The following is a 56325-nucleotide window of genomic DNA, read 5'->3' as shown; positions in this document are numbered from 1 at the left end:
ATTAAAAGCAGCAGCATCTAAGCGAGAAGAGCTTGTTGGGGTTTATGATCCAGTTATTGAAAATGCTGAACAAGTAGGGAAAGAAGCAGGTGGTGCGCCTTATCTGCCGTTGGATGAGTTATTAGATCAATGTGAAGCGTTGATTATTGCTGCCCCTGCCGAGGAGCATTATAAGCTGGCGGTAAAGGCCATTCAGGCAGGCAAGCATGTTCTTATTGAAAAACCAATAGCTTCGACTTTAGAGCAAGCTGATCATTTAATTCAACTTGCTAAAGAAAAGAATATTGTATTGCAAGTTGGGCATTTGTTACGTTATTCGGCTGAGCAAAAGGCGATTAGCGAGCGTATTCAGCGTCCTCTTTATATTGAAACCACACGTATTGCGCCATTTAAACCGCGTGGTGTTGATGTTTCTGTTGTTTTGGATTTAATGATTCATGATTTAGATTTGGTAATGGCAATCGTAAATTCTCCAATTGATAAAGTCGATGCTTTGGGGGCTGCGGTGACTTCGGAATTTGAAGATATTGCCAATGCACGGGTGACTTTTCAAAATGGGTGTGTTGCAACGATCGCCGCCAGTCGGATTTCTTTAAAAACAGAACGTAAAATGCGAATTTTCTCTGAAGAGGGGTATTTATCTGCTGACTTTATGGAAAAACAATTGGTAATGATTGGCCGAGAAAAAGGCTTGCCTTTGCCTGGTACCAATGGGTTCAGACGTGAAGCCGTTAAATGGAAAGACCATGATAATCTAGAACAAGAACACGCAGCCTTTGCAGCTTCTTGCCTTGATGGTGCGCCTGTGATTGTTGATGCCGTGGCAGGACGGAATGCATTGGAAGCAGCTTTGGCGGTGATTAATAGTGTGAAAGAGTCAAGAGAACGAATGCAAGCATCTGGGTTATTAAGCCCGAAGAAGATGAGTTTTTAGGGTTATATATATTGTAAGGAAAATTATCAAAATATTTTATATGATGAGCCTTACAATATATTAGTTATTTAAGTGAAAAGCCTGCACTGACGAGCTCTTTTCTTAGTTCAATTTTCCATTCTGAATCGTCAATAGAAAATGGAATAAAAACAACTCCATTAATATCACCAGGTTGCTCTACACCATTTTGTAGTAAAGCTGCGACTTTTTTTCTGCCAAGTTTTCCAATAAAATAACCATGCTCAAAGACAACGTTTTGTCTTGCTCTTGGATTTAGTTGTGATTTACTCTCTTTCATACTTCCAATATCACAAGGTGTATAAAGAATAATAGCATAACCAACATCTGAGTTGTTTTCTATTTTTTCAATAATAGTGTTGCCATTATTGCTTTGTTGATGGAGTATAATGGGGGATAGGCCTAGTTCATGTATATAATTAGAAACGGTTAGTTTGGCGAAGTCGTCTCTTCCATGAACAACAAATATTTTTTTATTTGAAGGAGAAGCTTTCTGTATATCTGAGTTGTCTGCTTCGATAACTTCCTCCACTTCTTTACTAAATATATATTTTTTTGAAATATCAATCATGTTCTTTTCCTTTACCATGCTGTGTGGTAAAGGAATATATAAATAGTCAATATTTGTTGCACGTTTAACGAGTTCTCCTGTTGTTAATTCTGATTCAAACAACTTAATTTGATCTATTTGATTATATGCAATTTTTCTACCATCAATAGTAATTGTTGTATGTTTTAGATATGGGTTTATAATATATTGATTAATATCATTAAGGTCTTTTTGATCTAATTCATAGAATGTTTTGCCTTGTTTTAATATTATAAAACGTCATTTTAGATTAGCCTCATTAAAAATCGTTAATACTTATTATTTTAATCATAATAATACGTTATTAGCAATAAAATACTATTCTCGTTTCAATTCTTCCTGCAACATTTCCAATTCTAACCAACGTTCTTCCATCTGATGATGTTCTTGATGGGCTTTGGTCAGTTGTTCTGTGAATTTATGGAAAGATTTTGGATCTTTTTCATAAAGGATAGGGTCAGCTAATTTTTCATTTAATAGTGCAATTTGAGCATCGAGCTTTTCTATTTTCTCAGGTAAGTTATCCAACTCATATTGATCTTTATAAGACAGTTTTTGCGTCTTGCTTTTAGCAGGTTTGGCAGAGTTATCACTTTTAGAAGCAGCTTTTTTAACAATTTCAGCCTCTTTTTGGCTTTGTTTGCGCAGTGCCACCATATCTGAATAGCCACCCGCATATTCAATCCATTCCCCATTGCCATTAGCAATCAAGGTAGAAGTCGCCACACGATCCAAGAAATCTCGATCATGGCTGACGACTAAGACCGTGCCAGGATAGGAGGCGAGGAGCTCTTGTAATAAATCCAATGTTTCCAAGTCTAAATCATTGGTTGGTTCATCAAGGATCAGAACATTTGAAGGTTTTGCCAAGGCACAAGCCAAGAGTAACCGAGCTTTTTCCCCACCAGATAGCGCATGAACAGGAGTTTTGGCTTGTTCTGGATTGAACATAAATTCTTTCATATAGCCAACAACGTGGCGTTTTTCTTCGCCAATTTGCACATAATCGCCACTACCGCTGGTCATTGTATCAGCAAGTGTTTTATCGGGATCTAATAATCGACGTTGCTGATCTAACGTATTAACTTCCAAATTAGCGCCAATTTTAATTTCGCCACTATCAGGCGTTTCTAGTCCTGTTAACAGGCGTAAAAGGGTCGTTTTTCCTGCACCATTAGGGCCAACAATACCTAAACGATCTCCACGTAAAACGCGCAAATCAAGATTTTTGACAATGACTTGATCGCCATAAGCTTTGTTAATTTCCTCTGCGACAACCACTAACTTTCCAGAAATATCTGCTTGGCTGGCTTGTAGTGAGGTCATAGATGGATTTTTAATAATTTCTTGACGTTTTTTACGTAAATCTGCCAGCTCTGACATACGACGCACGTTGCGTTTACGCCGAGCAGTAACGCCATAACGAACCCAGTGCTCTTCTCTGACGATTTGACGATTTAATTTATGTTGCTCAACGGCTTCTTGTTCAAAAAATTCTTCTTTCCATTGTTCGAATTGAGAGAATTTTTGTTCTAATTGTCGAGTTTGTCCACGATCTAACCAAATAATTCCATTGGCAATATTCTCCAAGAAACGACGATCATGGCTGATGATAATCATAGCAGAAGATAGGGATTTTAACTCAGCTTCTAACCACTCAATCGCGGGAAGGTCTAAATGGTTTGTTGGTTCATCTAATAATAATAAATCAGGTTTTGGTGCTAATGCTTTGGCTAGAGCACAACGACGAGCTTCCCCACCAGATAGATGTTTAGGATCTTCGGTGCCATCTAGTCCAAGTGCATCTAATAAAATACGAGCACGGTAATGATCTTCATGATCGGGTAAAACAGAACACACATAATCTAGCGTGTTGGTATATCCAGTAAGGTCAGGTTCTTGCGATAAATATTGCACCGAAGTTCCCGGCTGTAAAAAGATACTACCATCATCAGCATGCTGTTGGCCTGTAGTAATTTTTAATAACGTTGATTTCCCAGATCCATTACGTCCAACCAAACAAACACGTTCCCCAGCGGCAAGGCTGAAACTTGCATTGTCAATTAATGGTTTACCACCAAGGGTAAAAGAGACATCTTGTAGCAAAAGAATAGGTGTGGACATAAAGGAACCTCAGTATAATAGGAGCGTAGATACTACGTTAATTATTGTTAGGTGGCAATGTCATTTTCCAGCCATCTCCCCCCCATAATTGAAAGACATAATCGGGTTTCCCTTGCCACAAGTGTACTTGAGTTCTCCAAGGTGTAAGATGTTCGTTTGTGTATGTCATGCTAAAAAAGTTGAAAAAACCAACAAAGATTAACCAAATGATTAAAACGTTACAGACTACTTTTCCTTTATTGGATAAAGTATAAGAAAAATAAAGTAACATTAAACATAGTAAAGACTGACTAATAAAAATATAACGTTGATTTACATGGCCGATGTAAAACCATGTTAAATCTCCTAGTGCGCCAAATATAGATGTTGCTAATAGTATTAAAGCAGATAATAAGAAAAAAATACTTAATCTGCTTGGAGGATATTTATAAAAACAAAACAGAATATATCCCAAAGTTATTATACAAAGGATACAAGATAACATTAAAAAATGATGAGCATTTTGATTTTGTAACTGGTGGAGGTAAAGATCAGTTAAATGATTATAACCAAAAAAAGGAATTATAATATCTCTAGAAAACAAGATACCTAAAAAATCTTGAATATGGAAATGATAAGAACGAGTTGATATTTTTTCATAAAAAAAGCTATATTGAATAATACATCCAATAAATAAAGTAAAAAATTGTTCTGTTCGAAGCCACTTTCTATCAATAAGCATTTTTAAGCCGTAAAGTGGAAGGAGTAAGAAAGCCATTAATCCAGATATAGCAGAAACGATTAAAATGATCAGCTTTATCCATCGTAAATAAGTTTTATCCGTATTTAATATCATAATGATACAAACACTTAGTGATAAATAAAATTGGATATGTAAGCTTTGTAATGATGTTTCTAATGAATCTGGTACAAGAAGGAGAAGTAATGTAGCAAAAACACGAGCCCTAGTTGAATTTAACCATTCATCTTTAGTGGTAAGTAATAAAAACAAAGGAAGCAGTTGGAATAGTAACCCAATAATTGTAGTGACATATGGAACATACAGTAAAGGAACACTCCATCGAGCAACCAAGGTAGCGCCATTTGTCGCAAAATTCAAATAACCTGCATATGAATAAAAAAGTGCCTTTAACGGTGGCATTACCCATGCGTTATGAAGAAAAACCACACCTTCTTCTGTCCATAATCTGCTATAAATAAACACATCAGGTTCACGGATACAAATAAAAAAAGCAGAAAAAAACAGAAGAAATAATGTTTGATAATTATGATTTTTAATTATGTTTGATAATTTGGATATCATTTCTTTTCCATAGAAGGTGTATGATTAACAGGAAGGGTTACTTTCCAACCATTAGGCCATATTTGGAAAATATAATTAGGATTTTGTTTCCACAAATAAACTTGGTTGTTCCATGACATATAATTTATGGGGGCTATATTCATAAATGTTGTATGTGCAAAATTAAAAGAACCAACAAAGATTAACCAATATATGAAAATAGCGCTGATTCTTCTAATTGTGTTTATACTCTTAAAATGAATATAGAGTAAGGTTAGACAAAGCAATGCTTGTTCAATAAATAAGTAGCGTTGGTTATTAAAAGGAATTAAGAATTCCTCCCTTGGTCCAATAGAACCTATGATTGAAAGAAAAAACAGACCTAAAGAACAGATAAAGAAAAAAGCAGCTTTTTTTGTTTTTGGTTGACGATAAAAAAATAATTATTATTGTCAAAAGAAAAATTATAACAAACAGAGATGGGATATAGGCTGCTGAGATTTGATGGATATGATCATGTAAAAAATTTGCATATTTTATTGTCTCAGTATTGGTTCCTAAAAATGGAAACAGTAGATTTCTAACAAAAAATATTTCAAAAAAATCAGAAATAAAAAAATTATGAAAACGATTGGAAACAGTTTCATAAAAAATAAAATATTGAATGGAACAACTGATTAAAACAATACATAGTTGTGCTAGTCTATATTGTTTTTTTTCTAAAAAATACTGAATAAAAAATAAAGGAATTAAGCAGATATTCATTACCCCTGATAGGCCAGCCAAAGCTAAGATAAATAATCTAAAATAGCGTTGATAAGAAGATACAGGTTGTAAGACAAGAAGAATAACGCTTGCTAATGTTAATTGAAATTGTATGTGTAAGCTTTGTAAAGATGTTTCGATAGATTCTGGAACTAAAAGTAATAATACTGTTGTAAGAATGCGTGCTTTTGTTGAATTTAACCATTCATCTTTTGCGGTTAATAGCAAAAATAATGGCAGTAATTGGAAAAGTAATCCCGTTATAGATGTAAAGTAAGGTGAATATTGTAAAGGAATATAACGTGCAGCAATAAGTGTTGTTGCATTTGTTGCTAGATTTAAATATCCCCCAAAGGAATACAAAAGCATTTGTAATTGAGGTGTTATCCAAGCATGATAAAAGAAATTATCACCTTCTTCAGCCCAAAAGCGTCCATATAAAATAACATCAGATGAACGCCAACAAATGATGCATGCAAAAAAAACAAGTAAGCAACAGATTTGAACAGAGCGTCTTTGTAAAACAAAGCTCATTTTTAATACTTTCGAATGCATTTATTGAATGTGTTGATGATTATAAGGTAATTGAATTGACCATCCATATGGCCAAGTTTTGATGATTATATCAGGATGATGTTTCCATAATTTAATTTGTTGCCTCCAAGGGGGAACACCATAAGAAATAGATGTAAAATGGTAGTAATTATACGTGCTAGCAATTAATAGCCAAATACTTAAAAATATACATATATATTGGCCTGTTTTAGGTAGGTTATAAATAAAATATACTAATAATATGCATAGTAATGATTGGCTGATAAAGGCATAGCGTTGACAAAAATAAGGTTCAAAAAACCAATAAGTCGGTCCAATAATTCCAAAAGTGGAAAGCGCTAAATTTAACAAAGCATATGCTAAAAGATAGCTAGCTAGTCTTGTCTTAGGATATTTATAGAAACAAAATATAATAATAAATAAGAAAAAAATACTAATACAGCATGCTAAAATTGGAATTTGTTGGTTTTTAACTAATGATTGTAAATAGAATAAATATGGATTGGATAAAGAGTTGTTACCGAAAAATGGAATGTATAATTCTTTTGCAAAAAATATACTTAAGAAATCTGTAAGAGAAGTATGGTATTGGCGTAAATTAAATGATTGATAAAAAAAAGCAAATTGGATGATATTGCCAATAAACAAAGTAAAAAACTGTTCTATTCTAAGGCGATCTTTATCGATATAGCAGCGCAGTGCGTATAAAGGAAGTAAAAGAATACTCATCACACCAGATAAAGGGGTAAGTAGTAAAATAATTAATTTAAACCATCTTTGATGAGTGGAGGTATTGTCCAATATTAAAATAATGGCAGCTGCGAGGGTAAGTTGAAATTGAATGTGTAAGCTTTGTAAAGCGATTTCTAATGATTCAGGTACAAAAAGTAATAGTAATGTGATGAGTGCGCGATTATAAAAAGAAACAAGCCATTTATCTTTTGCTGTTAGTATTAAAAACGTTGGTAATAGTTGAAATAATACACCTATTATGATGGTAACATATGGGGCATATTTTAAGGGGGCACACCATTTTGCGATTAAGGTTGCTGCATTAACTGGTAAGTTTAAGTAACCTCCATAAGAGTAAAATAATGCTTGTAAAGGTGGCATAACCCAAGCATGATAAAAGAAACCACCTTCTTCAGCCCAAAAACGACTATCTATTATGACTTCAGGAGAGCGTGTTAAATGGATAATTGCCACGAGTAAAAGGAGAGCAATTGTTTGATAGCGCCGGCTATGTAAATGTTGTTTGATTAATGCGATTATTGACACGATTTATTATTTTTCTGAGGTATGCGTTGAGTCATAAAGTTTTTTGGGAATAATAATGTACCAATTATTGCACCATATTTTTGGATGATATGAGTGATTTTCTCGCCATTTTTGCACCTCTTGTCTCCATACATGTCCGCCGCCATCTTTTGCTTCTGGAAATAAGTGGAAAAAATTATATGATCCGATAAAAAGTAACCATAAGATAATAATATTACTGATTATTTTTCCTGCTTTTGGTAAGGTTACAGAAAAATATAGTAGCATTATAGCTAATAGTGCCTGGCTTAAAAAAGTATATCTTTCTGTAAAATCAGGCGCAATCAGTTGAATTGTTCCTCCAATAACGCCATAAATCGCAATGCATAATGTCAGTAAAGCAGAGAGGAATAAAAGAAAAGCTTTACGAGTTTTAGGGTATATAACAAAAAGGCTGCTAATAAAGAATAAGAATAAAGTGGAAATAGTGCTGGCTGTGATAGAGACCTGATGAGCTTCTAATTTATGAAATACATTGCTCATAATTAAGGTGGATTGAAAGCTGTGATGTCCTAAAAAAGGAAAAGTTAAATCTCTGATAAAAATGACACTACAAAGGTCTGTAAATGAAAAATGACCTTGGCGAGGGATACTATTTACATCAATATTGTATTTAATATTATACAAATAAAAAGAAATTTGTACAAAACTTCCCAGTAAAAGACAAAGAAACTGTTCTAATCTAGATTTGTTTTTATCTTGTGTTAATCGAATAAAGAAAATAGGGAGTAAAACAATAGGTAATAATCCACATAAAGGAGCAAAAATGAGTAATGCTAATTTCAGTTTTTTTTGATGATGAATATCTGTTTTTAAAAAAGCGATGAAAGCGCAGGCTAAGGTCAAATGGAATTGAATATGTAAGCTTTGCAATGAAATTTCAGAAGATTCAGGGATAAATAATAGTAAAAGCGTTGCAAGTAATCGAACACGAAAAGGGGCTAACCATTGATCTTTGGCGGTAAGTAGTAAATAAATGGGTAGAAGTTGAAAAAATAAGCCAATAAATGTTGTAACATAGGGCGCATATTCCAGAGGAACATGTAAGTATCGTGCAATAAGGGTGGCGCCACTAGCACCTAAATTAATATATCCGCCATAAACAACAAATAAAGCATGTAAAAAAGATAAATTATATGCCTTGGCATAGAATATATGCCCTTCTTCAGCCCAAAAACGACCTTGTATTAAGATATCAGGTGCGCGTAGGAATAAAAAAAGAATATATAAAAACAGCAAAATACCTGTTTGATAACTGCGTTTTTCCAATATATTACCAGATATCATAGGAAGTAACTTTCACTATGTATAAAAGAGAAAGAATTTAGTTTTGGTTTTGTTTAGGTGAATCAGGAAGTTTTATGATTTTATTGACAATTTTCCCTAAATGCCAAACCAAGATTCCTGTACCAACAAAAGCAACAGCTAATAAAAGATGTTTAATAGAGGCAATATGTTGTGTTTGTAAAGAGCTAACCTCTGTGCTGGCGATATGTCCCATCACAACATATCCTAATAAAGCAGGTAAAGAAGCAAGAGTGCCAAGCAAATAGGAGCGGACTGAAATTGATGTCAGTCCTAATGCATAGCTTGTTAAAGCAAAAGGCATAATCGGTGAAATACGCAATAAACAGACTAGTTTCCATCCATCTAGATGCAGTAAATGATCTAATTTTTGCATTCTTGCAGAACGTTTTAAAATTTTCTCAATATGAGATCTAAAGATGGAGCGGCTGAGATAAAAAGAGATAAAAGCGCCAATTAATGTTGCAATAGCGGATAGGAAAAATCCTTTCCAAACCCCATAAAGCATTCCCGAACCAAATGCAGCACTAGAGGCGGGTAATACACCGCAGAGTGCGATAATTACTTGTATAATCTCACTAATAATCAGTCCCTTTAGAGAAGAGGTTTGTTTTGTTTGTTGATAAAATTCAAATAAACGATTGAGTGTATCTGTATGATGACTAAGTAATACGCCCCCTCCAATCATTGTGATAATGATTAAAAAGAAAATGAGTAAGCCAACCGTTTTTTTTGAACTTCTCTGGGACATTCGTATTTATTTTTTAAATAGCTTATTTGAAATTAACCCTAGTTTATCCAAACGATATTCGACAGAAGTTTTTAAAACCCCCAAACCGTAAATAGTACTACGTCTCAAGTTAATAGAGGAGGCTTCTTCGAAGTATTTTGTCGGGCAAGAAATCTCACCAATACGGAAGTTTTGATAAATGGCTTGTGCCATCATTTGGTTATCAAAGATAAAATCATCAGAACAAGTTTCAAGAGGTAAAGCCTCTAGAACTTCTTTTGTCCATCCTCTATACCCTGTATGATATTCTGATAACTTACAGTTCAGTAGAATATTTTGAATAAAAGTTAACCCTCTATTCGCAATATATTTATAAAGAGGCATCCCTCCAGCCAAAGCGCCTTTTCCTAGAATACGAGAGGCAATAACGCCATCATAATGACCAGAGGTTAGCATACTGACCATCGCACGTAATAATTTAGGGCTATATTGATAGTCTGGATGTAACATAATCACAATATCAGCACCTCTATCTAGGGCAGCTTTGTAACATGTTTTTTGATTGGCACCGTAACCTTTATTGTTAGTATGAATAATAGTGTGAATATTTAATTTTTTAGCAATTTGGACGGTTTCATCTTTACTGGCATCATCCGTTAAAATAATGTCATCGACGATATCATGAGGAATTTCGTTAAAAGTTTGTTGTAATGTGAGAGCAGCATTATATGCAGGTAACACAACAGTGATTTTTTTGTCGTTCATCATGATGATTTGATTTCTTATAGGTTATTATTAGTCATCCTTTACCATAAGAGCCTTACTCTTTAAAAGGGTCAAAGTGTAAGAATAAATAAATCTGTTTTATTTGAGTAACAGGTAAAAAATAAATTTTACATATGATCGTATTCGATTATAGATAGATAAATATTTTGAATAACAAGGACTTGGTCTTTTTATTAGACAAAGCGGATTTAAATGCAGAATAACAAAGCACAGATTAAACTTTGGACAAAACAACAAACAAAAATTGGGAAAAGAGCAGTTTTTCCTTTGATTACCTTAGGGATTTTATCAAGTTTCGTTGCGGTGGGATTGGCGTGTTGTATGGCGCAAATTCTTGGGATGCTATTGGTTCCTTCTTTATCTGCGTCGATTAGTTTTAGTCCATTAATGCTATTGGTAAGTTTTGTTATTCTATTTCTTTTAAAAGGGCTGATTATCTATAGTGAAGATTTGATTGCTGCAAAAGTAGGTCTTCAAGCACGTCATCGTCTGCGTAAAGAACTTGTAGGACATATTATGCAGATTGGGCCTTCGATTTTATATCGCCAATCTGGGGGAGGATTAGCAAGCTTAATTGTAGATCAGGTTGAATCTTTAGATGGTTATTTCTCTCGATGGTTACCGGCTTCTGTTTTATGGTTTCTAGCACCCTGTATTATTTTGGTTTGTATTTTTTTCGTGCAGCCTTGGGCGGCTTTGGTGATTGGTGTTTGTGGATTGATGGTACCAATTGCTCAGGCAATTTTCGGGATTGGGGCTGCGGTTGCTGCTAGACAGCAATTCTTGGCTATGACACGTTTGCAAGCTCGTTTTTTGGATCGCATTCAAGGAATAGCAACGATTGTTTTAGCTGGCAGAGCAGAAGATGAGGCCAAAAAGATTTCTCAGTCAGCAAATGAGTTGAGACTGAGAACAATGAAAGTGCTACGAGTAGCTTTTTTATCTTCAGCCTCAATTGATTGCGCAATGATTATTTCTATTCTATTGGTAGCATTAATGGATGTGCAACATTTTACATCTGCGGGCGAGCATGGAGTAACGATCCCTGTGGTTCATGCATTGTTTGCTTTGTTAATTATTCCAGATTTTTTTGCGCCGTTACGTAGTCTTGCTTTGGCCTATCAAGATAAAGCAAAGTTAACAGGTGCAGCAGCTTCAGTCGTTGAGTTGCCAGAAGCTCCTCAATTACTAGAAAATGAGGTTCTATTAACTAGTAGTGATCCTGTGCATATTGCTTTTGATGAAGTTTCTTACGTTTGGGATGAACAAAGAGGGAATGCTGTTGATCAGATTAGTTTTGAGGTACAGCCTAATAGCACTACTTTATTAATTGGTGCGTCTGGCGCTGGAAAGTCAACGATTATTAGTCTATTACTTGGATTTATTAAACCAACCTCAGGCAAGATTTTATTTAATGGTATCGATATTTCAACCATTAAACATCATTCTTTATCTGCCTTGACGGCATGGATTGGGCAAAAACCAGTAATTTTTTCAGGCACAATTAAAGAAAATATTTTATTTGCGAAGCCTGATGCAACCGAAGCAGAGTTACAACAAGCTGTTCAAGCAGCCGCAATTGATCAATATATTTCTGCTTTACCAAACGGGTTGGATACTCTGATTGGAGAAGGAGGATACGGTCTTTCAGGCGGACAAGCACAAAGAGTAGCAATTGCTAGAGCTTACCTTAAAAATGCACCGTTGTTATTTCTTGATGAACCTACAGCACATTTAGATCCTGCAACTGAACAAGATATTTTTACCAGCTTGATTGAATTATCAAAAAATAGAACGGTGATCCTGGCAACTCATTCTGCTTTGGGACAACAATTAAAAGGCAATCATATTCAGCTGGATCATGGTCGTATTATTGCTCAAACAGAGGTGAAATAAGATGTCAGATTATAAAGATCCTTTGTTACAACAAGAAACACCAAAAGCTGCATTCCAACAAATCTTTAAGATTTGGAAACCTCATGTTGCGTCTTTAATTATAGGTGTTCTTTTCTCACTCATTGCGTTGGCTTTTGGGTTAACATTGATGAGCTCTGCTGGTGGTAAAATTGCTTTTGCTGCAATGGGAATGATGGTTATCAGCTCTGTATTTCTAAAAATACTGGGGGCTGGGCGTCTTTTAATGCGGTATGTAGAACGTTTATATACGCATAACGTGATGTTTAAGGCGATTGCGGATCTTAGAGTATGGTTTTTTGCACGTTTATCTAAAGGTGCTGCTGCTGGCTTAGGGTTCCGTCATAGTGGAGATGTTTTATCTCGTTTAGTCTCAGATATTGAAACGTTAGATGGATTATACCTACGGTTGCTATTGCCTTTTGCTGGGTCTATATTAACTTTCTTTGTGCTTATTTGTGTGATTGGCTCTATTCATTTGCCTTTAGCCATCTGCATAGCGGTTCTCTATATAATTGCAGGGTTTATTTGTCCGCTTATTTCTGCGTTTATTACAAAAAGACATGGACAAACTTTATTAAACTCAGTTGCACAATTACGAATTACAGTTCTCGATTTCATCCATGGTTTAAGAGAAATTCGTGCTTTTGGTGCAGAAATTCGAGTAGAGAAATTATTAAACGATAGAGAAAAAAACCTTTTTCAAAAGCAATATCAACAAGCGAAGAAAATTGCTTTGATGAGTTTCTTGTCTTTTGTATTTAGTCAAATTGCCGTTCTATTAATTTTAGCAGCAGCTTTAAATATAGGGTTTCATGGCATTGGTGCCGCACATATTGTTGTTTGTTTATTTTTAACGATTACCGCTTTTGAAGTGGTCATCCCGTTAACCAGAGCAGGTGGTTTGGCTGGGCAGATTATTAATGCCGCCACTCGTGTTGTTGGTGTGAATAAAGGGCATGGATATGATGTTCCCAAAGGAAGCGAGGAAGCCTCAGAACAAACTGATATTCAGTTAAACAGTTTGGGTTTTCAATGGAATAAAGATCGACCTTGGGTATATCGCAATTTAAATCTAAATATTGCTCAAGGCGAAAGAGTTGCCATTATTGGCCCATCAGGTGTTGGTAAATCCACATTAGCAGCATTGTTACTTAAAGTGATTACTCCGAAAGAAGGAAGTATTACGTTAGGTGGTAAAGACTTAGCGGTGTTAACCGAAGAATCTGTCCGTAAAAAAATTGCCTGGTTATCACAAAATACTCATTTATTTGATGACACGATTCGACAGAACCTCTTGTTAAGTTATCCTCAAGCAACCGAAGAAGAATTATGGCAAGCCTTATCCGAGGCTGCTGTTGCTGATGTTGTGAAGGCAATGCCAGATGGATTAGATACTTGGTTGGGTGAGGGCGGAATAAAAGTCTCTGGTGGGCAAGGACGTCGTATTGCTTTGGCCAGAACGTTGTTGTCTAAAGCACCGATTCTGCTTTTGGATGAACCAACGACAGGATTAGACGCAGATACTGAAATGGAATTCTTCAAGATTTTAAATCAAATATCCTCTGATCGAACCATTATTTTAATTGCGCATCGTTTAACTGGCGCTGAAAAACTCGATAAAGTATGGCGTTTATCTAACAGTTGCTTGATTTCTGAAAAATAAACTAAAATTTATGTTTTTTTATGTTAAAATAAAGGTATGTTACGAGGTAAGTTATTATAACCTTGTACTATGAAGTTAAGGAAAATTAGATGCGTCGTTTTTTACCAATTATATTTGGTTCTTTGTTATTGGCTGCTTGTTCACAAACAACAAGTTTAACACCTAATAATAATAGAACTTACGTAATTTTCTTCCCATTTGCATCCAGCGAATTGGATGATGCTGCCATGACTACAATTAATCAAGCTGTTAAATATGCAAAAAGTTTCCCAGAAAAACAAGTTTATGTAGAAGGGTATGCAGCTGTATATGGCGATATGTCTTTGGATGAGATGATGGCATCTCAACGTACACAAGCGGTTGCACAGCAGATTGTTACAGATGGCGTTGATAAAGTTCGTGTGCATGATTCTGCACAGCCACCTGCAAATCAAGCAGATCAAGTTGCTGCACGTCGTGTTGAAATTGAAGTCAAATAATAATAGTTTTTGATGAATGAAATATCCATCTTTATTGATTGATGCTGACCAAGAGAAGATGGATATGACACCAAAAGCAGTGTTAAAACATGTTTTTGGTTATGAAGATTTCAGAGGCTTACAACAGCAAGCAATTGATTTTGTGATGCAAGGCCAAGATGTTTTGCTGTTAATGCCGACTGGTGGTGGCAAGAGTATTTGTTATCAAATTCCATCCTTATGCAGACCTGGCATGGGATTGGTTATTTCCCCTTTGATTGCTTTAATGGATGATCAAGTTGCTGCGTTAAGGCAAGTAGGGATCAATGCGGGTGCATTACATTCAGAGTTAGAACCTCAAGAAGCGGCTTCTATTCGTCAAGATATGATGAATGGATCATTGGATTTACTTTATATATCACCAGAAAGGTTACTTTCTGATGATATGTTGCGTTTTTTAAAGAGAATACCGTTATCATTAATTGCGATTGATGAGGCACATTGTGTGTCTGTCTGGGGGCATGAGTTCCGTCCAGAATATCGATTAATGACCAACTTGTCTTCGATGTTTCCAAATGTTCCTAGGATTGCATTAACGGCAACAGCAGACCCAACCACAAGACAAGATATTGTTGCATCTTTGGGTATGCCTAATGCTCATGTTTTACAGGCGAGTTTTCATAGAACTAATTTATTTATTAGAGCTTTACCCAAAGATGGTGAAACCAAACAGCTCTTAATGATTTTGCAAAAACATAAAGATGCTGCGTGTATTATTTATTGTGGTAGCAGAAATAAAGCAGAACGTGTAGCCGCGATGTTAACAGGGCGTGGCTTTACGGGGTTGGCTTATCATGCCGGATTATCGGCATTAGAAAAAAGAGCAGTTTTATTACGTTTTCGTTCTGGTGAGCCTTTAATTATTGTGGCGACAGTGGCGTTTGGAATGGGGATTGACCGTCCTGATGTCCGGTTAGTGGTGCATTTGGACATGCCCAAAGGTCCAGAGCATTACTATCAACAAATTGGTAGAGCAGGACGAGACGGAGATCCTGCAGAAACAGTTTTGCTTTATGGCGGAGAAGACATTGTCAAAGCCCGTTATTGGTTAGAACAATCCAATAGCGATGAAGAGCAAAAGAAAATTGCGCGTTCTCGATTAAACACGATGATTGCGTTTGCAGAAACAGCTGATTGCCGCACACAAATTCTATTACGTTGTTTTGGCGAAGAACTTCACGAGCCCTGTGGGCATTGTGATAATTGTAAGCAACCTGTTTCTTTAATGAATGGCACTGTAGCTGCTCAAAAAGTATTATCCGCGGTTTATAGAACAGGTCAGCGTTTTGGGGCATTGCATATTATTAATGTCTTAAAAGGTAAGAAGAGCGATAATATAGAGAATTATCAGCATGATCAGTTACCGTTATTTGGTATCGGTAAAGATAAGCCTAATCAATTTTGGCGTGCGGTTATTCGACAATTAATGGCAAAAGATGCGTTGAGACAAGGGGTGGAGCATTCCAACTTATTCTTAAACCAAGAAAAAGCACTGCCTTTGTTAAAAGGAAACGAACAACTTTATTTAAGAGAAGATATCGCGCAATCCATAACAGACAAATCCCCATCTTATTCTCAACGAATAGAACTTTCTGAAGCACAACAGAATATTTTTGATCAGCTTAAACTATGGCGATTGTCAGAGGCAAGGGAGCAAGAGGTTCCTCCTTATATTATTTTTCACGATGCTGTTTTACGAGAGATCGCGATTACTTGTCCTCAGAGCCTAGAAGAATTGAGAATGATCAAAGGGATTGGAGATAGTAAAATCGAACGTTACGGAAAAATTTTACTCGAATACACGGCTTAATTATTCAAGTTCATTTATGTAGCATTGTATTTAAGAGCTGTTGTAATTGCTGTTGCTCATCTTCTGATAAACGAGAGAGAAAAGAGTGATCAACATTCTCCGCAATGGGTTGAGCTTCTTTAAGAATATTTTGTCCTTTTTCGGTTAGGGATATAAATAGCCGACGCTTATCCTCATGACTTTGTGTGCGAATTAATAACTGTTTATTTTCCATTCTTTTTAAAAGTTCGGCAAGGGTAGCTTTAGTGCTAGCCGTTGCCTCGATAAGGTCTTTTTGCTCAATTCCTGGTTGAGATGCAACGACCATTAGAACGCTATATTGCTGTTTTGTCAGATATGGCAAGCGATTTCGCCATAAAGCGGTATGCTTTTGGATGAGTTCTCTCATTAAATGGAATTGTTTTTCGTTAAGATTATCGGCCATTCACGTCTCTGTAATAAGGATGTGTTTTTCTTGATTATTATCGAAATAAATAATAACATTCAATTAAGTTCGTATACGAACAATATAATAATGAATGAGGGTTGTTACAAGGAGTGGTTTTAAAGAACCTTATGGATTGTAGCAATATTACTCATTAACTCTGAAGTCGCAGTCTTAGAAAGAGCTGTATAGTTTATATACATTCAGAGTTTTTATTTAGGAGAATAAAGCATGGCTTATGATGATTTGCGTAGTTTTCTGAAAGCATTAGAAGATTATGGACAGTTGCTTCATATTGAAGAAGAAGTCAATGCTGAACCTGATATTGCTGCTGCGGCGAATGCAACCGGACGGATCGGAGATGGCGCGCCAGCAATTTCTTTTACCAATATTAAAGGGTTTAAAGAGGCACATGTCGTCATGAATACGATTGGTTCGTGGAAAAATCATGCGATTTCTTTAAGTCTGCCTCCTAATACAACAATAAGACAACAAATTGATGAATTTATTCGTCGTTGGGATCAATACCCAGTCAAACCAGAACGACGGGATAACCCAGCATGGGCAGAGAATGTTGTAGATGGTGAGGCAATTAATTTATTTGATATTTTACCGTTGTTTCGTTTGAATGATGGGGATGGTGGTTTTTATTTAGACAAAGCATGTGTGGTTTCGCGTGATCCAGAAGATCCAGAACATTTTGGCAAACAAAATGTTGGGATTTATCGAATGGAAGTGAAAGGAAAGCGTAAATTAGGCTTACAACCGATCCCGATGCATGATATCGCCATTCACCTTCACAAAGCCGAGGAACGAGGCGATGATTTACCGATTGCGATTACCTTAGGCAATGATCCAGTCATTACGTTAATGGGGGCAACGCCGCTGCGATATGATCAATCAGAATATGAGATGGCGGGCGCATTACGCGAAAGTCCTTATCCAATTGCAACGGCTCCCTTAACGGGGTTTGATGTGCCGTGGGGATCAGAGGTTATTTTAGAAGGGGTTATTGAAGGGCGTAAACGTGAAATAGAAGGGCCTTTTGGTGAATTTACAGGGCATTATTCTGGTGGACGGAATATGACTGTTGTTAGGATTGATAAAGTTTCTTATCGAAATAACCCGATCTTTGAATCTTTGTATTTAGGCATGCCTTGGACTGAGATTGACTATTTAATGGGGCCAGCAACCTGTGTTCCGTTGTATCAACAATTAAAAGCTGAGTTTCCAGAAGTTCAAGCTGTGAATGCGATGTATACGCATGGATTACTTGCGATTATTTCTACGAAAAAACGCTATGGTGGCTTTGCCCGTGCGGTAGGATTGCGTGCGATGACGACACCTCATGGGTTGGGGTATGTTAAGATGGTGATTATGGTGGATGAAGATGTTGATCCATTTGATTTACTTCAAGTCATGTGGGCGTTGTCTTCCAAAGTCAATCCTGCGGGGGATTTGGTTCAATTACCGAATATGTCTGTTCTAGAGCTTGATCCTGGTTCTAGCCCTGCAGGGATTACGGATAAGCTGGTGATTGATGCAACGACGCCTGTGGCACCAGATACCAGAGGACATTACAGCCAACCTGTGAAAGACCTGCCAGAAACGGCGGAATGGGTTAAGAAATTGAATAATTTACTTGCTAATCGTAAGAAATAAGGAAGGAACAATCATGATTTGTCCTCGTTGCGCACATGAGCATATAGAAGTAATGGCACATTCCCCAGTCAAAGGCGTTTGGACGGTTTATCAATGTCAACGCTGTCTTTATACATGGAGAGATACAGAACCAGCCCGTCGGACGCAGAGGGAGTATTATCCAGAAGCGTTTAAGATGACACAGCAAGATATTGATAATGCCCCTGAATTACCGACTATTCCGCCTTTATTAGCAAAAAAGTAAGTGGTAAAAAAAATAGCTTGTCCATGGAAAAGAAATCTTAACATTTTCCTGATATCTTATAAGATATTTTGATATGGTAACAGGCATGTTTACCCTGGAAAAGGAATGGATCAATGTCAGAGACTAAAGTCGAAAATGTAAAAGATTTTTTAGATAAACTGACAGAGATCCAAAGGAATAAACATGTTAATACAGAGCTGTTTTTTCGTGGACATGCCGATAAAGTTTATGTGGCTGAACCGACCATTTTTAGAAAAAATGGAAATGGAGAGCGAAACCTTCTCAAAAACGAAAAGAATCTTTTTAACGATATCATCACTCAATGCCCAGAAGATTTCAAAGATTGCCAATATACGTTCGAATATCTCGTTAAAATGCAGCATTATGGCTTACCTACACGGTTATTAGATATTACCAGTAATGCGTTGGTTGCGTTGTATTTTGCTTGTTGTTCTTTGAATAGCGAAAATAATTATAAAGATGGTCAAGTTTTAGTTTATGCAGTACTGAAAGATGCTATCAAAAGTTATAATAGTGATACGGTTTCGGTTTTATCTAATCTTGCAAAGTTAAATTATGATTTTGAGATGCTTGATATTGAAAAAATAGAAAATTTGAAAGAGTTAATGCGTTTACAGAATAAATTAATAGGACGAATAATTAATATTTTTAAAGAAGATTCATTAAGTAAATTATCTGAGTTTGTGTGTATATCTCAAAGTTTACAATTGGCTTGTATTAAAAAGAAATATCAAACATCTAAACAGTATAAAGAATTAGAAATAATAAAAATAATCGAGCGAATGATTTTATTATTAAAGTTTGTTTCAAAAGAGAAAGAAGATATATATTCTCGAATTTTGGAAGACTTTCAAAGTACAGTATTAAGTGAATATAACCAATTGTTGAACTTTAATACTCAAAAAGAGCGTTTCCTTCATTTTATTAAGCAAGAAAAAAGCTATTTTATTGACAGGCTTAATAGTGAATTTGATCTAGAAAAAATTGTTTGTGTGCGAGCTAAATTAAACAATCAACGCATCATTCGACAGAGTGGTTTATTTTTTTGTTTGGAATGGGTGAAACAAAAAATAATCCTATAACTCTATCTGAGTATGTAAATGATATTTGGGAGAAATGGTATCCTTCAATTATAGAAATCACAAACCCCACCATCATTATTTCAGCAGAGAAGAAAGACGATATATTAAAAGAGTTGCGAACTCTTGGGATTTCCAAAGAAACGTTAATGCCAGAAATTGATACGGTGGCTGGTACGCTCAAAGCTCGTTATAATTAAAATAGAAACATCATATAAAAATGACCTCATATCCATATGTTTTTTATAATATGGAGACAAGGTCAAACGATCTTCTTATTTACTCAATCAACTAATTAGATTGATTATTTCAAACTGCTTTTAATCTCAAAAGCTAAATTAGGGTTCCACATCGCACCTGTTGCGCTCATTACAGCATCTGCACCCGCATGGATATATTCTTGATAATGTTCCACTGAACAAACGCCACCCACACCAATAATCGCAAAATGATGCGTAAGCTGTTCACGTAATCTGACTAACCGTTTGACCATATCCAACCCAGCCCAACGAATAGCATCCCCACAAACACCGCCTGTCGGTCTGTCTTCACCCAAAGCAGGCTTTCCATGTTGATCCACAGGTTTGGCAGATAAAGTATTAATCGTGCTGAACCCATCAACAACACCATTTAATGCTTTGATTAACGGCATTACTTCTTCATCAGTCGCAAAATAAGCAAGCTTTAAAAATAATGGTCTATCAGGAACTGCGTTTTTAATTTCTTTTGCCACACGTTCCACACGATCAAAATCAAAACAAAGCAGTTTATGAGCCCCTTCATTCGGGCAACTCAAATTCGCTTCTAAAATAGGAGCCTTCGTTTCTGCAACTAAACGCGCAGCTTTTGCATAATCTTGCTCAATCGTTGCAGAATTCCCTGGCGTTCCTTGGAAGCTTCCAATCACATATTGTCCTTTTTTCGCAGCACTTACCGCATCAGCTAAATCCTCTTGCCAGATTTCAGGATCAAAAGAGGGAACACCGAAAGAGTTCGTAATGGAAATTGGAGACTCATAATTTAAATCTGCCAATACCGTATCTAATTGATGTGAGAGTTTTCCTTCGGGATGGATTGATAAAACATTTGGTAAAGGATGGCTTTTGTGTGCTTTGGTACGGACTGTTTTATAAACACATAAATCAAACCCATAAGCCAAGGCTGCTTTGACATAGTTTGCATTTAACAAAGGCCCAGCTGGAATACCAAAAGGTAAATTAACAGGCAAGTTTAAAAAATTTGTTGGTTTATCGGTCTCGATAAGCGTTTTCGGTGCATGAGCAAAATCACCAAAAGGCCCTTGTTGATAATTATCCTCATAGCTTAATGATGGATCATAAAAAGGCGTTACTGTATTTTTCATTTATTTACCTGTCATTAAGGGGCGGTCTCTTATTGGCAAAGAGAACATATCTTTTTTAATATGATTAATCAAAGGGGTAATGTTAGTAATTTGATATTTTTTTATCATAAAATCAATGTGTTATGTGATTTTTTTGGCGGAGAGAATGTCAATCATATAAACAATTTAATTGATTGATATTAAATGGAAATGCATTTATGTATACATGTATGTGCCCTGTTTTATGCCCGTTTTTTGCAATATTTTTGTAGTTAAAAATATATGTTACTATACTTATGTTTTTGTATCTTAGGTTCTTATTATAATCTGTTATTTAGGAGTTATCAATATGTCAAATAATTCGCAGGATGTATCATCTCCTAAAGTCATTAAACGGGATCGTTTAAATGATAGTAAAATTCGCGCAGCCAAGAAAAAGGATAAACGCTACCGTTTAACGGATGAAAAAGGATTATTTCTTAGTGTTGAACCATCAGGTTCTAAAATTTGGCGAGTTCGCTATCAAGTTAAAGGGCAACCAGAAACTCAAATAACAATAGGTTATTATCCAGATATGTCTTTGGCGGATGCGCGCGTGGCTTTATTGGATATAAAAAAAGTTGTCCGTGAAGGTCGACATCCTCAGGTTGATAAATTATTAAAGGCGGAGCTTACGGCTTCACAATATCAAAGCACATTCGAAATTATAGCACGTCAGTGGCATGAGATTAAAAAGAAGTTTTGGACTGAGCGTCATGCCTATGATGTTATTCATAGTTTGGAAAGGGATGTGTTTCCATTATTGGGTAATATTCCAATCAGTGACTTGGAAGGTAAGCCTGATGTCATTTTGAACATCTTACATAAAATTGAAAATAGAGGCGCTGTAGAGACTGCTCATCGTATTCGTCAAAGAATAGGTGAAGTATTTGTATATGCGATAGGTAAGGGGATATGTAAAAGTAATCCAGCCCAGATAATTGCATCTAATTTATCACCTGTGCAGCGGGGCAGGCAGCCGGCAATTATTGATTTGGATGAAGCTATTGAGATGCTGCAACAAATTGATAATACCCCATCATTCCCTGTAACAAAGCTTGCGTTACGATTTTTGCTGTTAACGGTTGTTCGTCCTGGTGAGTTGCGTTTTGCGCGTTGGGTGGAGTTTGAAGATTTGGATGGGGAAGATCCTATATGGAGGATACCTGCAGGCCGAATGAAGATGAAAAGAGAGCATGTCGTACCATTATGCTCAATGGCGGTGGCTATATTACAGCTTGTTGCTCAATGGAGTGCAGGGTTAGAGTTTGTTTTCCCCAATGGTCGCCACTTTAGAAAGGCGATGAGCGAGAATGCACTTGGATATTTAATTAATCGTGCAGGTTATTATCAGCGTCATGTACCTCATGGGTTTCGATCGATGTTTTCAACAATTATGAATGAACATTTTCCGCAAGATCGCTTTGTAATTGATTTGGTTTTGGCTCATGCTCCCAAAGATCAAGTGGAGGGAGCATATAATCGAACAACACATTTTAATAGGCGTAAAGAGTTAATGGCTGAATGGGAAAAAATCATAACTAAAGATTTGAAGCCTATTGGTGAGCTTGCAAAGGTTGCGAAGCGTTTGTCATAGGAATGCTTTTGGTATTGGAGTTGGGGGGAGTTTTTTTATTAAAAAGCTCTATCCATTCTTCAACTTCACTAAGCTTACATCCTTTATTATGATAGGATAGTTCATAAAGTGTTGGGAAGGTAGGATCGTCTTTTGCTAATCTAGATATTTGTCTTTCGCTGTAATTAGACATAAAAGCAATAAGATCAAAACCAATGATAGGGTTTGGTATAATCTTATATTTTTTTATTAGATTTTCAAATTCCTCTTTAAATTCGATAATTCTACTTTTGCTTTGATCGTTATTTCTTTTCTTTGCCATTGTTCAGCTCTTTAATATTTTAAATTTATTCATTATGCGTATTGCTGCTCAAATAAACCGTGAAGCCACCGTTTGACTTGGCTTATGGGTTTTTGTTGTGGTTTTGTCGTTAATCTTGGTGGAGGGTTGTTCTTGATCCATTCTTGCATGGATTTGGCTTCTATATTGGATTGTGTCCAATAATACTCTGAAGTTTCTGGATAGTTCGTATGACTTTGAGCCTGAAGGCGCATATTGATAATGCGTTTTCTTTGTTCCAATAGGGCTTTGCGTTGTTCTGATGGGTATTGATCAAAGGCGGTGGTTTGATATATGTTGTTCTTGTAATTTTTAGGCATGTTGGTGTCCTTTGAATTATAGTGAAAGGAAACAGGATGGCGGTCTTGTTTCCTTTTTTTTGCTATAAAAGAGCGGTGGTACAAATATAAACCACCTTTTTGATGATGTTGTTTCAGGAGTGCGCGGCAAACGCTAGATTGAATAGTCAACATCAAAAGCCCCATGACCATTGTAGTCATGAGGATAGGTATATTAGGGATTTTACCCTATGTCAATAAATAAATAGGGTATTTACCCTAATTTTTATGATAAAGTAGATAAGATTTTAAATGTATCATCGATTAATTACGGAGTTGGCAAGGTGTAAGAGAAACCTTGCCGTATGAATGTTTGGGTTTATTGTTGATAGTTTTGTTGTATTTGAATTGCCCAGTGACCCGTACTTTGAATACTCATCATATATTGGCCAGATTGATTGGCGGGAATATAATATTCACCGCTATTAGTTTTCGGCATTGTTGCAATCGATATCGGAAAGCCACCTGTAACAGGTTTTAATTCAAAATCAAATACGCTAAAATCACTATCTTTGATAGTTTTCCATTGAACCATACAGGGACATTTTAATTGAACGGGTGGGGTTTGTGTTTGTCCATCGCCTTCTTTGGTAATTGTGGTTGTATTGTTTTGTTGTTTTGGCTGTTGTGTGGTGGATTGTGTATTTTGTTGGTTCTGCATATTTTCTACTAAGCATTTTCCCATAATATCCATTAGTGGAGTTACTCCAGGCCTTAAGTAAGTATAGAGTTTATCCATGTTGCCAAATTTAGGTAGAAAATACTTGTCTGCACGTGCATTTATTGCAGTTTCGGTTAAAAAATCATCCGTTGGTGGTTCCTGTCCTGTTTGATTTTTAATGACTTTGTGAAATTCACTATCAAATGAATATAAAGACATATCTTCTAAAATACATTTGTCGGACGCTCCGTCTTTTTGGTAGCAGTTTTGAATGTGCTTGGCAAAGCCAGAACTACCACTAGCACAAAAATATTGTTTTGCATCTTTGACGGCTTGATTGATGGTTGTTTGGCTTACGGTTTGTTGAGCTTTGGCTGAGATAGGTAGGGACAAGGCTAGTGCGCTAATTAAAATTATCTTTTTCATTGTTTTACTCTCCATTTTTGAACATCGTATAATGCAAAAATCGATGTAGCAACAATCACTATAAAATAAAATTATAAAGTTACTTTTGATGCCACATTAAAAGACCAGATGACAAGGCTTTGAATTAAGATGTCAGGAGCGGATGAACTGTCACCGTCCATACCATTTCCTTGGTATCGTGTTGTTATTTTAGGAAGTTGTATGGGTTTTGTGAAGTCTGGATTGTCACTGCGAGGCCATAATAAGACAGAGCCATCATCTCGTATTTGAACGACCTTTAAGGTGGCTTCATAACAATCGGTTAAGGGATCTCGACGAATTGTAACCACACACTCACCATTTTCTGGATTGCGACCCAAATCACAAAAATTAATCGCAATAACAATGGAACCTTCTGGATAGAGCAGGTTCATAGAATCACCTTTGACTTTTAAGGCAAAGGTAGGAAAGTCTTTATATTGTGTATCCATGGGAAATGGAAAAGGAATCCAATCCTCTTTTGGCCATTCGGTGGCTTGTGTCCATTGTCCAGCTTGAATTTGCCCAATAATATAAATAGTAGAAAAAAAAGAATTTGATGTGGGTGTATCTCTCATGACGATATTTTCATCTAATATTTTCAAAAAGATATTTATATCAATGTCTAAATAATTTGCTAATTTTTGTAAGTTTTCTAATTTTGGACGAGATTGTCTTCTTTTTAGATCGCGAATAAAATCAATACCCAGACCAGCCTGAACGCTAGCACGAGAGGCGCTAATTCCTTTGTTTTTTAATATTGTATTAATTTGATTGAATAGATCAATATTTGGCATACTGCGTACAATACTTTTATATTTTTTTTTGTCATTCGGGTTTAAAGCGTATTTTTATCTTGATTTGTAGGGTATTTTCCCTATAAGATCGAGTTTATGAAAATGATCGATAAGTTATTGACCCTTTGTTCTGGATATTGTGAGTGTAAGAAAATTACAATCCCCACTTTATCTATTTATATTTTTAATTGTGGTAGAACAATTTCCAGTTTGAAGCATGGAAAAACTATCACCGTTCGTAATTATGAACGTGCGGTGGGATGGCTTTCCGATCATTGGCCAGAGGATAAACCATGGCCAGATTTTATCGAACGACCAACGAAAGGAGTATAACCATGTCATTGCATCAAGTATTTGGGAATATCCGAAATGATTTCCCCTGTTTCAGCATCATAAGCAGAAATGATATTGTGAATGACAAATGTTCTGGGTGCTTTCTTTACAAAGCAATATGAATAAAGAGAGTAAGGAACCATTTTTCTTTTGTATTTATCGTATTTTATTTCTTTAACACGAATTTTTCGAGTGGTTACTTCACCTATAGAATCGCTATATTCAATAACAATTTCTTTATTAATTGGTGTAGGTTTTGTTGAAGTTGTCTTTGAAGTTTTTTTGGTTTTTGTTGATTGAATTGAAAGGTTGGGTTGATGCAAAGAGCGATTATATTTGATCTCTTTACTTATAAAATAAAAGAAAAGGATCAAAAGAGAAGGAAAGGCGATGATTGCAAAAGTATTTGCATTGTTTGTTGTTGCACTAGTGATTATTCCGCTGACTATAATGATGATGACAGATATTACAATTAACAAAGCAATTTGTTTGATGGCTCTTTTTAACATTCTTCCCTCAAATTTTATTATTGATTCGCAATGTTTAATTTGAAGGATAACAGACGATGAGTCAAATTCCTTTCCCACCATACTCTGCCCTTTCTTTTCCAAGTTGGAGAGGAAAGGGGAAAGCGTGGATTAAATAAGCTTAGGGATGAGATTGTTTTTTTTAAATATACGCTTTCCGTTCCTCCATATTAGTAACCGTACCATGGTTTTAATATGGAGGAATTAAATGAAAAGTTTTAGATCAAAAAGTTATCGAAATATTACTATGTTTAATAATGAAATGTGCGTTGAAATGACGCAAAGACATATTACAAAAACGATACGGAGACTTTAGAAACGCAGCAAAAGTTGTTTCCAGAAAGTATGGTTGGGCAATTATTACATTTAGAAATTGGCTATATGGGAAAAATGCGCCTCGTATGCATGATTTGATGACTTTAATGGCTGATTGTCCAGAATTACAAAAAGAATTTAACGAAAGAATTGATGAGGCTAGAAAATGTTTACAGCAATTATGACCGCAGCTTGGCGTGGTTTTGGATTTGATAAAGGTGATGGATATAGCGAGTTAAGGTTGGGTTTCGTTAGTTTTGCAGTAGTTAAAGGAACACTTTGGCAGCAGCATAAGGATCTTAAGAAGCAAGTTGAAAGACTGAGACGTACAAATGATCAGTTGCAGGAGAAGTTGGCTGAGCATGGTGTTTATTTAAAAGGATGATGAATTGTGTTTACAGCTCAAGAGATGAATAATAAAGCCAAGTTCTATTTGGACAATATATATAGTCAATTACATCCAGTGCGTTTTGAAAGTTCTCATAGATGTCATCTATGGATTGCTTCTCGGGTAAAGACAACGGCTTCTACGCTGGAAAATATTAAAAGCGAGGAGATTAAATTTATTCCCGCACATGTTTATGAAAATCTTAAAGAACTTTATGTAGAATTTAAAAACAAAAGCCAGGGGGCATCATGAGTGAAGCAGAAGTCGGTGGGATCGCAGCAGATCGTCTACGAAGCATTATTGATCGGATTGAACGATTGGAAGAAGAGCGCAAAAGGATTGGCCAATGATATTAAAAGACATCTATGCAGAAGCTAAAATCAAGCAGGGTTTGATGTGCCTGTTGTTCGACGCATTATCAGTGCACGCAAAAAAGAACCTTCTGAAATAGAAGAGCAAGAAACGCTTTTTGATATTTATCGCCGTGCGTTGGGAATGTAATGAGAATGTTTCCATGATTACATCATTAGATATTAAGAAAAACACTCAAGGAATGCTGAATGAATTGCTGCAATTTTATAAACAGCAAGGATATATCCAAAGAGAAGCTCAATGTCTTATTTCAAAAGCCGTTGGAATTAGCAAACATGCATTATCTTCACTTTGCGTTGGCAAAAGTAAAAAGATTGATGCTCATGTTTATTTAAATATTCATCAATATCATCAAGAAGTCATGGGTAATACATGATGAACAAGAAAAAACATTTTAATCATTGTGAGGAAGTAAAGTTTGGCGACCTAGCTCCTCACAATGGCTCGCATACCAAAAGGAATGAGCAATGGAAAATATAGCGTCTAAATATGAAGCTGTAAATCTTTCAGAGCAGGAAGTGCAGGATTATTTTACTCAGAATGGGTGTTCTGTGGAATTACAGTATTTTTTCATGACATTATTACGAATGATGTTCAATAGTACGGGACGATATGGCTCTTTTGGTGAGATTTTATGTATTACGACAGCACAAAGAAATCAGGAAATCCGTTTATTAACTGGGCAACGAAAACAAGACATACAATCTAAGATTGATGAGATGCTAGAAAAAGGCATGTTGATTGCAGGCTCTGATGGCGCAATAAGGGCTCCTCATTTTTTTAAAGATATTTCTGTACAACCAGATTGTTTTTTTCATATTCAGAACGGTGGAGGTGCGTGTCATGTCCAATAAATATCCATGGGGTAAGTTCTGGTGGGATGCTTGGCTTAATGATTTAGGCCTGCAAAGTTGCGATATGGCTGCTCAAGGGCTTTGGATGAACATTGTTTGTTTAATGCATAAAAGTGAGCGTGTTGGTTTCTTGGTAGTTCAAGGCAAAGCAATGACGGCTGCGGATATTGCGAAACGGGTTGGGATCAGAAAAGACCGTGCTGAACGTTTATTAAAGGTCTTGAAAGATAATGGCGTTTATTCTGTTGATGAAAATGGAGTGATTTATAGTCGTCGTATTGCTCGTGAACAACGGGCAAGAATGAACGATAATGTGGATAACCATCAAGGTGATTTGCGCTTGGACGATGATCGCACGATAATCGATGGAAAAACGCACGATTATCGTAAACAAAATCTAGGAAAACCAACGCTTGTAGCGGATTGCTCTCTTAAACAGAAGAAAGAAATAAAATTTAAAAAAGAAAAAATTAATAAAAAGAAAAATTCAACGACTGATGATTTGAATTATCTATCCCCTCAGTGGATGCAAACAGCAATGGATCGATTAAAGGTTGCTACGGGTATCCATGGCCAAAAAAGCAAAGAGTTGCTGGAGACTTGGTTCATTGAAGCCAAGCAAGATGGTGAGATTGTCATGAAGGCGATCGAGTTAAGCCATGGCAAAGAATATCCTGTGGCCTACATTTCCAAGGTTGTGCGTGATTTGGCACAGCGTTCCCTCAAAAAGCAAAGCTGGAGTGCTGATGCTGGAAAACATGCACAGGATCATGCTTTTCTGGCGCTTTCCAATGTGGATCAATTAACTGTTTTGAAGCTTGAAAAAGAGAAAAATCCTGATGTTTGGTGGATTAATTATACTAAAAATCATTTTCCATCAGCGTTTAACTATCTTGAGAACAAAGGGTTAATCTCTGTAAGGCAGGCTGCGTGATGATGATAGGCAGTATGAACAAAGTGACCTTGGCTGGCTATGTTGGTAAAGATCCAGTGATCAGAACGACACAATTAGGCAAAGAAACGGTCAGTTTTTCCTTGGCGACCAAAGAGCGCATCAATGGACAAGATCGCACTGAATGGCACAGAGTTGTTGTGATTAATGAGGGATTGGTAAAGTTAATTAAGGATCACGTTACTCAAGGCAGTTCGTTGATCGTTGAGGGACAGAACAAAACTAGAGAATATACAGATAAACAAGGCGTAAAACGTTCTGTAACTGAAGTTGTTGTTGTTCCCTATACAGGCATTGTAACCTTGTTTGGTGGTAAAAAATGAGTAAAGAAAATTATAATATTAAGAATATTGTTACGGTAATTGTTACTTTTTTCAGCGTTATATTGTTGATTTTAATGTTGTTTTTAGGCGGAAGATATATTTTTGCTCATTATGAAGTGACGATTGCCAATTTAAATGGTGAAGCTGAATTAGCAAAAGCAACGCAAACTAAATTAATTATTATTCAACAAGCAAAAGCTGAAAAAGAAGCAGAGGTATTAAAAGCTGAGGGAACAGCCCAAGCTAATAAAATTATTGGTGAATCATTAAAAAATAATGAGGCATATCTTCAATGGATGTGGATTAATCGATTGGATAATCAAACTAATAAAACTTTTGTGTATGTTCCAACATCAGGTCTTATTCCCAATTTGGAAAGTGGTCGAATTGGTTTGGCTGATAAAGTTGCAAATCAATGAAACAGTTTTTTGGGGTTATAGTATGAACTTTTGGTTATTGCTTTTATTAATTATAATTTTGTTTACTTTAACAATATATATTGAGGAATCTACTTGTCGTTTATGGGATGATATATTTAATATTATATCGAAGGATAAGTTCAATGAATAAAGTAAGGAGACAAAGCGAAGATTGGTATGTTGAACCACCTGAATGTGTTGAAAAGCTGATCGAGGTCGAGCAATATTTTGGGAATTCTATTCTTGACCCATGCTGTGGGAAAGGAAATATACCTACTGTTTTTCACAAAGCAGGATATCAAAATATTGAATGTCATGATTTGGTTGATCGTGGCATCGAGATCCCATCTTTACAGGCAACATTTAAACAACAAGATTTTATCACAAGCCCCAAAGATAAAAAATGGGATGTGATTGTAACTAACCCACCGTTTAAAGATGCTGTTCCTATTATTCAAGAGGCCCTGAAAGTCACAACTTGTAAAGTCTGTGCTTTATTAAGATTGGCGTTTTTAGAATCAGAGCGCAGAGCAGAGTTTTTTAAACAATCTCCATTGGCCAGAATGTGGGTCATTAAAAAGAGATTGACGATGTATCCAGGTGATTATCAAGGGAAGAAAAATACAGGAACCCTTGCTTATGCTTGGTTTGTTTTTGAGCATGGATGTAACCACCGACCACAATTAGGATGGATTTAAGATGGCGAATAGACGTAAAAAGAAAATCAGTGCTTTGCCTGCAGTGGTAACAAAACATCATTTGGAGTTGCCATATAAACGTGGGGAATTTGCTCTAGAGACTGCGGTTGATCCTGATGATCAGAAACAGAAGGTCACGCGCCTGCGTCGTAAATGTGTTTATGATGAAATGCTTAATCGGGGCAGCATTAATCAAGACCAGCGAGATGCTGCAGAACGTTATGCCATTCTTTGTGAAAAGTCTTTTGGGGGTAGTGGGGATTTATATGCAAAGATTAATTTACTAAAAGAAGGCATTCATGGGCATTATGATGGTCCAACGTTAAAACAGAGTGAGGCGTATGATAAACTCTTTAAAATCTGGACGGAGATGGGAAGATACCACCGTGGTTTATTAAATATGATTGTGTTGGGAAATATGGGTAGTAAGCAAATCTCTGAAAAATTGCACCTGAACCTGCATTACACAATGGGTCAGGTGCTTTCGACGTTCATTTTGCTCGAAGAAGCCATGAAAGATTTATAAAATAGGGGCTTGTACTTTTGTTAAAACTATTTTAATATATGACAAAATGGGCGTTTTATTTAGTTAACGCATTATACATCTTACAGCCGTCTTCGTCTTTATTCGCACATGCTTGTTGAAGATATTTTTTAGCTTTTGTTGGGTCTTTAGGCACCCCTTCGCCTTTCAGATATATTATTCCTAGGTTATATTGGGCTTGGGCATGCCCTTGACTGGCTGCTTTATTGTATAATTCGATAGACTTTAATTTGTTTTGAGTTACACCAATCCCTTCATTATACATTACTCCAAGATTATATTGGGCTTGTGCATCGTTCTGGTTAGCTGCTTTTGTAAACCATTCAGCAGCTTTTTTAGGCGCTTGCGGAATATTCTTACCTTGTAAATACATCATGCCTAGTATGTTTTGTGCGGGGATACTCTCTTGGTTCGCAGCTTTGGTATAGAACTCTATAGCTTTGGGATAGTTTTGTATAATACCTCTACCACGGGAGTATATATTTCCAAGCATACTTTGAGCTATCATATCATCTTGCTTAGCAGCTTTTTCGAACCATATTGCTGCTTTTGCATCGTTTTGGGGAACCTCATTGCCTTGATAATATATGAACCCTAGCATCTTTTGAGCAGTGAGGTCTCCTTGCTCTCCTGCTTTTGAAAGCCAGTTAATTGCTTTTACAACATTTTTAGGTGTGTTTTTGCCATAGTAATAAATATTCGCAAGGATCATTTGGGCTTTGATATTTCCTTTATTTCCTGCGTCTATGTATAATTCCAAAGCTTTTGTTATGTTTTGAGGAACATCTTTACCATTGTAATATTTATTTGCTAATATGAGTTGTGTATCGGTATCAGCTTGAATTTTACTTTGTTTTTCTTTTTCTTGTATTTCTGCAAAGGATTTACAAGCTTTTTCAAGATGATTGTCACAAGCACGTTTAATATAAGAGAGGCCTTCTTTGCTCTTTCCTTCTACACCGTCTTCAACTACATAAATAACTCCTAATCGGAACTGTGCTTTTGCAAGATTTTGGTCGGCAGCTTTCTTAAAGTAAGTTAGAGATTTATTAATATTTTTAGGAACGCCTTGTCCACGAAAATAAAAATTTCCAAGATCCCATTGGGCTTCTGCATTGCCTTGATCGGCTTTTTGTATAAGCTGTGTAATTTCATTAGTTGTATTGGCATAGCCTATATTTACAATAATAATTGTGCTGATAGTAAAAGCCAACGTATATTTTATAATTTTCATAACTGTTATTTTACTCGCTTTTTTTATTTAGTACAATAGAACTATTATGGCACTGTTATAAAAAATAATAGATATTTTTTGGGTCCTTCCTAGCCTCTTTTACATCGCAGGTAATTCGCAATCCCGAATAATCTCTAGCTAATGAGTTTTTTAGGGGTTCCAGTTACACCCCTAGAAAATCGCTACATCCTTAGAGTTTCCTACTCAAAACAGGGTGGAACCTAGGTTCCACTTTGGTTGCAGAGGTTCCACCCTAAAAACAATCAATTAACAGTAGTTTATCAATGGGTATAGCATAATATATGGGGTGGAACCTAACTGGAACCCTGAAAACTTAAGATTCAACTGGTTCCACTTTGGTTCCACCTTCTTTTTAGTCAAGAGGTGTAATGGATATTTCAGAGCAATATATAACAATAAGTGAAGCTGCTCGTCGTGCAGAGATTAGTCGCGCAGCAATGCGTAAGCATTTAAAAGTTGGGAGAGTGCTTTCTAAAGATGGAAAGATAGAAGTTGTTTCATTTAACTCTTGGTTGGCTAGTAAACAAGATCGATATCAAAATATAGAGTTATTGCAATCAGGGATAATACCTTGTGGGGAATCTTCTCCTATTTTTGCAACTCGTCAAGAGGCAGAGCTATACAAGGCAAGTTATGAGGCTCGTTTGAGACAAATTGAGTATGATAAAGAATTGGAGACAGTTGTTAAGGTTGAAGATGTTGTTTCAGCATTATCATTGCAGCTCAGTGCGATTAGAACACGCTTACTCGCTATCCCAGCGGAAATGGCACCTCAGATATTTAACTGCAAAACCGTAGCAGAAACTCAAGGGAAAATGCATCAATTAATGGTCAGAGCACTAGAAGAATTATCCGAGGATGAACGATGGATCCAACAATTACAAGAAAGGGAGAACAACCTTTTGGAAAGCACTACAGAAAGGGCAGAAACTTAATCTTGCCCCACCACCTGCATTAAGTCTCAGCCAATGGGCAGAGCAGTATGCGTATCTTTCCAAAGAAACCAGCGCACAAACAGGTCGGTTTGAGGCTTATGCCTATCAAGTGGGGATGATGGATGCCATTACAGATCCAAGGGTTGAAAAAGTCTCTGTGATGAAATCCGCCCGTGTGGGTTATACCAAGATTATCGATCATGTGGTGGGCTATTACTTACACCAAGATCCAAGTCCTATTCTGGTTGTGCAACCCCGTGTAGAGGATGCCGAGGATTACTCAAAGTCTGAAATTGCACCGATGCTGCGTGATACGACGGTATTGGCAGACATTGCCCCAGATCCAAAAACCAGATCAGGGGAGAATACGTTACTTAAAAAGACGATGAAGAACGGCGCATCTATTGCATTGGTAGGTGCTAATTCACCTGGAGGCTTTCGTCGTATTACGGTGAAAATCGTATTATTTGATGAGGTTGATGGTTATCCTGTTGGAGGGGCAGGATCAGAAGGGGATCAGATTGCCCTTGGTACTAAACGGTCAGAAACTTTCTGGAACCGAAAGATTGTGGCTGGATCAACGCCAACGATCAAAGGCTTATCTCGTATTGAAAAACTCTATCAAGAAGGGGATCAGCGTCGCTTTTATGTGCCATGCCCTCAATGTGGAGAGTTCCAGATCTTAGAATGGGGCGGTAAAGATGTAGCACATGGGGTTAAATGGGATAAAGACGAACAAGGAAAGGACTTGCCCGAAACAGCACATTATGTGTGCAAACATAATGGTTGCATTATTGCGGAACAAGACAAGCCTGATTTAATTCATGGCGGTGAATGGCGTGCAGCAGCACCATTTAAAGGACATGCATCATTTCATATTAACTCGCTTTATTCTTTGATGCCCAATGCTAGATGGTCATTGTTGGTTGCAGAGTTCCTAAGGGTTAAATCAGATCCGATCGAATTACAGACTTTCGTCAATACAACCCTTGGGGAAACCTTTGAAGATCGAGGTGAAGGCGCATTATCTGAATTAACATTGGCAAGACGTGCCGAAGTTTGGGCAGGTGAGGTTCCTGAGGGTGTGGTGTTATTAACAGCAGCAGGCGATACACAGGATGATCGTGTTGAGCTGGAAATCGTAGGTTGGGGGCGGAATGAAGAACGCTGGTCAATTGCGCATGTGGTGATTGATGGTGATCCAGATTGTCCAGCCTTGTGGCAAGAGGTTGATCATGTTCTAAAGCGTCAATGGGTTAAAGCGAATGGCCAAGCCTTTAGTATTATGGCAGCTTGTATTGATTCTGGCGGTCATCATACACAACGGGTTTATGAGTTTTGTAAGGCACGTCTTGGTCGTAGGATTTGGGCGATTAAGGGTGAATCAGCACAAGGTGGACAACGTTCCCCTGTCTGGCCATCAAAACGTCCAACCAGAAGAACCAAGGGGTTCAGGCCATATATTATTGGCGTAAATGCTGCGAAAGATATTATTCGGTCAAGGCTAAAGCTGGAGCAACCACCACCCGAAACAGCTTGTCCAGGATATATGCATTATCCTCAAGATCGAGATGTAAATTTCTTTGCTCAGCTTGTTTCTGAACGTTCAGTAAGGAAACGCATCGGTGGTAAAGACGTTCGTGTCTGGGAACAAACCCCAGGACGGGCAAATGAGGCTTTGGATTTGGCGGTGTATTCTTATGCTGCTTTATGTGGGTTAATGCAGCAAGGGGTTAAATTGAACTCTTTGGCTGACCGTATGGAACAAAATCATGAACCACTGAAGATGGTTGAACAAACCGTAGAAGTCTCAGGATTGCCCAAAGAGCAACAGGATCAATCTGAAAAGAAAGATCCTGTGAAGGCAAGGAAAGAGTTCGTTAAGGGGTTTTTATAAGTTGAAATAGATTATTGATACATTTTAGATGAAGAGTTAATTAATTTCAACCCATTTGGAATAGTAATCTGGATTTAATGCGTCTTTACTCATATCCTTAATTAATCTGCACTCTTGCTTAATGCCTTTATCTTCATAGATAAAACCAATTGTATATTTATCTTGTCCTTTCCAACAAAAATAGTCTTTTTGATGGCTGTCTGACTGTGTTTGTTCTGTTTTTTCATAAGTAGGTTGCTGAGAATTTTGTTGAGCATATGAAATAGTTGGTAAGATTGTTCCAATAAGAACAATAAGAATTTTTTTAATCATTATAAAGTCCTTTCTTAAAAGTAATAAAATATATGTTTATTATATTTATGCAATAAATTTTTCATGAAAACCACTCTTCGTATCAATACAAAACACGCATCGTTGGAACTTCAACGTATTGCGTCCAAAGATATACCTTATGCAATTGAACGTGGGTTGAATATGACAGCAAGAGCGGCAATGGATAGAGTCAAACAGGATATTCCTAATAGCTTTAATAATACCAATGCTTTCACACGGAATGCTGTCTCTTATCATCGTGCAACAAAAAATACCTTAAAAATTGATGTTTTTATCAAAGACCAACAAGCAAAATATCTACAATTTGAAGAATATGGTGGCACACGAACGCCTTCGGATAATAGTGTAAATCCCAGTGCAAAAGCCTTGGTGGTCGCTGCACCGAATGCCAAAAAGAATGCTTCAGGGGCATTGCCGAAAGGTTATGTAAAAAGTCTTGCCCAGAAAGCACAACAAGATTTGCAACGTGTCAAAGCTGCTGGACGTAAGGGCAAAGGTAAAGCACAGTCTATTCTGAAAGTATCAGGAAAAAACGGCAAGCCTGGTGGGTTCTTTTTATTAAACCGACAACAACATAGCTTAACCCGTTTGGTCAGTTTCGTTGATAAAGCAAGTTATAAACCTAAAATGGGCTTTCACCAAAAAGTCGAGCAATTCATCAATAAAAACGCCAATCATTATTTAGAACAAGCGATTGATCGTATTTTAACCAAAGGAAAATAAGACCATGATGACCTATGATCTGGCACCTAAAACAATATGGTCTAATTTATCAAGAGAAACATTACAGATTTATTTAACCCACGCACAACAAGCCTATAATGATTTGCTGATTGGAAATAAACCTATTTCTGTCTCGTATTCTCAAGAAACAGGGGCGAAGTCGGTGACTTATACCCAAGCCAATATGCAGCAATTACAGGGGTATATCATGGACTTGCAACGTGCTTTGGGGATTAATCGCAGGCGAGCAATCGGGGTTCGGTTTAGATGAGCAAAGTATCATCAATATTAGATCAATATGGACAACCGATGGTTCAATCCATGCCCAACAAACGGATGTCGTTGAATGGTGGGTGGGGGCGTGTCCCTTATGATGCTGCGGATAATACAGGGGCACATACTGGGAATTGGTTTCCTTATTTAACGTCGCCTGATGTTGAATTAAACCCTTGGCGTGATTTGATTGTCAGTCGTGTTCGGGATTTGGTTCGTAATGATGGCTGGGCTGCTGGCATTATTATTCGGATTTTGGATAATGCGGTTGGCAGTGTTTTTCGTCCATTAACAAAACCTGATTATCGAACCTTAGCTGTGAAAACAGGATTTGCTTTTGATGCACAATGGGCTTCGGAGTGGAGCAGTGTTGTTGATAGCCACTGGCGGTCTTGGGCAAATGATGATGGGCGTTATTGTGATACGGGACGCAGGCTTACTTTTTCTCAAATGATGTATGCAGGAATGTGCCATTCTTTAATTGATGGCGATGCGGTGGCGATGGTGAATTATATTCCTGAACGGTTGAGCCAACAGGCTTTATATGCGACTTCGGTGCAACTTATTGATCCAGATCGTTTGTCCAATCCTAATCAAGGCATTGATGAGATGTATTGTCGGGGTGGGGTGCAGATTGATCAATATGGCGCACCCATTGGATACCACTTCCGAGAGGCACATATTTCTGATTATTATGCACTCAGTAAAACCACAACTTGGGAATATGTAGATAAAGAAACAGAGTGGGGAAGACCCAATGTTGTTCATTATTTTGAATCGGATCGTGCCTCTGAACATCGTGGAGGTGCTGGGATATTAACCCCAATCGTTCAAAGATTAAAAATGATCACGAAATATGATCAGACAGAGATGGATGCAGCAACGATAAGTTCCATGCTATCTCTTTTCTTAGAAAGCCCCTTTGATCCTGTATCCGCTGCGGAGGCATTGGATGTTGAGGATGGTATGAAGGAATACCAGAATAATCGCGTTGATTATCACAATGGTAAAAGTGTTACTTTTGGTGGCGCACGTATTCCAACCCTCTTCCCAGGGGAGAGGATTAATACAGTCAGTGCATCTCATCCCCATAATCAATATAAAGAATTCTTAGGAACAGCACTGCGTCATATTGCAGCTGGCACAGGGGTTACGGCTCAGCAAGTCAGTAATGATTGGTCAGATGTAAATTATTCCTCTGCCAGAGCTGCAGCGTTGGAGGGATGGAAGACACTAACGCGTAGGAGAGATAATTTTGCAACGGGGTTTGCTTCTCCAATTCGTGCAGCATGGCTTGAAGAATGTTGTATAGTCGATGACCTTCCATGGCCCAAAGGGGCAACATATGATTGGATGGTTGATCATATTTCGTTGTTAAAAACACCGATTTCAAAATGTCAGTGGCTTGGCCCAGGGCGTGGTTGGATTGATCCTGTTGCTGAAAAAGAAGGCTCTGTTTTAGGAATGGAGGCAGGGCTTTCAACGTTAGAAAGTGAAATCGCGGAAAATGCAGGCGGAGATTGGGAAGAAACGCTTAATCAACGTGCGATTGAAATTAAACGATGTAAAGAATTAGGTATTCCTTTGCCCGAATGGGCTGGACCACAACAAAACGGCTGTGCTTTATCAGCAGCACAACCGCCACAAAAACCAACTCCATAAAGACAAATGATGAATATTATTGAATTTTTGAACCGACCTTTGGCGTTGGAAGGGGGACGTGCGTCTTCTTTGGCCAAAGAAATCATGGCAAGTGATCGACGTATGTTGGCGGATATGGGGGCAAGAGACTCTCCTAATTCTGAAACATATGATGATATAGCGGTGATAGAAATCAAAGGGATCTTAGTTCCTGGTGACTTTTGTTACTCAGGCTGGGCGTGTGGATATGGTTATATTCGTAATCAGCTGGCCAAAGCAGTGAACGATTCAAGTATTCGTAAGATCGTTTTGGTAATCGATAGCCCAGGAGGCGTTGCATCAGGATGCTTTGATCTCTCTGATGTAATTTATAAAATTCGCTCTGTGAAGCCAGTGATTGCTATTTGTGATGATAGTGCTTACTCCGCAGCCTACGCGATTGCTAGTGCAGCAAATGTTGTGACGGTTCCAAGAGCAGGGGGCGTGGGCAGTATTGGTGTGATTACAATGCATACGGATGTGACCAAAGCATTGGATCAAGAAGGCATTAAAATCACGACCATTACTTATGGTGCTTATAAGGGGGAAACAGCGCCAACAACATCTTTGAGTGAAGGGGCGTTAGGACGTATCCAAGCGGATGTTGATTTTTTAGGTGAGCTGTTTGTTGAGCAAGTCGCCAGAAACCGAAAACTATCTGCTCAGAAAATACGAGATATGGAAGCAGGAACCTTTCTGGGGCCACATGGTTTTGATGCAGGATTAGCCGACTTTGTGATGTCGGCTGATGAAGCGTTTTTATTTACAAGAGAATTTAAAGGAAAATAAAGAATGAGTAAGGCATTTAATCGTTTTGCACATTTGGTTGGTTTGCGTGCGCGAGCTGAGGAACCAGATCCAAACGATCAAACAGCAGAAAATAACGATCCAGATAATAATGCTGGAGATGATGGTCAAGATCCAGATGATCCTGAAGAGCAAAATAGTAGGGCAAAAAGCAAAAAGGCTAAGTCTAAAAAAGCAGAAGATGATCCAAATGATCCTAATGCTAATGATGATCCTGATCCAGACGCAGAGGATGGGGATGATGAAACCGATGCTGAGGATGAAGACGATGATACCACAGCCCAAGCAAGGGCAAGAGAGCGTGGGCGTTGTGCAGCGATTTTTGGCTGTAAAGAAGCAGCAAATAATTTGCCATTGGCGGCAGAATTGGCTTTTGGCACGAATATGCCCTGCAGTCAGGCAATACGCGTATTAAAATCGGGGAGTATTGCCCAATCAAACTCCACAGGCAGATCTTCTAAAGTATCAGCTTATGATCAAAAAATGATGCGAAGTCGTCAAACGGTCAGTATCGGCAAGCCTCAGACAAATCAACATCTTAATCCAATCAAAGCTGCTGCTGCCAGTATTTTAAATGCAGGCAAAGTAACGGGTTCAGTGAAAAAGGATATACAATTATGACAACATTTTGGGGTGGCACAGCGCAAATTTTTGGGAACAGAGATGTTAGCTATCGCCAAGATAATTTAATTGCAGGGGAGTTACAACCTGTTCCACAAAATATCACGTTAAAAGGGAACCAGGGTATTTTAAGACGTGGGACGATCCTTGGTAAAGATAAAACGGGTGTTTATGTGGTGTCAAAAGCTACAGCAACGGATGGATCTGAAAAATCACTGATTGTGTTGGTGGATACTTACGATACAGGTTCTGGTGATGTTTCTGGGGCTGGTGGTTATTTTACAGGTGAGTTTAATGCCAATCGAATCATTATGGATGACTCTTGGACGTTAGAAACATTACGTGATGCAGCACGACCTTTGGCACTCTTTTTCCAAGATGTTGTCAATGCTGATAACCCAACTTAAATTTTAACAGAGTATAATAAATGTCAGAAACACAAACTGATTTTCCAATTTATTCAACGATGACGTTGATTGATGTGGTGCCTAATTTAAAAGCTTCACAGTCTTTTTTGTTGGATGGTTTTTTTAAACGAGAGCTCCTATCTACCACAGCAGAAGTTGCTATTGATATCGATGTTGGTAAACGGCGTATGGCTCCTTTTTGTTCTCCTTTACATGAAGGAAAATTGGTTGAAACAAGAGCGATTCAAACCAAAACCTTTAAGCCACCTTATATCAAAGATAAACGTATTCCAGATATGCATAAACCTGTTATGCGTGCAATTGGGGAGCAAATTGGGGGTAACCAAATGACCCCTAGACAACGATATGATGCTAATATTGCCTTGGAAATCAAAGATCAGCTAGATATGTTGCAACGTCGTCAGGAATGGATGGCTGCACAATGTTTAGTTAATGGGTATTTAGTCATCAAAGGGAATGGATTTCCAGAAACCATTATCAATTTTAACCGTTCATCTGAACTTAATATTGTTCTTTCTGGAACAGATATGTGGGATGATCCTAATTCAACGGCTAATCCAACCAAAGAAATCAGAGATTTGGTTATTAGAACGCTGAATGTATCTGGGGCGCAGGTTACGGATTTAATTTTCACAAAATCTGCTTATGATGCTTTTATAAAGCACCAAGATGTGCAGCAGATCTTCTTAAACTCAGCCATTCGCAATAATAATGATGCCAATGTTCATCTCGGTCCACAAGCTGCTGCTGGGGCAATGATGATGGGGTATTGGGGAACTTATCGTGTCTGGATGTATAATGATTGGTATGTGGATGATGATAATGTTGAACGTCCAATGATTCCTGATGGTTTAGTGATTGGGGTTTCAGAAGATGAACTTAGAGGTATTCGGGCTTATGGCGTGATTATGGATGGTAACGTTGGTTATCAATCCGTTGCGTATGTTCCTAAAATGTGGGTACCTGATGACCCTGCTTTATTACATATTATGTTGCAATCTGCTCCGTTAGTGTTTCCAGCACGGATTGATGCAAGTTTTGTTGTTCATGTTGCACAAGGATATGAAAATGGCTAAAAATTCACAAACATCTGACGTGACAGAGTTAGAAAAAGAACCTGTCACACCTTTGGAAGACAATGATCTGACAAAAAGCAAATCAGAGGAACAGCCTCAGTCAGATCTAACCTCAGATGATAATTCAAAAGAGCAGAATGGTAATCAACCTTCTGCTCCTTTTGTATCAACTGGTAAAACAACAGTGACGCTTTTGAGTCTTCGGACATTACGTCATAATGGCATTGAGTATAAAGGGGGCACAACGCTTGATTTACCAACCAAAGATGCTGATCGTTTAATTAAGAATTATTATGCAGTGGCAGGAAGTATGTTACCCGTAGGGGGGATTATTGTGCCTAAAACGCATAATCCCAAAGCAGGTAGTGATGTCGATTGATTTTGAAACATTAGCCCTCAAACCTTGTATAGAAAGTTTTGGGAAACCTGTGATTTATCAACATCAATCAGGGCAAACGGTAGAGATAAAAGCGGTATTTGATGAGGTTACTCTTCAGCATGATCCGATGTCAGGAATGGATGCTGGGGGCAGTGGGGTTATGGCTTCTCGCACTGTTATCGGGGTTTCTTTGGGTGATTTCGTGATTGAACCTGATATGGATGATAAGGTGACTTTTAATGGAACAGATTATTCTGTCCAAGAAGTGCAAAAGGACGGTCAAGGTGGGGCGCATTTGGTTTTGAATAATGCGGAGATTTAAATGCAACCCAGTAAAAGGTTATACAGAGCGATCTTGCGAGATAAGCTGGTAGAAATCATTCGAAAAACAAAACTTTTAGAAGATGGAAAAGTTTTTGCAAATTTCCCCATTCGTGTTCCTCAAGATCGATTACCTTGTATTTATGTGTCATCTCCAGCGGATAGAGCAGAAGCTATAACTGTTGGTACGCCTGTTTTTAAACGCACGGCCACGTTGGTGATTCAATATTTTTGTAGTTTTGTGCATACTGAAGATGGGACGCTACAGCTTGATGATATTCTCTATCAATTAGAAGACGCCATTATGTGTGATTATGAGTTTCAACAGCTGGTTGAGCGTATTTCTTCTTTTGATACAGATGTTATTTTTAATGCGGATACGAGCAAACCAATTGCAGAGATTCGGTTCGTCATGACATGTGAATATCATGAAAACTATCATCCAGTAGGCCCTGAATTGACGCATATATCAGGTCAAACCATTTAAGTTATAAAGAGAAAATAAAATATGTTTGTAAAACCAGCACATGGGCGAAAGGTTCGTTGGCCTAATACCACGCGTCTTTTGTCAGAGCAAGGTGAAAATGTTCCAAATGATTTGTATTGGAACCGATTAATCATTACGGGCGATGTGGTTATTCAAGATACGCCTGCGACTATTTTAAAAGTGCAACAGGCGTCTAAATCAGGAAAAAAGGAAAATAAGGATGGTTGATACAATTTCTATTTCTGGCTATTCCAGTGATAATCGCGTGCCTGGAGTTTATTTTGCCCTTGATGCGTCCAAAGCCAATACGGCAACAACCAGACGCAGAGTTTTATTAATTGGACAAATGTTAACGACAGGCACTGGACAGCCTGATATTGCGGTTAATTGCGCAGGGGTGACCTCTACACAAGGATTATATGGAGCAGGTTCACAAATTGCCTTAATGGTCGAAGCCTATCGTAAAATTGATTCTAGTGGAGAGTTGTGGATATTACCTCTATCAGATCCCAGTGGTTCAAAAGCCACAGGATCTATAGAGTTCAATGGGGTGACAACGCAAAGTGGTAAAATCTCTTTATATATTGGCGATAAGTTAATAGAGCTTTTTGTTAATAAAGATGAATTGTCTAATGATATTGCGGGTAACCTAGCCGATAAAGTGAATGCTTATATTCATCTTCCTGTAGAAGCCACAGCACAAGATTCAAAAATCATCTTTACCGCAAAGAATATCGGGCAATATGGTAATGATATTGCATTGAATTTAAATTTACTTGGTGAGATTTCAGGTCAAACACTTCCTAATGGTTTAAGTGTACAAATTTCTTCAATGCAAAATGGAATTGGATATCCAACGAATTTAGTATCTTTGTTGTCCACTTTAGGAAGCCGTCAATTTGATTTGTTCATTCATCCTTTTACAGATATGCAATCTTTATCTGTGTTTACTGAATTTCTAGATGATCAATCTGGCAGATGGAAAATTACAGATCAATTATATGGACATAGCATTACAGCGATTGCAGGTTCATATGGTGAGGTAACGGTTATTGGTGATCAGCTGAATGATCAACACATGACGGTGATGGCTACATCAGATAGCCCCACCCATCCGATGATTTGGGCTGCACAAGTTGGTGCTCATGTAGCAGTGAGTATGCGGGATAATCCAGCTATTCCCATCACAGGATTAGTTTTAAAAGTAATGCCTCCTAGTGATTTAGGCATTTTTATTTTTAGTCAACGCAATTCTCTGCTTTATGATGGAATTTCAACTTTTGTTGTGAATGATAATAATGACGTAACCATTGAACGCCTGATCACCACCTATAAACGCAATAATTATGGTGAGGAAGATAATAGTTATCTCAATATTGAAACTATTTTAACGGCCAGTTTTGCATTGCAAGATATGAAGCAATATTTGGCATCACAGTTTCCCCGGTGTGTGCTGTTAAGGGATGGAGCAAAAATTACAGCAGGACAGCAAGCAACAACAGCAGAGTTAATTGGCAAAACTTGTATTGCACGGTACCGAACCCAAGCAAACAACTTATGGGTGCAAGATGCTGAAGGGTTTGCTGCGGAGTTAAAAGCCGAGAATATAGGCAAAGGCACAGTTAAACTGTTAATGCCATATCGTTTTTCAGACCAGCTTTTTGTTATTGCTGGGAATTGTCAGTTTACAAAAGGATAGTCAAAATGGCTTCAACACAAGGAGTGATAGGTGGTTATGGAACCCTTACTATTGATGGTGAGGTTTGGAATGCCAAGGATATTAAATTCACAACGAATGGATTTAAACGTGAAACATCAGTAGCGCAAACGGGTGTTGCTGGATTTACAAAAATGCCAACACAAGGATCTATTTCAGCAACATTAATTGATCGTAAAGACAAGCCAATTTTAGAAATGATGGGCAAAGAAACGGCAACGATTATTGTGCGTTTGGCTACAGGTAAAGTGGTAACAGGCAATGAAATGTGGTTGGTTGAACAACCAGAATTGAATACTCAAGAAGGGACTTATGAAGTTAAATTCGAAGGGGATGATGTGGTAGAGGATATTGCGTAATGGAACCAACAAAAACGATCTCATTAAAACAAGAAATTACTGTTGGTAATGAAATTTATCGTGAATTGACGCTTCGTGAGCCGATTGTGAATGAACTAATTACCTCATATAAAAATGCTGGGGAAAAAGGAACGACCGTTTGTGCATATGATGCACAGATCGCGCTTGTATCTAGTGTTTCTGGAGTAGCGATTAATGCTTTAGAAGCATTTCCTACGCGTATTTTAGATGAGGCGATTGAGTATTTAACAACGTTTCAAACACAAAATGACGACGAAATATGCGATGACCAATGGGAAATGCCTCTTGCTTCACCATTGCAATTATCAGATGGTAGTCAAATTGCATCGCTTGATTTAAAAGAGCCAACGGTTAAACAGCGTAAGGAAGCAATGAAAAAAATTGATGCTCATGGACAAGGAATTGTTGGTGGGTTGGAATTTCAAGCATCCTTATTAACACAGGTTACAGAACAAAAACTACCTACAATTTTAAAATTACCAATTAGTGATTTTACGAAAGCGACGAATTATTTAATGCGTTTTTTTCCCGATATTCAAAAGGTTGGGAAAGACTTACTTACCAACTAGATTATAATTTTAGAAGATTTTATAGAGATTTTACAAAACAACCTGATTTTAATTATCAGCCAGATCAATGGCCACAATGGTTAAAATTATGTCGTCAATTAATCTATTTATATAAATGGCCCCCTCAAGTCATTGATGAAATGACCTGGTCCCAATTTTTGGAAGCGCACAAGGCAACCATTGAAGGGGTAGAGGCCGAAAAAGCAGCACAGAGATAACATATGGTCACTCCTATTTCAGTATCTGTAACGGCGGTTGATAACGCGACGAAGATTTTTCAACGCGTTAATGCGAATATGGAACGGATGCAAGCTCCTGTTAAAAACTTGCAACGTTCTTTCGATCGTTTTTCTCAACTGTCTGGCATGAACCGATTGAATGAGGGATTTTCTCGTGTCAGAGCCTCTGCAACCTCGACTTTTAGAGTGATGGGACAGATTGCCCCTGTATTGGGAACGATTACCAGTGCGGTGACGATTGCAGGAATGGCACGCCTTGCAACGTCTTGGGCTAATTTTGGCAGCAATCTTCAATCGACTTCTCAACGATTGGGGATGTCTGTTTCAGGACTGCAAGGTTGGCAAAATGGCGCACGCTTGGCTGGGGTTTCTGCAGAAACGCTAACTTCGTCCATGACCTCTTTGCAGGATAAGATATGGAATGCAAGGGGCGGACGAGATCCAGAATTTCTTGCGAATATGAATGCTATGCATATTGCTATTAATAATGCAGACGGTTCGGCTCGTAAGGCTGAGGATGTGTTGGGGGATCTGGCCAACCGTATTCAAGGGATTAAAAATCCTGCTGCGCAAGCAAAAGTAGCTGTTGCTGCTTTAGGTGGTGCTGGTGAAGCAATGTTGCCTTTCTTGCGTGAAAGTTCTGCTGGAATGGCGCGGTATAGGCAAGATGCTCTTAAATATGGGGTGATGAATGAGGCTGGGGCGAATGCAGCCAATCGGTTAAGAATGGCACAAACTCGCATGATGATGTCGGTCGAGGGGTTTGGAAACTCGCTTGCACAATCGGTTCAACCTGTTTTAACGCCAATTATAGAAAATATGGCCCGTTGGATTGCGGTCAATCGAAGATGGATCAGTCAAAATATTGCAGGATATGTTCAGCAATTTGCTAATTATCTAAAATCTATTAATTGGCAACAAGTTTCGTCTGGAGCGCAACAGGTTTGGAATTCTGTTAAACAGTTTACGCAAACGATCCAAGAAAATATTGATAAAATAGGTGGTCTCAAAACAGTTTTAGGGGTTGTTGCTGGTGTTATGGGAATGAAAGTCGTTGGCAGTGTTATGTCAATGATTAGTCCGTTTACGACTCTAGCGATGACTATTGGAAGAATGGTTGTCCCAGCAGCATTATCACTATTGGCTGCAATGGGACCTGTAGCTTGGGGAGTTGCTGCTGCTGGGGTGATTATTGGTGGGGTATCTGCTTATATTTATAAACATTGGGATACATTTAAGCCGTATTGGGATAAATTATGGGGCGGTGTCAAACCAATATTTGATACATCGGTTAAAGCGATTGAAATTATTTTAAAGCCATTTATGGGGATGGTATCTCTTATTCAAAAGAATTGGGAGCCTTTAACGAATTTCTTTGGTGGAATGTTAGATGGTATTCAAAAAGCATTTTATAATGCCTTTCATTATATCGGAGATATTGTCAGTAAGATCACTTCTGCAGTTGATAAAGTCGGTAGTGCTTTAGGATTGACCAAACAACAAGCGGAAGCTGTATCGAATACAATGCAGATACAACCACCATCATCCGCGCTTTATACGCCCAGCGTTGCTGCAAATGATAATGGTGCTACATCTGTTAAAAATGGTGGTTGGATTGGCAGTTGGTTTACGGGTGGAAGTAAAGAAAAAGACGGAAGTAACGGAACTAATCAACAAATTAATAAAATGACTGGGCAAGTGAGTAATCTTGTTACTTCATTGACGGATAAGGTCGAACGAGCAACCAGAGTTCCAGCATCACCTGTTGCATCTAAGGCAAGTGTTGCTTCAAATGTTGTGCCATTTCCTGTTTCTCAAAATGGACAACAAACAGCGCGACAAAGTCCTGTTTTTAATAATACATTAAATGGTTACATTCAACAGGCAACTCAAGGAAGTATTGTATCACCAGCTCAGATGAAAGCTTTGATTATGACCGAGAGTGGTGGTCGTATGGTTGGCAATAAAACGACCTCTGCTTATGGATATACTCAGCTTACAAATGCAGCAGCAAAAGATATGGGGGTTAATAAATTTGATCCTTATCAAAATGTATTAGGTGGTCTTAAATATTACCAACAAATGCTTAAAATCGTTCAAGGGAACTCTATTGCTGCGTATGGTGCTTATCATGATGGTCCGGGAAGCAAAGGCGTTAAGCGGTTCTTAGCTTCTGGAGGGAAAGATTTATCAGGTTTCTCTGCTGAGGGAACAAAAGCCATGATGAATTTTCAAAACCATCTTGGTCAAGCGAATGGTGGGTTGCTTCAATTTAATCAAGCTATTCCTCAAGGGATTGCTGCAAATAATAATGTCCAAGCAACCATGCCAAGTATGCCTAATATGTCAAATGTTGCTTCTGTAACGCCTATTACAGCCAACTCAGGTTTAGGGCAGCTTGATGGTGGAGGGGGTGTTACTATGCCTTCTATGCCTGCAATCGGACTGCCACAGATCAATAATAGTCCGTCAGAACCACAAAAAATCGTGCTGGAAATTGAGATAAAGGGTAAACCGCAAGGTATGGATATTAAGGCAAACAGTCGCAGCCCGAGTTTAACCGTTGATTCCATTACTTATCAAAGAGCGATGGATGCAACAAAATCAGCGAGTGGATTTTAATGAGAAAAGCATCATTTCGAGGAGTTTCTTTTTGGGTTAATAGCAATGCTGGCGAAAATGGACGTAAAACCGCCATTCATGAATATCCTAATAAAGATACGGTTTGGGTTGAAGATTTAGGGCGTTCTCAACGGCGGTATCATATCCAAGGGTTTGTATTAGGTTCTGACTATCTGACGCAGCGTCAATTGTTAATTAATGCTGTGGAACAAGAAGGGCCAGGGAATTTAATTCATCCGACTTTGGGAATGTTAAAGGTTTCTGTTACGAATTATGGATGGAGAGAGCCTGATAATATCCAAAATAAAGTAGAAATTAATTTTGAGTGTATTGAATATAGCAATCCTATTGCTGGTTTTATTACAGAGCTAACAGGAACGTTAGTTGGTGATTTATCTGACGCGTTGTCTGATACGGCGATTGGGGATTTTTTAAGTGATACGGTACAGCCTTTAAATCTTGGCATGATGAATACAGCGGTATCGATTGCCAGTGATTGGGGTGGACAGGCTATTTTACAAGGTACGGGCACTATTCCAATTGCTTCTTTGGGAAATGTAGCTACTTCTCAAATGAGTGATGCGTTATTAAATCTTGCAACCAATAGAGATAATTTAACTAAAGCTGTAAAACTGATTGATCCAGATTTTGATGTAAACGGGGTTTATTAATATGGCAACAGCAACAGAATTCGCAAGTGCTATTACAACTTTACCAGAGGTTTTACGGGGGTTTTCTGATGATCCTAAAACGCAAATGGCGTTGTTATTTCCATTATGTGAATATCAAGTATTCATTACAGAAACGGTTGCGCCATTAGGACAAGCAGAAAATACCTTGATTAAAGCAACGGCATCACTTTGTCGCAGAGCTGCAATGGCCAGCCTTTGCAAGGCGATAGCCAACTGGCAAGCTGATAGTTGGGATGAAGTATTGGAAGTGCGTCGCAAGGTTTCTAGTTTACTTCAAAGTGAAATTTTGATTGCAACTGATGATAAAAATATGGAAACGGTTAGTGCATTACGTTCTTTGCGTGTCAAAGTCTTGGAAAGTTTAGCCAATGCAGCTGGGGAAGTGCCTCATTTAAGAACGATTACGCGCAGTGTTTCTTTGCCATCCTTACAGTTGGCACAACAACTTTATACGGATGGGAGTAGAGCATCAGAACTCATTAAACGAGCCAACCCAGTACATCCAGCTTTCATGCCAACGACGCTAGAGGTATTAAGCTCATGAGTATCAATACAGCGATATCCAGTGTCTTTGGCTCCAGTAATGCAAAAACAAACAAGGTAACGATTGATGTCAATGGAAAACGTTTGGATGGGTGGACCAGGGTTTCTATTCGTAGAGGTATAGAGATCATGCCTTCAACCTTTGAATTGGAATGTACAGAACTAGCAGACAAAGCCAGCGCTTTGCCAGAAGGAGCTGCTTGTGTCATCCGTATTGGTTCTGAACCTGTGATTACCGGTTATATTTTAACGGTGACGCGTAGGTTAAGTTCCAATGAGCATATTTTATCTGTGCAAGGAACATCGAAAACAACCGATTTGTGCGAATGTTCTGCAAAATTCTCGACGTATCAATTTAATAATATTCCAGTTATTAGCCTGATTAAAGAGATATGTAAGCCTTATGGCATTGGGGTGAAAACAGTTGGATCTATTGAAGATGTGGTCATTCCTCAATTCTCTGTTATTTTAACAGAGACAGGCTATGAAATTATTGAACGCATGACCCGTGCAGCAGCATTATTATTTTATGATGATACAGATGGCAATATTATTGTCAGTAAAGTCGGTTCAGAGGTTGCTGCGTCTGGATTTGTTGAAGGGAAAAATGTTGAAGAAGTCTCCGTCAGGCGGTCTATGGCAGGGCGGTTTAGTTCTGTTGATATGATCTTGCAAACGATGGCTCCTTTACAAGTATTACCCAGTGAAGACAATAACCTTGCTCAGCAAATGAAAGATTTAAGTGCTGCGCCTCCAGCGGTTGATCCAATGGTAAAACGGTATCGTCCATTATTGATTTCTGCAGAAATGGGGGATGCAGGCTATCAAGTTGCACAACAACGCGCACAATGGGAGGTCAATCGCAGGTTTGGAAGGTCTCAATCTGTGCAAGTGATTACGGATAGTTGGCGTGATCAAAGTGGAAAGCTATGGACACCCAACACATTGGCACCAATTTCGTTCCCAACATTAAAAGTGAATACAGCCAATACGCTCTTAATTTCTGAAACAGTCTTTAGATTTGGAAATGATGGCACTCATGCAGAAATTACCTTAATGCCCAGAGAAGCCTTTATGCCACAGCCTATTGTGTTGAATGCAGCTAATAGTGGTGTTGTGCAGGCAATGGCAGGGGGATAGTTTTTTGTGTTTTCTTGTTTTTTTATATAGTAAAACAATATTATAATATATAGTTTGTCTATTATTTCTTATCGTTTTATAATAACAATGATATTGTGCGAAAGGGAGCATATCAATGAAAAAAAATATATTTGAAAAAATGCTCTTAAAAACAGTTAAAGAAGTCGACTCTTATCAGAAAGATATTATTAAAAAACAAAAGGAAATAGAAGCTCGTGTCAAAGAACGAAGAGAAAGTATCCGTAGAGGAATTAAGATCGAAAGAGAATAATCTTTATGATTTTTTATATAATGATACCAGACGCATTGCTTCGTTTTTATCACAAATGAATGAGTTAGGATATTTACAACAAGTAAAGTAATCTGAACTTTCTGGTAGTGGTATGACACAAACTATGGAAGGTAAGGTAGTTGCGAAAACATCTCAACTTATTGAAGCCGGGGGAGAGGGCGGGTTTAAGGTTGCTCCTTATGAAAAGGAGGAACTAAACCTAGAAAGAACCTACGATCCATTATGGATACATGCTGTAAATTTTTTAAATTATCTGGAAAATAAAAAATTATTAGAAAAAGATATCTTACAAGCTAATATTGGCCAATTTGTAGAAATAAGTGGTCAGGTGCATTTAATTGATTTTGAGTCATTTAAAGAGTCTTTTATTTCACCGGAGATATATCAGGCTGCCGGTATTATAAAGAAAAAAGAACAACAGCTATTTTCTAAAGTTATGGCTTCACTGCCTTTTTCTTTGCAGGGGCATTTGGTGAATAATACAAAAAATATTTGGTTTACTTTGGATAAGATGTTTTTAACTGGGCAGGCAAGTGATCTTCTAATGAAATATGGATTAACATTAAAGGGGGCTTGGAATATTATCGGAATATTAGATGTTAAACCAAATGAAGATGTTTCTAATCAAAGTATAGAGTTTAGTCGAAATGGTTTATGGGATTTATTCACAGAGATTATACCTCCTATTCGTTCAACGATGGGGCGACCAGATAATGTTGCGTCGGTTACTCCTTTATTAATATATCGAGAGATTTCAAAGTAGTTTATTTAATTTATTAGTTTTAAAGCCACCCATTGAGGTGGTTTTTTTATTGGAAAAATCATGGCAGATAATACACGTTTAGCAGCCACACGGATCCACATGTCGTTGGGGGTTGGTCGTTTAACCAATGGTGTATCTACAGGGAAAAATACACCGACTGTTCAAGTGACATTTGCAGGGAATGAAGTGAGGGATCAAATTCCTTTAATGCAGCAATATGGTTTTGCTAGCAGTCCACTTCCTGGTGCAGATGCAGTAGCTTGCTTTCAGTCTGGGGATCGTAACAAAGGGGTTGTGATTGCCACCAACGATCAACGATATCGTATCAAAACACTCAAATCTGGAGAAGTGGCGATTTATCATATGTCAGGCTCTTCGGTCTTTTTAAAAAATGATGGATCCATTGAAATTAATCCTAAGGATAAGAAAACCATTATTAATAGTGATGTGCAAGTGAATGGTAAGATCGACGCAACGGGTGATGTGAATGCTAGCAGTATGGTTGCTTCTGGTGATGTCAAAGCAGGATCTATTAGCTTGAAAATGCATGAACATCCTAATGGAAATAACGGCAGCCCAACAGGCGTACCAACATGACAGAAATTAAAGATATTGGCATTGTTTGGAGTAATGAAACAGGCCAGGGTGAATGGCATATTGAAAATGGAGACATTGCCCTTGACCACGCCATTTACAGCTCGGTGATGGTATCGTTGTTTACAGATCGTGTTGCACCATTAGAGCCTTCACAAAGTGAAAAGAGCGCAGCTATTGGCAAAGTGGATGGGGATCGTCGTGGATGGTGGGGGGATATGTTACGCACGGAACCCATTGGGTCTCGTCTTTGGCAGTTAAAACGTGCCGTTAAAGCAGATAAAAATTCAATAATAGACTCAGCTCAAGACATGATTTACGAGGCTCTTTCTTGGATGGTTGAAAGTGGTTTGGTGGATAGTATGAATGCAGATGTTAAATGGGTTCAATCTGGCTTGCTACAATTTTCAATCTATTTGACAGAACCCAAGCAATATAGTCCGAAAATCTTTTTATTTTCCTGGGCATGGGAGGGGGTATAATGTCTTTTAAAACACCAAGTTTAAGTGAGTTAAAAGAACAAACTCAACAAGATATTGTGAATGCAGGTATTCCAGGGGTGGATACAACATTACAGAACTCTGTAATTAGCACGATTGGCACGGTTCAAGCTGGATTAACGTGGCAGCATTTTGCCTATTTAGATTACATTGCCAAACAAGCTGTGCCATGGACGGCAACTCAAGAATATCTGGCAGGGTGGGGAGTTTTAAAGAATGTTTATCAAAAAGCCCCAACCAAAGCGACGGCTATTGTGCAATTTACTACTGTAGATAATGTAATTGTTCCTAAAGGAACGATTATTAAACGCCCAGATGCGTGGAGTTATGTCACACTAGCAGATAGTATTGATAATCAAGCGACGATTGAATCTGTTGATACAGGATCAGACGGTAATGCTGGGCAAGGAATTAGCTTGACTTTAGGAAATGCTTTGGCGGGTGTAAATGCGAAAGTGACGGCATTAACCCCTATTACAGGTGGTGCAGATTTAGAGGATGAAGAAACCTATCGTAACAGAGTGATCGAGGCGTATCGTATTTCTGGGTCGGTTGGACGAGAACAAGAATATATTTTGTGGGCAAAGTCAGTTTCTCAGGTATCGAGAGCATGGGTTGGACGGAATGGTTTTGGAATTGGGACAGTCATTGTTTGGATTATGTGTGATGAGGCCAATCTGTCTAATGATGGCTTTCCTGTGGGTGAAGATGGATCAGCAACGGATGAATATCGTTATAATGTAGCCTCTGGCGATCAATTAACAGTTGCGAACTTTATTTGGAAAAAGCAACCTGTGACGGCTTTGGTTATTGTATGTTCTCCTATTGCCCAGCCTGTTAATTTTGTTATTTCAGACTTAGGTGTGAATAATACTATCGCAAATCAAGAAACCATTAAAGCTGCGTTAAAAGATATGTTTCAAAGAGAAGCAGCACCAGGAACCTCTCTTTATCCTAGTTCTTGGGAGCGTGCGATTGGATCTATTACAGCAATTAATCAATATCATATTGCCAACCCAACAGAGGCGATCATTCCATCAAGTAAAGGGCATTTACCTACTCTAGGAACGGTTACTTTTCAATCATGATCCCGAATTATACTAGTAAAGATTTTAGAAATGCCTTGCTTAACCTGTTGCCTATGGGGCCTATATGGTCACGGGCAGAGGGCGGAATGGTGTGGTTTTGGGCAAATATCATTGCTCAAAGTTATGTGCGTAATAGTGATCGTGCGATTGAGTTGCTAAAGGTTGCTTTTCCATCAACGGCTACAGAGTTGATCACCGAGTGGGAAAATACAGTTGGATTGCCTGATCTGTGCGTTGGGCCAGTTGAAGACATAGCAACGCGTCAGATGTTGGTTGTGGATCGTTTGGTTTCTTCCATTGAAAGTTCAACAGATTTTTATATTGCGTATGCCAAGAAATATTTCGGGATTGATATTGTCATAGATCAATATTCTCCGTTTCGATTTGGAACGTCTTTTAATAGGCCTTTTGGTTATGAAGAATGGTCGCATACATGGCGTATTCGTTCAGATCAAGATTTGCAGTTTCTGTCTTGTATTTTTACTCGTATGGCACCTGTGCATACTTATATTTTATTTGGTCCATTTGCGGATGAGTTATAATTTTAAGAAAGAATAAAGAATGGATAGATTAATTTCAAATCATACAGTTCCTTTGGCAAAGGCGGATAGAGCACCTAAAAAAGTTATTGATCCCACACCACAATATGCAACGGATGGAGATCCAGCTACAGGTGTTCCAGCGACTTATTTAACTGCAGCGCATTATAACTCTTTAATGGATGAAATTGTAAATGCGATTGAAGCAGGTGGATTAAATCCTGAGAAAGATGATTGGGGGCAATTAGCTAAGGTTATTACAAAAATTATCAGTCGCTTTGGTAATATCAAGGAGGTCGGTAAAGATAGCAATGGTGTATATGTCATTGTTAATGAAAATGGTAAAGATCAAAAAACATATATTCTCAGCCCAAGCGATCTTGATGATATTAATAAACGCCTTAGTGCTGCAGAAGGAACAATCATTACCCATACCAGTCGTTTAGATAATTATGGAGATGCGATTAATCGTATTTTTAGTCAAGAGTTACCGGGTAAGGCTAATATAAGTGGAAGTTCTGGACAAGATTTTAACGCAAAAAACTTAAATGTAAGTGGTGTTAATACGGGTGGTCTAGGTATTGGGGGAACAAATGGTATTGGCACATCAACAACTTTATGGGGATTTTCTCCTCAGTTATTAAATACTGACGACGGTGGATTATATCGCAAAGGATTACTTAATTTAATTTATGCTGGTACTGATGATGCGGATACACAGCCAGTTAATACACGGCAAGTTATGCAGATCTCGGTAGATCGTGCAAAACATACTTCTGGCGATGATTTATCGTCTACAGCAAATAAAACCGTTTTACATACGCGCAGAGTAAGTCTCTATTCAGATTTATATGTTTATGGGACAACTCAAGGGGCTCCTGCAGATTTATCTGAAAACTATAAATCCGATCAAGAGGGTTATATTCCAGGTCAAGTCATGATGAGATCGGTGAAACCAGGTATTGAAGTGGAGTTGTGTACGGATCCAAAGCGAGCTTTTGGCATAATCTCAACAGATCCATATGCGGTGATGAATGGTAAAAGAGAAGATACTGAAGATTTTAATAAATATGTTCGCATCGCAATGATTGGGCGTATTCCTGTTTGGGTTGAAGGACCATTAACGAAGGAGGATCATATCACGGCAACTGAAAACGGAATGGCTAAGGCCTCACGAGACCCATCAGATGGATGGCTAGGGTGGCCTATTGAACCAGATGAACAAACAGAATTAAGATTGGTTGAATGTTTTGTTACGGCGGTTATATAAATGAAAATAAAGACTTTGGTGCACGATCCGCCTTTTCTTAATTATAAAAACTATCCAATAACCTCTCAGTTTTCACTGTAGAGGTTTTTTTATGCAATTTTATCAAGGAGAGAATATATGGAAAATGACTCAATAATTGTTCTTAAAGCAGGAAGTCTGGAAAAAGAGGTCATTACTTTACAAAGTAAAGATCAAGAAGAAGCTTTGTATTATGCATTTTCTTTGGAAAAACGAATAGGAAAGCAGACGATAAAGTCGGTATCATGGACATCAATAGCCGACGATATAGATGTAAGTAATATTACAACTGATAAACAAACATTCCAATGTTTGATTTCAGGAGGTACTAATTATCAAAATGTTGGCATCACATTCAAAGTTATTACCAGTGCTGGTGAGACACGAACCTTTAATAGTGTTCTTCCTATTCGTCCAGCAGGTATTATGGAGGCTGTTGGAAATAATACGGTTATTGTTTTGGGGAATAGTCAAGAAGGGGCAAGAATTGAAGATATATCAATAACACCCACTGGCTTCAACTTTAAAACGACTGACGGAAAATCATTAGATGTCGTTCCAGAGGGTATTTATATAGAGAACGGTAATATGGTGGTACCAGAAAAAATTGGTAAATTACCTGATGATTTTGTGCTGAATGGTAATATCTATATCGCCCCTGATGCCTATTTAACTGGCACGAAAACACTCCCACAAGGTCTATCATTAAACTCAAATATTGTGATGACTAATGGCTCGGTGTTCTTTCCAAAAACAATCAACAACAATGGCTTACTTTGCGCTGCTTAACAAATAAAGGATTTTAAAAAAATGGCTGATATCCAAACAAATGCACCTAAAGATTTAAACTTAACAGATTGTTATGTTAGTTCAGATGGGGGAAACACCAAAACACCTCTAATTGATATTAAAACTTCTGCTGATACTGCTACAACTAAAGTTGCAGAATTAGAGCAAAAGATTACAGATAACAGCGATTTAAATATTGATACATCTAAATTCTTAACAACAGATAGTATTAATAAAGCTAATGGTGTTGTTGGTACTAATGATAAGAATGAAGTTTGGCTTCCTGTAAGTTTAGATGCTCCGCAAACTTGGTTAAGAGCTGGTAAAAACAAAGATGGGACAGTAGTTAA

General features: G+C 37.8%; 67 protein-coding genes and 1 pseudogene (1 of these 68 only partly in view). 50 read left to right on the top strand and 18 right to left on the bottom strand.

Annotation, left to right across the window (positions count from 1 at the left end; all coding sequences use genetic code 11):
- Window positions 1-934 carry the 3' portion of a Gfo/Idh/MocA family protein gene (locus CIN_RS05125; protein WP_008853992.1) on the top strand. The gene continues 62 nt to the left of window position 1, outside the view, so 934 of the gene's 996 nt are visible here — the last part of the coding sequence; the start codon falls outside the window, past its left edge; it ends in the stop codon at window positions 932-934.
- Window positions 935-998: 64 nt separating this feature from the next.
- Here the strand turns inward: CIN_RS05125 and CIN_RS11390 are convergent, their stop codons facing one another.
- The 9 genes from CIN_RS11390 to CIN_RS05085 form a co-directional block, all read right to left on the bottom strand.
- Window positions 999-1625 carry a TIR domain-containing protein gene (locus tag CIN_RS11390; RefSeq protein ID WP_008853991.1) on the bottom strand — a complete coding sequence of 209 codons (627 nt, stop codon included), beginning with the start codon at window positions 1623-1625 and terminating at the stop codon, window positions 999-1001.
- 234 nt (window positions 1626-1859) lie between these two features.
- The gene (locus tag CIN_RS05115) at window positions 1860-3665 is read right to left on the bottom strand and encodes an ABC-F family ATP-binding cassette domain-containing protein (protein ID WP_008853990.1); all 1806 of its coding nucleotides are present in this window, start codon (window positions 3663-3665) and stop codon (window positions 1860-1862) included.
- A 37-nt stretch (window positions 3666-3702) separates the two neighbouring features.
- Window positions 3703-4968: a hypothetical protein gene (locus tag CIN_RS05110; protein ID WP_008853989.1), complete on the bottom strand. Its 1266-nt coding sequence runs from the start codon at window positions 4966-4968 to the stop codon at window positions 3703-3705.
- The gene (locus CIN_RS12150) at window positions 4965-5087 is read right to left on the bottom strand and encodes a hypothetical protein (RefSeq protein WP_008853988.1); all 123 of its coding nucleotides are present in this window, start codon (window positions 5085-5087) and stop codon (window positions 4965-4967) included. Before CIN_RS12150 ends, CIN_RS05110 begins: the two co-directional genes overlap by 4 nt.
- Before the next feature lie 178 nt (window positions 5088-5265).
- A complete protein-coding gene (locus CIN_RS05105) occupies window positions 5266-6246 on the bottom strand; it encodes a hypothetical protein (protein ID WP_040363978.1) in 981 nt (326 codons plus the stop codon).
- Window positions 6247-6267: 21 nt separating this feature from the next.
- The gene (locus CIN_RS05100; RefSeq protein WP_008853986.1) at window positions 6268-7545 is read right to left on the bottom strand and encodes a hypothetical protein; all 1278 of its coding nucleotides are present in this window, start codon (window positions 7543-7545) and stop codon (window positions 6268-6270) included.
- 6 nt (window positions 7546-7551) lie between these two features.
- On the bottom strand, window positions 7552-8871 hold the full coding sequence (locus CIN_RS05095) for a hypothetical protein (RefSeq protein WP_008853985.1): 1320 nt from the start codon (window positions 8869-8871) through the stop codon (window positions 7552-7554).
- Window positions 8872-8908: 37 nt separating this feature from the next.
- Entirely contained in the window at window positions 8909-9640 is a 732-nt protein-coding gene (locus CIN_RS05090; protein ID WP_139016949.1) for a TVP38/TMEM64 family protein, read from the bottom strand.
- A gap of 6 nt (window positions 9641-9646) precedes the next feature.
- Window positions 9647-10387 carry a glycosyltransferase family 2 protein gene (locus CIN_RS05085; RefSeq protein ID WP_008853983.1) on the bottom strand — a complete coding sequence of 247 codons (741 nt, stop codon included), beginning with the start codon at window positions 10385-10387 and terminating at the stop codon, window positions 9647-9649.
- Between the two features lie 210 nt (window positions 10388-10597).
- On the opposite strand from CIN_RS05085, the gene cydD reads away from it, so the two are divergent.
- The 4 genes from cydD to recQ all read left to right on the top strand — a co-directional run bounded on the left by cydD (window position 10598) and on the right by recQ (window position 16313).
- Window positions 10598-12301 carry a thiol reductant ABC exporter subunit CydD gene (cydD, locus tag CIN_RS05080; RefSeq protein WP_008853982.1) on the top strand — a complete coding sequence of 568 codons (1704 nt, stop codon included), beginning with the start codon at window positions 10598-10600 and terminating at the stop codon, window positions 12299-12301.
- A 1-nt stretch (window position 12302) separates the two neighbouring features.
- Window positions 12303-13985 carry a thiol reductant ABC exporter subunit CydC gene (gene cydC / locus CIN_RS05075; RefSeq protein ID WP_008853981.1) on the top strand — a complete coding sequence of 561 codons (1683 nt, stop codon included), beginning with the start codon at window positions 12303-12305 and terminating at the stop codon, window positions 13983-13985.
- An 89-nt stretch (window positions 13986-14074) separates the two neighbouring features.
- Window positions 14075-14464: an OmpA family protein gene (locus CIN_RS05070; protein WP_008853980.1), complete on the top strand. Its 390-nt coding sequence runs from the start codon at window positions 14075-14077 to the stop codon at window positions 14462-14464.
- Between the two features lie 16 nt (window positions 14465-14480).
- Entirely contained in the window at window positions 14481-16313 is a 1833-nt protein-coding gene (recQ, locus tag CIN_RS05065; protein ID WP_008853979.1) for a DNA helicase RecQ, read from the top strand.
- A gap of 10 nt (window positions 16314-16323) precedes the next feature.
- Here the strand turns inward: recQ and CIN_RS05060 are convergent, their stop codons facing one another.
- Entirely contained in the window at window positions 16324-16737 is a 414-nt protein-coding gene (locus CIN_RS05060) for a MarR family winged helix-turn-helix transcriptional regulator (RefSeq protein WP_040363977.1), read from the bottom strand.
- A gap of 231 nt (window positions 16738-16968) precedes the next feature.
- Between CIN_RS05060 and CIN_RS05055 the strand changes: the two genes are divergently transcribed.
- The 4 genes from CIN_RS05055 (at window position 16969) to CIN_RS05040 (ending at window position 19943) form a co-directional block, all read left to right on the top strand.
- Window positions 16969-18399 carry a non-oxidative hydroxyarylic acid decarboxylases subunit C gene (locus CIN_RS05055; protein ID WP_008853977.1) on the top strand — a complete coding sequence of 477 codons (1431 nt, stop codon included), beginning with the start codon at window positions 16969-16971 and terminating at the stop codon, window positions 18397-18399.
- A gap of 13 nt (window positions 18400-18412) precedes the next feature.
- Window positions 18413-18643 carry a non-oxidative hydroxyarylic acid decarboxylases subunit D gene (locus CIN_RS05050; RefSeq protein WP_008853976.1) on the top strand — a complete coding sequence of 77 codons (231 nt, stop codon included), beginning with the start codon at window positions 18413-18415 and terminating at the stop codon, window positions 18641-18643.
- A gap of 113 nt (window positions 18644-18756) precedes the next feature.
- On the top strand, window positions 18757-19746 hold the full coding sequence (locus tag CIN_RS11385) for an FRG domain-containing protein (protein WP_008853975.1): 990 nt from the start codon (window positions 18757-18759) through the stop codon (window positions 19744-19746).
- Window positions 19719-19943 carry a hypothetical protein gene (locus CIN_RS05040; protein WP_008853974.1) on the top strand — a complete coding sequence of 75 codons (225 nt, stop codon included), beginning with the start codon at window positions 19719-19721 and terminating at the stop codon, window positions 19941-19943. The genes CIN_RS11385 and CIN_RS05040 overlap by 28 nt, the downstream gene beginning before the upstream one ends.
- Window positions 19944-20047: 104 nt before the next feature.
- On the opposite strand, the gene CIN_RS05035 is transcribed toward CIN_RS05040, so the two are convergent.
- Window positions 20048-21106 carry a beta/alpha barrel domain-containing protein gene (locus CIN_RS05035; RefSeq protein ID WP_008853973.1) on the bottom strand — a complete coding sequence of 353 codons (1059 nt, stop codon included), beginning with the start codon at window positions 21104-21106 and terminating at the stop codon, window positions 20048-20050.
- 328 nt (window positions 21107-21434) lie between these two features.
- Between CIN_RS05035 and CIN_RS05030 the strand changes: the two genes are divergently transcribed.
- The gene (locus CIN_RS05030) at window positions 21435-22721 is read left to right on the top strand and encodes a tyrosine-type recombinase/integrase (protein ID WP_008853972.1); all 1287 of its coding nucleotides are present in this window, start codon (window positions 21435-21437) and stop codon (window positions 22719-22721) included.
- On the opposite strand, the gene CIN_RS05025 is transcribed toward CIN_RS05030, so the two are convergent.
- The 4 genes from CIN_RS05025 to CIN_RS05010 all read right to left on the bottom strand — a co-directional run bounded on the left by CIN_RS05025 (window position 22681) and on the right by CIN_RS05010 (window position 25280).
- The gene (locus CIN_RS05025; protein WP_040363976.1) at window positions 22681-23022 is read right to left on the bottom strand and encodes a hypothetical protein; all 342 of its coding nucleotides are present in this window, start codon (window positions 23020-23022) and stop codon (window positions 22681-22683) included. The genes CIN_RS05030 and CIN_RS05025 overlap by 41 nt on opposite strands.
- A 32-nt stretch (window positions 23023-23054) precedes the next feature.
- Window positions 23055-23360, bottom strand: a complete 306-nt coding sequence (locus tag CIN_RS05020; RefSeq protein WP_139016948.1) for a hypothetical protein — start codon at window positions 23358-23360, stop codon at window positions 23055-23057.
- A gap of 337 nt (window positions 23361-23697) precedes the next feature.
- Window positions 23698-24465 (bottom strand): hypothetical protein, encoded by a 768-nt coding sequence (locus CIN_RS05015; RefSeq protein ID WP_040363974.1) that lies wholly within the window; start codon window positions 24463-24465, stop codon window positions 23698-23700.
- Window positions 24466-24536: 71 nt separating this feature from the next.
- The gene (locus CIN_RS05010; protein ID WP_008853970.1) at window positions 24537-25280 is read right to left on the bottom strand and encodes a LexA family protein; all 744 of its coding nucleotides are present in this window, start codon (window positions 25278-25280) and stop codon (window positions 24537-24539) included.
- A 96-nt stretch (window positions 25281-25376) separates the two neighbouring features.
- Here CIN_RS05010 and CIN_RS05005 point away from each other — a divergent pair, with 96 nt between their 5' ends.
- A complete protein-coding gene (locus CIN_RS05005) occupies window positions 25377-25613 on the top strand; it encodes a hypothetical protein (protein ID WP_040363973.1) in 237 nt (78 codons plus the stop codon).
- A 5-nt stretch (window positions 25614-25618) separates the two neighbouring features.
- Here CIN_RS05005 and CIN_RS05000 read toward each other — a convergent pair whose 3' ends face one another.
- Complete coding sequence (locus CIN_RS05000; RefSeq protein ID WP_008853968.1) at window positions 25619-26203, bottom strand: hypothetical protein; 585 nt, start codon at window positions 26201-26203, stop codon at window positions 25619-25621.
- A gap of 418 nt (window positions 26204-26621) precedes the next feature.
- On the opposite strand from CIN_RS05000, the gene CIN_RS04990 reads away from it, so the two are divergent.
- The 10 genes and pseudogenes from CIN_RS04990 (at window position 26622) to CIN_RS04945 (ending at window position 30987) form a co-directional block, all read left to right on the top strand.
- Complete coding sequence (locus CIN_RS04990; protein WP_008853967.1) at window positions 26622-26840, top strand: hypothetical protein; 219 nt, start codon at window positions 26622-26624, stop codon at window positions 26838-26840.
- A gap of 6 nt (window positions 26841-26846) precedes the next feature.
- Window positions 26847-27095, top strand: a complete 249-nt coding sequence (locus CIN_RS04985; RefSeq protein ID WP_040363972.1) for a hypothetical protein — start codon at window positions 26847-26849, stop codon at window positions 27093-27095.
- Window positions 27092-27344 (top strand): annotated as a pseudogene (locus tag CIN_RS04980) (DUF2312 domain-containing protein). Before CIN_RS04985 ends, CIN_RS04980 begins: the two are co-directional and overlap by 4 nt.
- 13 nt (window positions 27345-27357) lie before the next feature.
- Window positions 27358-27591, top strand: a complete 234-nt coding sequence (locus CIN_RS04975; protein WP_040363971.1) for a hypothetical protein — start codon at window positions 27358-27360, stop codon at window positions 27589-27591.
- A gap of 91 nt (window positions 27592-27682) precedes the next feature.
- Entirely contained in the window at window positions 27683-28069 is a 387-nt protein-coding gene (locus tag CIN_RS04970) for a hypothetical protein (protein ID WP_040363970.1), read from the top strand.
- Complete coding sequence (locus CIN_RS11380) at window positions 28059-29003, top strand: hypothetical protein (protein ID WP_008853964.1); 945 nt, start codon at window positions 28059-28061, stop codon at window positions 29001-29003. Before CIN_RS04970 ends, CIN_RS11380 begins: the two co-directional genes overlap by 11 nt.
- Window positions 29003-29344 carry a single-stranded DNA-binding protein gene (ssb, locus tag CIN_RS04960; protein WP_050798353.1) on the top strand — a complete coding sequence of 114 codons (342 nt, stop codon included), beginning with the start codon at window positions 29003-29005 and terminating at the stop codon, window positions 29342-29344. Before CIN_RS11380 ends, ssb begins: the two co-directional genes overlap by 1 nt.
- Window positions 29341-29763, top strand: coding sequence for an SPFH domain-containing protein (locus CIN_RS04955; RefSeq protein ID WP_050798352.1), 423 nt, complete (start codon window positions 29341-29343; stop codon window positions 29761-29763). Before ssb ends, CIN_RS04955 begins: the two co-directional genes overlap by 4 nt.
- 143 nt (window positions 29764-29906) lie before the next feature.
- Window positions 29907-30461 (top strand): methyltransferase, encoded by a 555-nt coding sequence (locus CIN_RS04950; protein ID WP_008853961.1) that lies wholly within the window; start codon window positions 29907-29909, stop codon window positions 30459-30461.
- A 1-nt stretch (window position 30462) separates the two neighbouring features.
- Window positions 30463-30987: a hypothetical protein gene (locus tag CIN_RS04945; protein ID WP_008853960.1), complete on the top strand. Its 525-nt coding sequence runs from the start codon at window positions 30463-30465 to the stop codon at window positions 30985-30987.
- A gap of 55 nt (window positions 30988-31042) precedes the next feature.
- On the opposite strand, the gene CIN_RS04940 is transcribed toward CIN_RS04945, so the two are convergent.
- The gene (locus CIN_RS04940) at window positions 31043-32239 is read right to left on the bottom strand and encodes an SEL1-like repeat protein (RefSeq protein ID WP_008853959.1); all 1197 of its coding nucleotides are present in this window, start codon (window positions 32237-32239) and stop codon (window positions 31043-31045) included.
- Window positions 32240-32628: 389 nt separating this feature from the next.
- Here CIN_RS04940 and CIN_RS11375 point away from each other — a divergent pair, with 389 nt between their 5' ends.
- Window positions 32629-33195, top strand: coding sequence for a hypothetical protein (locus CIN_RS11375; RefSeq protein ID WP_008853958.1), 567 nt, complete (start codon window positions 32629-32631; stop codon window positions 33193-33195).
- A complete protein-coding gene (locus CIN_RS04930; RefSeq protein WP_050798351.1) occupies window positions 33119-35092 on the top strand; it encodes a phage terminase large subunit family protein in 1974 nt (657 codons plus the stop codon). The genes CIN_RS11375 and CIN_RS04930 overlap by 77 nt, the downstream gene beginning before the upstream one ends.
- A 36-nt stretch (window positions 35093-35128) precedes the next feature.
- Here the strand turns inward: CIN_RS04930 and CIN_RS04925 are convergent, their stop codons facing one another.
- Window positions 35129-35404, bottom strand: coding sequence for a hypothetical protein (locus CIN_RS04925; RefSeq protein WP_008853956.1), 276 nt, complete (start codon window positions 35402-35404; stop codon window positions 35129-35131).
- 63 nt (window positions 35405-35467) lie between these two features.
- On the opposite strand from CIN_RS04925, the gene CIN_RS04920 reads away from it, so the two are divergent.
- The 27 genes from CIN_RS04920 to CIN_RS04795 form a co-directional block, all read left to right on the top strand.
- Complete coding sequence (locus CIN_RS04920; protein WP_008853955.1) at window positions 35468-36148, top strand: hypothetical protein; 681 nt, start codon at window positions 35468-35470, stop codon at window positions 36146-36148.
- A 4-nt stretch (window positions 36149-36152) separates the two neighbouring features.
- Window positions 36153-36419, top strand: a complete 267-nt coding sequence (gene gpW, locus CIN_RS04915) for a gpW family head-tail joining protein (RefSeq protein ID WP_008853954.1) — start codon at window positions 36153-36155, stop codon at window positions 36417-36419.
- Window positions 36416-38083, top strand: a complete 1668-nt coding sequence (locus CIN_RS04910; RefSeq protein WP_040363969.1) for a phage portal protein — start codon at window positions 36416-36418, stop codon at window positions 38081-38083. Before gpW ends, CIN_RS04910 begins: the two co-directional genes overlap by 4 nt.
- Before the next feature lie 6 nt (window positions 38084-38089).
- Window positions 38090-38890 carry a S49 family peptidase gene (locus CIN_RS04905; RefSeq protein ID WP_008853952.1) on the top strand — a complete coding sequence of 267 codons (801 nt, stop codon included), beginning with the start codon at window positions 38090-38092 and terminating at the stop codon, window positions 38888-38890.
- 3 nt (window positions 38891-38893) lie between these two features.
- On the top strand, window positions 38894-39529 hold the full coding sequence (locus CIN_RS04900; RefSeq protein WP_008853951.1) for a hypothetical protein: 636 nt from the start codon (window positions 38894-38896) through the stop codon (window positions 39527-39529).
- Window positions 39526-39936: a head decoration protein gene (locus CIN_RS04895; protein ID WP_008853950.1), complete on the top strand. Its 411-nt coding sequence runs from the start codon at window positions 39526-39528 to the stop codon at window positions 39934-39936. Before CIN_RS04900 ends, CIN_RS04895 begins: the two co-directional genes overlap by 4 nt.
- 20 nt (window positions 39937-39956) lie before the next feature.
- Complete coding sequence (locus CIN_RS04890; protein WP_008853949.1) at window positions 39957-41033, top strand: major capsid protein; 1077 nt, start codon at window positions 39957-39959, stop codon at window positions 41031-41033.
- Entirely contained in the window at window positions 41026-41412 is a 387-nt protein-coding gene (locus CIN_RS04885; RefSeq protein WP_040363967.1) for a hypothetical protein, read from the top strand. Before CIN_RS04890 ends, CIN_RS04885 begins: the two co-directional genes overlap by 8 nt.
- Window positions 41402-41734, top strand: coding sequence for a head-tail joining protein (locus CIN_RS04880; protein WP_008853947.1), 333 nt, complete (start codon window positions 41402-41404; stop codon window positions 41732-41734). Before CIN_RS04885 ends, CIN_RS04880 begins: the two co-directional genes overlap by 11 nt.
- On the top strand, window positions 41735-42220 hold the full coding sequence (locus CIN_RS04875; protein WP_040363966.1) for a hypothetical protein: 486 nt from the start codon (window positions 41735-41737) through the stop codon (window positions 42218-42220). It abuts the gene before it with no gap.
- 21 nt (window positions 42221-42241) lie between these two features.
- Window positions 42242-42448: a DUF2635 domain-containing protein gene (locus CIN_RS04870; protein WP_008853945.1), complete on the top strand. Its 207-nt coding sequence runs from the start codon at window positions 42242-42244 to the stop codon at window positions 42446-42448.
- Complete coding sequence (locus tag CIN_RS04865; RefSeq protein WP_008853944.1) at window positions 42441-43919, top strand: phage tail sheath subtilisin-like domain-containing protein; 1479 nt, start codon at window positions 42441-42443, stop codon at window positions 43917-43919. The genes CIN_RS04870 and CIN_RS04865 overlap by 8 nt, the downstream gene beginning before the upstream one ends.
- Window positions 43920-43924: 5 nt before the next feature.
- A complete protein-coding gene (locus CIN_RS04860; RefSeq protein WP_008853943.1) occupies window positions 43925-44296 on the top strand; it encodes a phage tail tube protein in 372 nt (123 codons plus the stop codon).
- Window positions 44296-44886, top strand: coding sequence for a phage tail assembly protein (locus tag CIN_RS04855; protein ID WP_008853942.1), 591 nt, complete (start codon window positions 44296-44298; stop codon window positions 44884-44886). The genes CIN_RS04860 and CIN_RS04855 overlap by 1 nt, the downstream gene beginning before the upstream one ends.
- A gap of 221 nt (window positions 44887-45107) precedes the next feature.
- Entirely contained in the window at window positions 45108-47747 is a 2640-nt protein-coding gene (locus CIN_RS04850) for a lytic transglycosylase domain-containing protein (RefSeq protein WP_008853941.1), read from the top strand.
- The gene (locus tag CIN_RS04845) at window positions 47747-48418 is read left to right on the top strand and encodes a DNA circularization N-terminal domain-containing protein (protein WP_008853940.1); all 672 of its coding nucleotides are present in this window, start codon (window positions 47747-47749) and stop codon (window positions 48416-48418) included. The genes CIN_RS04850 and CIN_RS04845 overlap by 1 nt, the downstream gene beginning before the upstream one ends.
- Window position 48419: 1 nt before the next feature.
- Window positions 48420-48983 (top strand): hypothetical protein, encoded by a 564-nt coding sequence (locus CIN_RS04840; RefSeq protein WP_008853939.1) that lies wholly within the window; start codon window positions 48420-48422, stop codon window positions 48981-48983.
- The gene (locus CIN_RS04835) at window positions 48980-50122 is read left to right on the top strand and encodes a phage baseplate assembly protein (RefSeq protein WP_050798350.1); all 1143 of its coding nucleotides are present in this window, start codon (window positions 48980-48982) and stop codon (window positions 50120-50122) included. The genes CIN_RS04840 and CIN_RS04835 overlap by 4 nt, the downstream gene beginning before the upstream one ends.
- Window positions 50123-50237: 115 nt before the next feature.
- Entirely contained in the window at window positions 50238-50393 is a 156-nt protein-coding gene (locus CIN_RS11875; RefSeq protein ID WP_008853937.1) for a hypothetical protein, read from the top strand.
- A gap of 112 nt (window positions 50394-50505) precedes the next feature.
- Entirely contained in the window at window positions 50506-51177 is a 672-nt protein-coding gene (locus CIN_RS04830) for a hypothetical protein (RefSeq protein WP_008853936.1), read from the top strand.
- 60 nt (window positions 51178-51237) lie between these two features.
- Window positions 51238-51774 (top strand): phage baseplate assembly protein domain-containing protein, encoded by a 537-nt coding sequence (locus CIN_RS04825; RefSeq protein ID WP_008853935.1) that lies wholly within the window; start codon window positions 51238-51240, stop codon window positions 51772-51774.
- Window positions 51771-52253 (top strand): phage GP46 family protein, encoded by a 483-nt coding sequence (locus tag CIN_RS04820; protein WP_008853934.1) that lies wholly within the window; start codon window positions 51771-51773, stop codon window positions 52251-52253. Before CIN_RS04825 ends, CIN_RS04820 begins: the two co-directional genes overlap by 4 nt.
- Window positions 52253-53359: a baseplate J/gp47 family protein gene (locus tag CIN_RS04815; RefSeq protein WP_008853933.1), complete on the top strand. Its 1107-nt coding sequence runs from the start codon at window positions 52253-52255 to the stop codon at window positions 53357-53359. Before CIN_RS04820 ends, CIN_RS04815 begins: the two co-directional genes overlap by 1 nt.
- Window positions 53356-53901: a putative phage tail protein gene (locus tag CIN_RS04810; protein ID WP_050798349.1), complete on the top strand. Its 546-nt coding sequence runs from the start codon at window positions 53356-53358 to the stop codon at window positions 53899-53901. Before CIN_RS04815 ends, CIN_RS04810 begins: the two co-directional genes overlap by 4 nt.
- A 19-nt stretch (window positions 53902-53920) precedes the next feature.
- Window positions 53921-55168, top strand: coding sequence for a hypothetical protein (locus CIN_RS11370; protein WP_008853931.1), 1248 nt, complete (start codon window positions 53921-53923; stop codon window positions 55166-55168).
- 117 nt (window positions 55169-55285) lie between these two features.
- Window positions 55286-55975: a phage fiber-tail adaptor protein gene (locus CIN_RS04800; protein WP_008853930.1), complete on the top strand. Its 690-nt coding sequence runs from the start codon at window positions 55286-55288 to the stop codon at window positions 55973-55975.
- A gap of 21 nt (window positions 55976-55996) precedes the next feature.
- The coding region (locus CIN_RS04795) for a hypothetical protein (RefSeq protein WP_040363965.1) at window positions 55997-56325 on the top strand (329 nt) is incomplete at its 3' end.

Source organism: Commensalibacter intestini A911 (assembly GCF_000231445.1).
Lineage (GTDB): Bacteria > Pseudomonadota > Alphaproteobacteria > Acetobacterales > Acetobacteraceae > Commensalibacter > Commensalibacter intestini.
The sequence above is the reverse complement of the archived record's forward strand: the minus strand, read 5'-3'. Positions and strand labels throughout refer to the sequence as shown.

Bases quoted from the DNA above. Each gene is read 5' to 3' on its own strand.
- CIN_RS05005 (WP_040363973.1), top strand. From the start codon at position 25,377: ATGAAAATGATCGATAAGTTATTGACCCTTTGTTCTGGATATTGTGAG.
- gpW (WP_008853954.1), top strand. From the start codon at position 36,153: ATGATGACCTATGATCTGGCACCTAAAACAATATGGTCTAATTTATCA.
- CIN_RS05115 (WP_008853990.1), bottom strand. From the start codon at position 3,665: ATGTCCACACCTATTCTTTTGCTACAAGATGTCTCTTTTACCCTTGGT.
- CIN_RS05050 (WP_008853976.1), top strand. From the start codon at position 18,413: ATGATTTGTCCTCGTTGCGCACATGAGCATATAGAAGTAATGGCACAT.
- CIN_RS05070 (WP_008853980.1), top strand. From the start codon at position 14,075: ATGCGTCGTTTTTTACCAATTATATTTGGTTCTTTGTTATTGGCTGCT.
- CIN_RS11875 (WP_008853937.1), top strand. From the start codon at position 50,238: ATGAAAAAAAATATATTTGAAAAAATGCTCTTAAAAACAGTTAAAGAA.
- CIN_RS05060 (WP_040363977.1), bottom strand. From the start codon at position 16,737: ATGGCCGATAATCTTAACGAAAAACAATTCCATTTAATGAGAGAACTC.
- CIN_RS04855 (WP_008853942.1), top strand. From the start codon at position 44,296: ATGGAACCAACAAAAACGATCTCATTAAAACAAGAAATTACTGTTGGT.
- cydC (WP_008853981.1), top strand. From the start codon at position 12,303: ATGTCAGATTATAAAGATCCTTTGTTACAACAAGAAACACCAAAAGCT.
- CIN_RS05035 (WP_008853973.1), bottom strand. From the start codon at position 21,106: ATGAAAAATACAGTAACGCCTTTTTATGATCCATCATTAAGCTATGAG.
- CIN_RS04990 (WP_008853967.1), top strand. From the start codon at position 26,622: ATGTTTACAGCAATTATGACCGCAGCTTGGCGTGGTTTTGGATTTGAT.
- CIN_RS05025 (WP_040363976.1), bottom strand. From the start codon at position 23,022: ATGGCAAAGAAAAGAAATAACGATCAAAGCAAAAGTAGAATTATCGAA.
- CIN_RS05085 (WP_008853983.1), bottom strand. From the start codon at position 10,387: ATGATGAACGACAAAAAAATCACTGTTGTGTTACCTGCATATAATGCT.
- CIN_RS04955 (WP_050798352.1), top strand. From the start codon at position 29,341: ATGAGTAAAGAAAATTATAATATTAAGAATATTGTTACGGTAATTGTT.
- CIN_RS05055 (WP_008853977.1), top strand. From the start codon at position 16,969: ATGGCTTATGATGATTTGCGTAGTTTTCTGAAAGCATTAGAAGATTAT.
- CIN_RS04905 (WP_008853952.1), top strand. From the start codon at position 38,090: ATGATGAATATTATTGAATTTTTGAACCGACCTTTGGCGTTGGAAGGG.
- CIN_RS05010 (WP_008853970.1), bottom strand. From the start codon at position 25,280: ATGCCAAATATTGATCTATTCAATCAAATTAATACAATATTAAAAAAC.
- CIN_RS04835 (WP_050798350.1), top strand. From the start codon at position 48,980: ATGAGTATCAATACAGCGATATCCAGTGTCTTTGGCTCCAGTAATGCA.
- CIN_RS04910 (WP_040363969.1), top strand. From the start codon at position 36,416: ATGAGCAAAGTATCATCAATATTAGATCAATATGGACAACCGATGGTT.
- CIN_RS11370 (WP_008853931.1), top strand. From the start codon at position 53,921: ATGGATAGATTAATTTCAAATCATACAGTTCCTTTGGCAAAGGCGGAT.
- CIN_RS04830 (WP_008853936.1), top strand. From the start codon at position 50,506: ATGACACAAACTATGGAAGGTAAGGTAGTTGCGAAAACATCTCAACTT.
- recQ (WP_008853979.1), top strand. From the start codon at position 14,481: ATGAAATATCCATCTTTATTGATTGATGCTGACCAAGAGAAGATGGAT.
- CIN_RS04885 (WP_040363967.1), top strand. From the start codon at position 41,026: ATGGCTAAAAATTCACAAACATCTGACGTGACAGAGTTAGAAAAAGAA.
- CIN_RS05090 (WP_139016949.1), bottom strand. From the start codon at position 9,640: ATGTCCCAGAGAAGTTCAAAAAAAACGGTTGGCTTACTCATTTTCTTT.
- CIN_RS04840 (WP_008853939.1), top strand. From the start codon at position 48,420: ATGGCAACAGCAACAGAATTCGCAAGTGCTATTACAACTTTACCAGAG.
- CIN_RS04815 (WP_008853933.1), top strand. From the start codon at position 52,253: ATGTCTTTTAAAACACCAAGTTTAAGTGAGTTAAAAGAACAAACTCAA.
- CIN_RS05030 (WP_008853972.1), top strand. From the start codon at position 21,435: ATGTCAAATAATTCGCAGGATGTATCATCTCCTAAAGTCATTAAACGG.
- CIN_RS05110 (WP_008853989.1), bottom strand. From the start codon at position 4,968: ATGATATCCAAATTATCAAACATAATTAAAAATCATAATTATCAAACA.
- CIN_RS04845 (WP_008853940.1), top strand. From the start codon at position 47,747: ATGAGAAAAGCATCATTTCGAGGAGTTTCTTTTTGGGTTAATAGCAAT.
- CIN_RS05000 (WP_008853968.1), bottom strand. From the start codon at position 26,203: ATGGTGGGAAAGGAATTTGACTCATCGTCTGTTATCCTTCAAATTAAA.
- CIN_RS04940 (WP_008853959.1), bottom strand. From the start codon at position 32,239: ATGAAAATTATAAAATATACGTTGGCTTTTACTATCAGCACAATTATT.
- CIN_RS04860 (WP_008853943.1), top strand. From the start codon at position 43,925: ATGGCTTCAACACAAGGAGTGATAGGTGGTTATGGAACCCTTACTATT.
- CIN_RS04945 (WP_008853960.1), top strand. From the start codon at position 30,463: ATGGCGAATAGACGTAAAAAGAAAATCAGTGCTTTGCCTGCAGTGGTA.
- CIN_RS04825 (WP_008853935.1), top strand. From the start codon at position 51,238: ATGGCAGATAATACACGTTTAGCAGCCACACGGATCCACATGTCGTTG.
- CIN_RS04930 (WP_050798351.1), top strand. From the start codon at position 33,119: ATGAACGATGGATCCAACAATTACAAGAAAGGGAGAACAACCTTTTGG.
- CIN_RS04925 (WP_008853956.1), bottom strand. From the start codon at position 35,404: ATGATTAAAAAAATTCTTATTGTTCTTATTGGAACAATCTTACCAACT.
- CIN_RS04895 (WP_008853950.1), top strand. From the start codon at position 39,526: ATGACAACATTTTGGGGTGGCACAGCGCAAATTTTTGGGAACAGAGAT.
- CIN_RS04975 (WP_040363971.1), top strand. From the start codon at position 27,358: ATGATTACATCATTAGATATTAAGAAAAACACTCAAGGAATGCTGAAT.
- CIN_RS05105 (WP_040363978.1), bottom strand. From the start codon at position 6,246: ATGAGCTTTGTTTTACAAAGACGCTCTGTTCAAATCTGTTGCTTACTT.
- CIN_RS04820 (WP_008853934.1), top strand. From the start codon at position 51,771: ATGACAGAAATTAAAGATATTGGCATTGTTTGGAGTAATGAAACAGGC.
- CIN_RS05095 (WP_008853985.1), bottom strand. From the start codon at position 8,871: ATGATATCTGGTAATATATTGGAAAAACGCAGTTATCAAACAGGTATT.
- CIN_RS04850 (WP_008853941.1), top strand. From the start codon at position 45,108: ATGGTCACTCCTATTTCAGTATCTGTAACGGCGGTTGATAACGCGACG.
- cydD (WP_008853982.1), top strand. From the start codon at position 10,598: ATGCAGAATAACAAAGCACAGATTAAACTTTGGACAAAACAACAAACA.
- CIN_RS11385 (WP_008853975.1), top strand. From the start codon at position 18,757: ATGTCAGAGACTAAAGTCGAAAATGTAAAAGATTTTTTAGATAAACTG.
- CIN_RS04865 (WP_008853944.1), top strand. From the start codon at position 42,441: ATGGTTGATACAATTTCTATTTCTGGCTATTCCAGTGATAATCGCGTG.
- CIN_RS04880 (WP_008853947.1), top strand. From the start codon at position 41,402: ATGTCGATTGATTTTGAAACATTAGCCCTCAAACCTTGTATAGAAAGT.
- CIN_RS04900 (WP_008853951.1), top strand. From the start codon at position 38,894: ATGAGTAAGGCATTTAATCGTTTTGCACATTTGGTTGGTTTGCGTGCG.
- CIN_RS11380 (WP_008853964.1), top strand. From the start codon at position 28,059: ATGTCCAATAAATATCCATGGGGTAAGTTCTGGTGGGATGCTTGGCTT.
- CIN_RS04875 (WP_040363966.1), top strand. From the start codon at position 41,735: ATGCAACCCAGTAAAAGGTTATACAGAGCGATCTTGCGAGATAAGCTG.
- CIN_RS04890 (WP_008853949.1), top strand. From the start codon at position 39,957: ATGTCAGAAACACAAACTGATTTTCCAATTTATTCAACGATGACGTTG.
- CIN_RS04800 (WP_008853930.1), top strand. From the start codon at position 55,286: ATGGAAAATGACTCAATAATTGTTCTTAAAGCAGGAAGTCTGGAAAAA.
- CIN_RS04920 (WP_008853955.1), top strand. From the start codon at position 35,468: ATGAAAACCACTCTTCGTATCAATACAAAACACGCATCGTTGGAACTT.
- CIN_RS11375 (WP_008853958.1), top strand. From the start codon at position 32,629: ATGGATATTTCAGAGCAATATATAACAATAAGTGAAGCTGCTCGTCGT.
- CIN_RS05040 (WP_008853974.1), top strand. From the start codon at position 19,719: ATGGGTGAAACAAAAAATAATCCTATAACTCTATCTGAGTATGTAAAT.
- CIN_RS04970 (WP_040363970.1), top strand. From the start codon at position 27,683: ATGGAAAATATAGCGTCTAAATATGAAGCTGTAAATCTTTCAGAGCAG.
- CIN_RS12150 (WP_008853988.1), bottom strand. From the start codon at position 5,087: ATGTCATGGAACAACCAAGTTTATTTGTGGAAACAAAATCCTAATTAT.
- CIN_RS04870 (WP_008853945.1), top strand. From the start codon at position 42,242: ATGTTTGTAAAACCAGCACATGGGCGAAAGGTTCGTTGGCCTAATACC.
- CIN_RS04950 (WP_008853961.1), top strand. From the start codon at position 29,907: ATGAATAAAGTAAGGAGACAAAGCGAAGATTGGTATGTTGAACCACCT.
- CIN_RS05015 (WP_040363974.1), bottom strand. From the start codon at position 24,465: ATGAAAAAGATAATTTTAATTAGCGCACTAGCCTTGTCCCTACCTATC.
- CIN_RS05020 (WP_139016948.1), bottom strand. From the start codon at position 23,360: ATGCCTAAAAATTACAAGAACAACATATATCAAACCACCGCCTTTGAT.
- CIN_RS04810 (WP_050798349.1), top strand. From the start codon at position 53,356: ATGATCCCGAATTATACTAGTAAAGATTTTAGAAATGCCTTGCTTAAC.
- ssb (WP_050798353.1), top strand. From the start codon at position 29,003: ATGATGATAGGCAGTATGAACAAAGTGACCTTGGCTGGCTATGTTGGT.